The following is a 56047-nucleotide window of genomic DNA, read 5'->3' on the forward strand; positions in this document are numbered from 1 at the left end:
TTTGGGGGAAGACATGTGGGGATTATCGAGCCGGGCTCACACCCCGTTCTCGTCCCCGGGGACCACGCGCCCGGCCTCGATCGTGATGCGGCGCTCGCACTGCGCGGCGATGCCGCGGTCGTGCGTCACGAGCACGAGCGTGGTGCCGAGCTCGCGGTTGAGGTCGAACATCAGCCGCATCACCTGCTCGCCGGTCGCGAAGTCGAGGCTGCCGGTGGGCTCGTCGGCCAGGAGCAGCGCCGGCTGCACGACGAAGGCGCGGGCCAGCGCCACGCGCTGCTGCTCGCCGCCCGAAAGCACCTTGGGATAGTGGCCCAGGCGCTGGCCGAGGCCGACGCGGCCGAGCATCTCGGTGGCGGCCTTGCGTGCGTCGCGGCGGTCGGCCAGTTCGAGCGGCAGCATCACGTTCTCGAGCGCGCTCAGGTTGCCGAGCAGCTGGAAGCTCTGGAACACGAAGCCGACCTTGCGGGCGCGCAGCGCGGCGCGCTCGTCCTCGTCGATCGCGAACAGGTCTTCGCCCGCGAGCCTCACCGTGCCGCGGGTGGGTGTGTCGAGGCCAGCGACGATCGACAGCAGCGTGCTCTTGCCCGAGCCCGAAGCGCCGACGATGGCGGCCGTCTCCCGGGCGCCCAGCGTGAAGTCGATGTCCTGCAGAATGTCCAGCGTGCCGGCGGAGTCGGTGACAGACTTGAAAACATGTTCGACGGCAACAATTGCTTCGGATCGGGTACTGGACATTGAAAGGTTTCGCGTGGTGAATCGACGTCACTTTATCTTGACCGGTGCGCTCGCCGGCAGTGCGGGGTCATGGCTCCATGCCCAGGCCCAGCCCGCGGCCGGCAGGAAGCCCGTGATTCTCGTCGTCGGCGACTCGCTTTCCGCCGAATACGGCCTCAAGCGCGGCGAGGGCTGGGTCCCGCTGCTGGAGAAGCGGCTGGCCGAACAGAAGATCGCCGCTACCGTGATCAATGCCAGCATCAGCGGCGACACCACGGCCGGCGGCCGCGCCCGGCTGGCGGGCCTGCTCGCGCAGCACAAGCCGACGCACATGGTGCTGGAGCTGGGCGCCAACGACGCGCTGCGCGGCCTGCCGCTCGCCAGCACCGAAGACAACCTGACGCAGATGACCAAGGCGGCGCAGGCCGCCGGCGTGCAGGTGCTGATCGTCGGCATCCAGGTGCCTCCCAACTACGGCCGTGACTACACGCGGCGCTTCGAAGCGGTCTTCACCAAGGTGGCGGGCAGCACCAAGGCTGCGCTCGTGCCTTTTCTGCTGAAGGGCGTGGCGGACGGCCCCGACGCGGCGGGCCTGTTCCAGGCCGACCGCATCCATCCGACGGCCGCGGCCCAGCCGCGCATGCTGGACAACGTGTGGCCGGCGTTGCGCAAGCTGCTCGCCGGCATGTGACCTGAAAAGGAAAAAGCCGCCGCAGGCCCTGCCCGCGGCGGCTTTTTCGTGGGTACCGTGAATCCGGCTCGAACGGATCAGCCGTTCTTGGTCGGCAGATTCGGGATGGTGGGCGGATCGTGCTCCAGCGAGGCCACATCGGTTTCCGGATCGCCCTGGGCCAGGCCTTCGCTGCTCGGGCTGAGCTTGCGGGCGGCCTTTTCCCGCAGCTTGTCTTCCTTCTTCTTTTTCTTGGCCAACTCCTTCTGGCGCTTCTCGTAGCCGTAATTGGGTGTTGCCACTGCTTCTCCTTGAGGCGAGGCAGTCACGATGACTGCACGTGTCCGACTGTACGCGATAACCGGCGCGCTTCAGAGGGCCGCGAGGGCCTGTTCGAGGTCGGCGCGCAGGTCGTCCACGTCCTCCAGCCCGACTGAAAAGCGCACCAGCGTGCCCTTGTGCGGCCAGCGCGCAACGCTGGCATCGCGCATGAGGCCGATGTCGTAGGGCACGACCAGGCTGATCGGCCCGCCCCAGGAATAACCAAGCCGAAAAAGTTTCAGGCTGTCACAGAAACGATCGACCTGCTCGGCGCTGTAGCGGGCATCGAACACCACCGAGAACAGGCCGGCCGCGAGGTCGCTCGCGCCGCACAGCCGCAGCCAGTGCGCATGGCCCGGCGAGCCCTCGAGCGCCGGATGCAGCACCTGCGCGATCTCTGCACGGCCGTCGAGCCACATGGCGAGTTCGCGCGCGCTGCGGTCGTGCGCCTGGTAGCGCAGCGCGATGCTCGGCAGCGAACGCAGCAGCGTCTCGACATCGCCGACGCCGATGCCCAAGCCCATGCGCATGTGGCTCAACTTGAGCGCGCGGTGCAGCCGCTCGTCGCGGGTGATGACGCTGCCCATCAGCACGTCGCCGCCGCCGCTGGGGTACTTGGTGAGCGCCTGGACCGAGATGTCGACGCCCTGCCCGCTGCCGTTGAAATCGAAGGGCGCAAAGGCGAGACCGGCGCCCCAGGTGTTGTCGAGCGCCGTGATCACGCCGCGCGCGCGGCAGGCGCCCACGAGCGCCGGCAGGTCCGGGAATTCCATCGTGACCGAACCCGCGGCCTCGACCCAGACCAGCCTGGTGCGATCCGACAGCTTGGCCGCGAGGTCAGCCGGATTCATCGCGTCATACAGCCTGTGGGTGATGCCGAAGTTGGCCAGCTCGCCGTTACACAGCGCCTTGTTCGGGCCGTAGGCGTTGTCGGGGATCAGCACCTCGTCGCCGGTCTTCAGGAAGGCAAAGGCCACCAGCGCGATGGCTGCCAGCCCGCTGGGCGCGAGCAGGCATTCGGTGCCGCCTTCCAGCGTGGCGAGCCGCTCCTCGAGCGTGAAGGTGGTCGGCGTGCCGTGCAGGCCGTAGGTGTAGCCGGCCTTGGTCTTCCAGTCGCGCGCGCGCATCGCCGCGACGTCGGCGAAGAACACGGTGGAAGCCTTGAACACGCCGGGCAGGGGCGCGGCGAATTTCGCGGGCGGGGTGTAGGGATGGTGGATCAGGTCGGTGATGGGCTTTCGCATGCCGCCATGCTAGTCGACGCGAAAAGCCGGGTGCCGGACAATGGCCCGATGCTGCTGACGCGCGCTCCCGCCTCCTGGCTGCGGCCTTACGTCCGATCGATGTGGGCGATGGTGCCTGCCGCCACGGTGTCGAACACGCCGCTGCGCGAACACGTGCTGCCGACCGGCGACATGCACCTGGTCTTCCGGCTCTCCGGCCCGCCGCTGCGGCTGTTCGCCGATGCCGAGGACCGCACTGGTTACACGGTGGGCTATGCGATCGTGGGCGGCGCGCGTTCGGCCTTCTACGCGCGCGACGTGTCGGGCGCGACGCATTCTGTGGGTGCGCAGCTGCGGCCCGGCGCGGCCCGCGCGCTGTTCGGCCTGCCCGCTCATGAACTGGCCGAACGCCACACGCCGCTCGATGCGCTCTGGGGCACAGCGGCCGCGCATGCCCTCGAACGCATTCATGCGGCCGACGCCCTCGAAGCGCAACTGGAAGTCTTCGAGGCCCTGCTGACCGAGCGCCTGCGGTCCCGCCCGCAAGCCATGCACCCCGCCATCGCGCAGGCCCTGGCCCGGCTCGGCGGCGGCGCGCCCATCGGCGAACTGGTAGCAGCCAGCGGCTACAGCCACCGGCGTTTCATCTCGCTGTTCCGGGACGCTGCCGGGCTCCCGCCCAAGCGCCTGGAACGGGTGCTGCGCTTCCAGCGCGTGATGGCCGCATGGACCGGCGCGCACACCCTGCCCTGGGTCGACCTCGCCCTGCAGGCCGGCTACAGTGACCAGCCCCATTTCAACCGCGACTTCCTTGAGATCACCGGCATGACGCCGCAGGCCTATGCCCGAGCCGCGCCCGCTTCGCCGAATCACGTGCGCGCCTGAAGTCAATTTCCTTCAAGACGGATAGCGTGCGGCATGCGCAAAATCGCGACCAGACCCCACAGGAGACTCCGATGGCCACCCACGAACTGTTTGCCTACCTCTGCGTGAACGACACCGCGGCGGCGATCGCCTACTACGGCGAGGTGTTCGGCGCGCGCGAGAAGTTCAGGCTGACCGAGCCCGGCGGCCGCATCGGCCATGCCGAGCTCGACTTCGACGGCGCGACGCTGATGCTCAGCGACGAGTTTCCGGAGTACGGCATCCTTGGCGCCAAGGCGATCGGCGCCACCGCCGTCACCATCCACCTGCACGTGGACGATGCAGACGCCGTGATCGAGCGCGCGCTGAAGGCCGGCGCCACGCTCGAGATCCCGATACAGGACCAGTTCTACGGCGAGCGCTCCGGCTCGTTCCGCGATCCCTTCGGACATCGCTGGAACGTCGGCCACAGCATCGAGGAGGTGTCGACCGACGAGATGCAGCGGCGCTACACCGCGATGCTGAAAGCGGACTGAGCCCTTAGACGGACCACTTCTCCAGCAGCTTCCCGGCGCCCATGGAGTCATAGCCTTCGAAAGGCTGATGGATCCATGGGTTGGTCTGCAGGAACTCGACCGAATAGTCCGGCGTGAAGGTCGACAAGGCCTTGGTCCAGATCACGGCGCTGCGCAGCTCGGTGATCGGCGGGTACTTGGTCCTGAGCATGTCCACCACGGCATGCAGCGTGTAGCCCGAGTCGGCGAGGTCGTCGACCAAGAGCACCTTGCCGGCGATCTCGCCCTTGGGCGTGGTGATGTAGCGCGCGATGTCCAGGTGGCCCTGGATCGTGCCGGCATCGGCGCGGTAGGAGCTGGTGGACATGATCGCCAGCGGCTTGTCGAAGATGCGCGACAGCACATCGCCCGGCCGCATGCCGCCGCGCGCCAGGCACAGGATGGTGTCGAACTCCCAGCCGGACTGGTGCACCTTGATCGCGAGCTTCTCGATCAGGTTGTGGTACTCGTCGTAGCTCACGTAAAGGTGTTTGCCGTCTTCGGTCAACATGCGCTCTTCTCCATCATTGCTTCGGTAGGGGTCTCGATGTCTTCGCGGGAAACACCGCGGAACCGGCTTTGCCGGCCCGCTGGTGTTGCCCCCTGCAAGGGGGTTGGCGGAGCGACACGAGGTGCGCGCAGCCTGGGGGTGTGCGTCATTCAGTCGGCGAGATAGGGGTGGCGCATCATGATCGTGTGATCGCGGTCCGGGCTGGTCGACACCATGTGGATCGGCACGCCCGTGACCTGCTCGATGCGCTGCAGGTAGAGCCTCGCGTTGACCGGCAGCTTGTCATACTGGGTGATACCCACCGTGCTCTCGCTCCAACCCTCGAGCTTCTCGTAGACCGGCGTGCAGCGCTCGATTTCGTCGGCGCCCATCGGCAGGATGTCGGTGTACTCGCCGTCGAGCTGGTAGCCGGTGCACAGCTGCAACTCCTCGAGGCCGTCGAGCACGTCGAGCTTGGTGATGCACAGGCCGCTCAGGCCGTTGACCTGCGCCGAGCGCTTGAGCAGCGCCGCGTCGAACCAGCCGCAGCGGCGGCTTCGGCCGGTGGTCACGCCCTTCTCGGCGCCGACCGTGCTCAGGTGGTAGCCGACGGTGCCCGGCGTCGCCCAGTCGAGCTCGGTCGGGAAGGGCCCGCCGCCGACGCGCGTGCAGTAGGCCTTGGTGATCCCGAGCACGTAGTGCAACATGCCCGGACCGACGCCCGAGCCGGCGGCCGCATTGCCCGCCACGCAGTTGCTGGAGGTCACATAGGGATAGGTGCCGTGGTCGACGTCGAGCAAGGTGCCCTGCGCGCCTTCGAACAGCAGGTTGGCGCCGGCGCGGTGCGCGTCGTTGAGCTCGCGCGAGACGTCGGCCATCATGGGCCTGAGCAGCTCGGCATGGCGCATCGCCTCGTCGTAGACGGCATCGAACTCGATCGCGGGCGCGCTCAGCACTTGCGTCAGCACGTGGTTGTGCAGCTCGAGCAGCACGCGCAGCTTGGCGGCGAAGCGCTCGGGATGCTTCAGGTCCTGCACGCGCAGCGCGCGGCGCGCGATCTTGTCCTCGTAGGCCGGGCCGATGCCGCGGCCGGTGGTGCCGATCTTCTCGACGCCGCCCTTCTCGCGGTAGGTCTCGCGCGCGATGTCGAGCGCCGCATGGAAAGGCAGGATCAGCGGGCAGGCTTCGCTGATGCGCAGGCGCGATCGCACCTCGACGCCGGCCTTTTCCAGCCCTTCGATCTCCTCGAACAGCTTGGCCGCCGAGAGCACCACGCCGTTGCCGATGTAGCACTTGACGCCGGGGCGCATGATGCCGCTCGGGATCAGGTGCAGCGCGGTCTTGACGCCGTTGATGACCAGCGTGTGGCCCGCGTTGTGGCCGCCCTGGAAGCGCACGACGCCCTGCGCGCTCTCGGTCAGCCAGTCGACCAGTTTGCCCTTGCCCTCGTCGCCCCATTGGGTGCCGACGACGACCACGTTTCGTCCGGTGGTAACGCTCATGATGTTCCGCTTAAGAAGATTCAGATGGCTTGCACGCGCCACTGCCCGTCGCGCTCGACGAGCTCGCGGTCGCAGTGGAATTCGTCGATTTCGCTTTCGTGGCCGGGCAGCACGCAGACCACGGTCTCGCCCCGGCTGCGCAGTTCGGCGATGGTCTTGCCGAGGCCCGCGGCATCGCTCCAGGGCGCGCGGATCGCGGCCCGCAGCGGCCGCGCCGGCAGCACGCCGACCAGCTCGCGCACGTCGAGGCTGAAGCCGACCGCCGGGCGGTTGCGGCCGAACACGGCGCCCACCTCGTCGTAGCGGCCGCCGCGCACCAGCGCGTCGCTGGCGCCGTCGGTGTAGATGCCGAAGCGCATGCCGCTGTAGTAGGCGTAGCCGCGCAGGTCGGCCAGGTCGAAGCTGACGCGGGCGCCGTCGAGCCGGCTCGCCAGCTGCTTCAGCTCCGACAGCGCTGCGCGCACGCCGGCCGAGGCCGGGAGCACGCGATCTGCCTCGTCGAGTACCGAGGCATCGCCGTAGAGCTGCACGAGCGCGAGCAGACCTTCGCGCGACGCTGCGGGAAAGCCCTCCGTGAGTTCGCGCAGGGTGCTCGTGTCCTTGGCCGCCAGTGCCGCATGCACGCGCGCGATGGCCGCCGCATCGACCGGCACGCCGGCGAACAGCGCGCGCACGATGCGCGCATCGGCCAGGTCGACGATGACCGGGCCCTGCACGCCGGCTGCGTGCAGGCAATCGAGCCCGAGGCGCAGGACCTCGGTATCGGCTTCGAGCCCCGCATGGCCGTAGATCTCGGCGCCGAACTGGAGCGGCTCGCGCGTCGCGTGCGGGCGGTCGGGCCGGGTGTGCACCACCGGGCCGCAGTAGCAGAGCCGCGCCACGCCGCGGCGGTTGAGCAGGTGCGCGTCGATGCGCGCGACCTGCGGCGTGGTGTCGGCGCGCAGGCCCATGCTGCGCCCGGACAGCTGGTCGACCAGCTTGAAGGTCTGCAGGTCGAGCGCCTCTCCGGTGCCGGAAAGAAGGGATTCCAGGTGCTCCAGCAGAGGCGGCATCACCAGCTCGTAGCCATAGCCACGGGCGGTATCGAGCAGCTGGCGTCGAAGTTCTTCGATGTGGCGCGCCTCGGAAGGCAGCACATCGGCAATGTGATCCGGGAGGACCCAGGCGGACATGGGGATCGGGGGCGTGGTTAAACCGGGATTCTACCGGCCCCGGGTCACCCCAGAATCCAGAGCAGGAAGAGGCCCAGCAGGATGCTGCACAGGCCGAAGAAGCGCAGCTGCCCGTCGCGCAGCTGCAAGAGCTGGCTGAAGCCGCGCCGCCAGCTGCCCGGCGAAAAGAAGGGCAGGAGGCCTTCGATCACCAGCACGAGCGCCAGTGCGCTCCAGAAGGTTTCTGCGCTCACGCCTGGGTCGCCGCCGGGCCGCCCCAAGGCGGCCGAGCCTCCCCCTCGGGGGGTGGCGAAGCACACGAAGTGGCAAGCCGGGGGGCAGTCACGGTTATCGACGAGGGGCAGCCGCGGCCGCGCCCGACCCCTGCATCGCGCGGAAGAAGTCCGACGAAGGGTCCAGCACCATCACGTCGCTCTTCTTGTTGAAGCTCTGCTTGTAGGCGTCGAGGCTGCGATAGAACTGTGCGAACTGCGGATCGCGGCCGAAGGCGCCGGCGTAGGCAGATGCCGCGCTGGCATCGCCCTCGCCCTTGATCTTCTGCGCGTCGCGGTACGCATTGGCCACGATCACCTCGCGCTGGCGGTCGGCATCGGCACGGATCTTTTCGCCTTCAGCGAAGCCGGTCGAGCGCAGCTCGTTGGCCACGCGCTTGCGCTCGGCCTCCATGCGGCGGTAGACCGATTCGGTGATCGCCTCGACGTAGTCGACCCGCGTGATCCGCACGTCGATGATGTCCACGCCCCAGGGCTTGGCGCCCTTCACCACGGCCAGCACTTCGCGCTGGACGTCGGCCATCAGGGCCTCGCGGCGCACCGAGATCAGGTCGCGCACGGTGCGCTTGTTGACGTTTTCCTGGAAGGCGTTGCGCACCACGCGGTTGAGCTGCATGGCGCCAGCGTTCTCGTCCAGGCCGACATTGCGGATGTACTCCGACGGGTTGGTGATGCGCCAGCGCACGTACCAGTCGACCACCACGCGCTGCTTCTCCGCCGTGAGCATGGGCTCGGGGTCGAGGCTGGACAGCGTGAGCAGGCGCTTGTCGATGTACGACACGTTCTGGAACGGCGGCGGCAGCTTGAAGTTCAGGCCCGGCTCGGTGATCACTTCCTTGATCTGACCAAGGGCGTAGACGATGCCGAACTGGCGCTGGTCGACCACGAAGAGCGTGGAGCTCAGGAGCGCGAGCACCACGAGGATCGACGATGCGATGAATCCGATTCTGTTCATGAGTGTTTCCTCAGCGCACGTCGCGGTCACGCGAGCGGCCGTCGCGCGCACGCGCGTCGCCGGATGAAGGCGGTACGACCGGAATCACGGACGACTGCGGCGGCGCGGTGCCGGCGACGTTGGGACTGGCGCCGTCGACCGGAGTGCCGGCGGCGTTCTGGCCGCTCATCTGCACCAGCTTGTCGAGCGGCAGGTACAGCAGGTTCGAACCCTGCTTGGAGTCGACCAGCACCTTGGTGGTGCTGGCGTAGATCTGCTGCATGGCGTCGGTGTACATGCGGTCGCGGGTGACCTGCGGCGCCTTCTGGTATTCGGTCAGCACCGAAGCGAAGCGCTGCGCATCGCCCTGTGCCTGCGCGATGATCCGCGCCTTGTAGGCCTCGGATTCCTCCTTCAGGCGCGAAGCGGTACCGGTGGCACGCGGCACCACGTCGTTGGCATAGGCCTGCGCTTCGTTCTTGGTGCGTTCGCGTTCCTGCCCGGCTTTGAGCACGTCGTCGAAGGAGGCCTGCACCTGCTCCGGCGGGCGCACGCCGCCCTGCTGCAGGTTGATGCCGACGACCTCGACGCCGACCTTGTAGCGGTCCAGGATGGTCTGCATCAGGGCGCGCACGCGCGGCGCGATCTGGTCGCGTTCCTCGGCGAGGGCCGCGTCCATCTTCATCTTGCCGACCACTTCGCGCACCGCCGTTTCGGCGACCTGCACCACGGTGTCGGCCGGTGTCTTGCTCTCGTAGAGATAGGCGCGCGCATCGCTCAGGCGGTACTGCACGGCGAACTTGATCTCGACGATGTTCTCGTCTTCGGTCAGCATGGCCGATTCGCGCAGGCCGGTGGAACGCACGATGGTGTCGCGCCCCACGTCGGTGGAGCGGATCTGGGTCACGACCACGAGCTCGTGGCGCTGGATCGGATAAGGCAGCCGCCAGTTGAAGCCGGCGCCCACGGTTGCCTTGTAGCGGCCGAACTGCGTGATCACGGCCTGCTGGCCTTCGTTGACGATGAAGAAGCCGGTGCCCAGCCAGATCAGAACCGCGACCGCGGCGACCAGGCCCAGGCCGACGCCCGCGTTCTTCATGTCGGGCTTGAGGCCACCGCCGTTGCCGCCGTTCGGGCGCCCGCCGTTGCCATTGCCGCGGCCGCCGAACAGGCCGCCGAGCTTGCGGTTGAAGTCGCGCCAGAGTTCGTCGAGGTCCGGCGGCCCCTGGTTCGGGCCCTGGCCGCGCGGGCGATTGTTGTTGCCGGGCGGAGGCGTCGGCTCGTCGTCGGGGCGGTTCGCATTCGGACGCTCGCCGTTCGAGGAGGGCTCATCGCCCCGGCCCCATCGTCCGTCGTTCAGGTTGAACATGCCCTGAAATCGTCTCCACACTGGCTTTGCATTCATTCGGTTCTGTTCTCTCGTCAGTGAGGGGGGATTGTGCCAATCAGTTGGCGGCATCGTGCAATTCGGTGTCGTACTCTGGGGTCATGGCCTCGTTCATCGACTGCGACCGTTGCGCGAGTTCGGCGCGGAGCGCCGGAACCCCCTCGCCGGTGTGGGCGCTCAGGAAGACGCGAAGCATCTGCACGCCATCGACGTCGATCTCGTCGCGCAGATGCAGGGGGTGTTGCGTACTTTCAAGTGCATCGAGCTTGTTGAACACCAGGAGCTGCGGCACCGTGTCGGCGCCGATTTCCTTCAGCACTGCCTGCACCTCGGCCATCTGCTCGGGATGGTGGGGGTTGGAAGCATCCACCACATGCAGCAGCAAGTCAGCATCGACCGCCTCCTGCAAGGTGGCCTTGAAGGCATCGATCAGGCCGTGAGGCAGCTCGCGAATGAAACCCACGGTGTCGGAGATCGACACCTTGCGGCGAGCATCGCCCAGGTACAGGTGCCGCGTGGTGGTATCCAGCGTCGCGAACAGCTGGTCGGCCGCATAGGCGCGCGCCTTCACCAGCGCATTGAACAGCGAGGACTTGCCGGCGTTGGTGTAGCCGACCAGCGAGATGTTGAAGGTGTCGCGCCGCTCGCGCTGGCGGCGCTGGGTGCCACGCTGGCGATGCACCTTGGCGAGCCGTTCGCGCGTGCGCTTGATGGACTCGCCGATCATCCGGCGGTCGAGTTCGATCTGCGTTTCGCCTGGGCCGCCGCGCGTGCCGATGCCGCCGCGCTGGCGCTCCAGGTGAGACCAGCGCCGCACCAGCCGCGTGCTGAGATACTGCAGCCGCGCCAGTTCGACCTGCAACTTGCCCTCGTGCGAACGTGCGCGCTGGGCGAAGATTTCGAGGATCAGGAAAGTGCGGTCGTACACCGCCACCCCGAGCTGGCGCTCGAGGTTGCGTTGCTGCGCCGGGCTCAGCGCCTGGTCGAAGACCACTTCGCTCGCGCGATGCAGATCGGCCAGCTCGCGGATTTCATCGGCCTTGCCGCTACCGACGAACAGCGCCGCATCGGGCGCCTTGCGTTTGCACACCAGGCGCGCGACCGGCTCGAGGCCTGCGGTCTGCGCGAGCAGGCCAAGTTCCTCGAGTTCGCCGTCGAAATGGGGCAACCCGAAATCGACACCGACGAGTACGACGGCGCCCTCTTTCCGGGAAATCAGTTCAGACAAGCGGAATCAAATTGGAAGAAAGCGCGGCGGGCGAGCCGCCGCGCTCCGTGCCGATCAGGCGGCTGCTTCGTCGTTCTCGGCAGCCGAGAAGTTGACGGCCCGACCCGGCACGATGGTGGAGATGGCGTGCTTGTAGACCATCTGGGTCACCGTATTGCGAAGCAACACGACGTACTGGTCAAACGACTCGATCTGACCTTGCAGCTTGATGCCGTTGACCAGATAAATCGAAACCGGCACGTGCTCGCGACGCAAGGTGTTCAGGAAGGGGTCTTGTAGGAGTTGCCCTTTATTGCTCACGATATTCTCCGTGTTCAAGAGTAGTTGTTGGAACCGGTCACCTTAACACAGCACTTCCGCACTGCAGCACGAAACCCGAATAGCCTTCCAAAAATAACGGCACCTAAAAGCGGGAACTTCGGGCGCCGGCATCGCTCAACGGTGGTCAATGGACGCCAAGCGCCCCATCCGGGGGCACGGGCCTTCAGCCCTCCTTGTCTGCGTACGGATTGTGCGAGGTCTTGAGCTCGATGCGCAAGGGCGTACCGACAAGGTCGAATTCCTTGCGGAAGCGCCCCTCGAGAAAGCGCTTGTAGGCGTCGGTGACGTGTTCCAGCGAGTTGCCGTGGATGACGATCACCGGCGGGTTCATGCCGCCCTGGTGGGCGTAGCGCAGCTTGGGCCGGAACATGCCGGACTTCTTGGGCGCCTGGAACTGCACCGCCTCCATCAGCAGCCGCGTGAGCACCGGCGTGGACATCTTGCGGGTGGCCGACTTGTGAGCCTGGGCGATGGCCTGCCAGACCGGCCCCAGCCCCTGGCGCTTGATGGCGGAAATGAAGTGCAGCGCGGCGAACTTGAGGAAGGGCAGCCGGGTCTCGATCTGGCGCTGGATCTGCTCGCGCTGGTAGCTATCGATCGCGTCCCACTTGTTGATCGCGATCACCACCGCGCGCCCGCTTTCGAGGATGTAGCCCGCGATATGGGCGTCCTGATCGGTCACGCCCTGCGTGGCGTCGAGCAGCAGCAGGACCACGTTGGCCGATTCGATCGCCTGCAGGGTCTTGACCACCGAGAACTTCTCGATCGCCTCGAACACCCTGCCCTTGCGGCGCAGCCCCGCGGTGTCGATCAGCTCGAAACGCTGGCCGTTGCGCTCGAAGGGCACGGCGATCGCGTCGCGCGTGGTGCCGGGCAGGTCGAAGGCGACCAGGCGCTCCTCGCCGAGCCAGGTGTTGATCAGGGTCGACTTGCCGACGTTGGGGCGGCCCGCGACCGCCAGCTTGATCGGCTTGTTGTTGGCCTCTTCCTCTTCGGCCTCCTCGTCGGGATCGGGCAGCCCGAGCGGCTCGAGCGCGAGTTCGACCAGGCTGCGGATGCCTTGCCCGTGCGCCGCCGAGATGCCGTGCACCTCGCCGAAGCCGAGTTCGTAGAAGTCGACCAGCTTCGCGCCATCCTGCATGCCTTCGGCCTTGTTGGCCACCAGCACGCAGGGCTTGCCCAGCCGGCGCAGTTCATTGGCGATGTCGTGGTCCTGCGCCGAGATTCCCTCGCGCGCATCGACCACGAAGATCACCACGTCGGCCTCGGCCACGGCCTGGCGCGTCTGCTTGGCCATCTCCTTGAAGATGCCGCTGCCCGCGTCGGGCTCGAAGCCGCCGGTGTCGATCACGATGAACTCGTGCTTGCCCTGGCGGCCGTTGCCGTAGTGGCGATCGCGCGTGAGGCCTGCGAAGTCGGCGACGATGGCGTCGCGCGTCTGGGTGAGGCGATTGAACAGCGTCGACTTGCCGACGTTGGGACGCCCGACCAGCGCAATGACCGGTTTCATGGTCGGGCTCTCGATCGATTATTCAGGCCGATAGCCGAACACGCCGCCATTGCGGGTGACGACCACGACCGTGTTGCCGGAAAGCACCGGCGTCGCGGCGATGGCCGAGCCATCGGGGGTGAGGCGGTTCAGCGGCGCGCCGTCCTCGCGCGAGATCAGATGCACGAGGCCGGTGCTGTCGCCGATGATCAGCGAGCGGCCGACCGCGAGCGGCGCGGTCAGGGTGCGGTACTTGAAACTCTCGATCTGCCAGGCGCGCTCGCCGTCGGCGCGGCGCCAGGCCACCACATTGCCGTTTTCCTCGGTGCCGTAGACGAAGCGGTCGTCGCCGCTCACGCCGTCCGCGCCCGTGGCGGGCTTGCTCCAGAGCAGCGCGCCGCGCGAGGTGTCCACACAGCCGACGCTCGCATAGTAGGCGCGCGCGCAGACGACATCGCCGACGCGGCTCACGCTGCCGGTCAGGTCGACCAGGCGCTCGACGTCGTTCGTGCCGCGCGGTGCGGCGATCGGCGATTCCCAGCGCGAAATGCCGTTGGCCGGATTGATGCCGGCGAGCCGGCCGCCGATACCGCTCACCAGGGTGTCGCCCACGGCGATCAGCACCCCGGGCCTCTTCAGCACCAGGTTTTCGGCGGTACGCTGCTGTGCCCAAAGGCGACGACCGCTCTGGCCGTCCCAGGCGCTGGTGCTGCGGTCGGCAGCCTGCACGAAGACGCGACGGCCGGCCACCAGCGGCGCGGTGTACGCCTGGGCCGTGAGCCGCTGCTTCCACAGCACCTTGCCGCTTTGCATGGCGACCAAGTCATTGTTGGCGGTGACGACGGCAACCAGCGATCCATCGCTGCCCACGCCGGCCACCAGCGGCGCACCGGCACTGGCACGCCACGATTCCTGCCCCGAACGCGCATCGATCATGACCACTGTGCCGTCGGTGGCGGCCACCGCCACCATGTCGCCGCTCACGTTGGTCGCCAGCGGGAAGCTCACCGCCGGAATGCGCACGCTCCAGGCCTGCCGAACGCCCAGGAGTGCCGGGTTGGCCGACAGTTCCGCGGGCTTGGGTTTGGGCGTGCCCGAGCAGGCCGCGAGCGCGGCGACCACGACCGCGGCCGCACCAGCGCGCAGGATGAATGCAGGAGTCACGAAACGCTTGAAATTCATGGTGTGGTCTTGGCAGGGGTGGCGGTGCCGGCAGCGGCCGGTGCCAGGCTCTTCGGGTCGACGCCGACGGCGTTGAGCTTGATCTCGACCAGGCGGCGGTAGTCGGTGCCGGGCGCGAAGGCGGTCCAGGCCTTCTGGTACTCAGCCTTGGCCTCGTCGCGCTTGCCCTGCGCCAGGTGGATGTCGCCCTTGCGGTCGGCCACCAGCGCTTCGAACTCCTTGGGCACGTTGCCCGAAAGTTGTTTGAGCGCCTCGTCGTAGGACTTGGCTTCGAGCAGTTCGGCGGCCAGGCGCAGCTTGGCGACGGCCTGGTAGCCCGGATCGACGGCATGCTCGGCCACCCACGCGAGCGCTGTGCGCGAGGCGTTGGCATTGCCCTTCTCGTTCAAGGTCTTGGCCGCCAGCAGGCCGGCCTGCTGGGCGTAGGCGGTGCCGGCGAACTTCTCCTTCATGTCGGCCAGCGCGCGCTCGATGCGAGCCACGTCGCCCGCCTGCGCACTGCGTTCGATCTCGTCATAGAGCACCGAAGCGCGCGCCGCCTTGTCGCGCTGGAAAAACTGCCAGCCGTTCCACGCCATGAAGGCGCCGGCCGACAGCAGCACGAACCAGGTGATCAGCGTGCCGTAGGTGTTCCAGAAATGCCGGAGCTGGTCGAGCTGTTCCTGTTCTTCGAGGTCGAGATGGGTTGCCATGCGCTGTCAGTTGTTGGGAGCCGGGGATTGTAGGGTGGCGGCCCAGGCGGGCAGCTCGGCCAGCGGGCGGGCAGTCTGCGCCCCGCTGCCGTCGCGCAGCGCCTTGACCGTGACCTCGCCGCGCGCGAGTTCGTCGGCGCCGAAGACCAGTGCGTGCGCGGCGCCGCTGGCGTCGGCCTTCTTGAACTGCGACTTGAAGCTGCCGAGGCCGTCGGCGGTGGCCGCGTGCATCTGCACGCGCACGCCGGCATCGCGCAGCTGCTGCAGCGTGCGCAGCGCGACCGGCATCGCCGCCGCATCCGGCACCACCGCGTAGGCATCGGGGGTCGAAACGGGAACCGCCGTCCCCTGCTCCTTCAGCAACTCGAGCACACGCTCCACGCCGATCGCCCAGCCCACCGCCGGCGCGGGCTTGCCGCCGAGCTGCTCGAACAGGCCGTCATAGCGCCCGCCAGCGCACACCGTACCCTGCGAGCCGAGCCGGTCGGTCACGAATTCGAAGACGCTGAGGTTGTAATAGTCGAGGCCGCGCACCAGGCGCGGGTTGATGGTGTAGGCGATGTCGTTGGCGTCGAGAATGGCCTTCAGCCCCTCGAAGTGCGCCAGCGACTCGGCGCCGAGAAAGTCGATCAGCTTCGGCGCCGACTCCACCACCGCCTTCATCGCCGGATTCTTGGTGTCTAGGATGCGCAGCGGATTGCTGTGCAGGCGGCGCCTGGCATCCTCGTCGAGCTGGTCGGCGTGCGCGTCGAAGTGCGCGATGAGCTGGGCACGGTGCTGGGCGCGCTCGGCCGGCTGGCCCAGGCTGTTGATTTCCAGGCGCACGTCGGTCAGGCCGATGGCCTTCCACAGCCCACTGGCCAACAGGATCAGTTCGGCATCGACGTCCGGCCCGGCGAAACCCAGCGCCTCGACGTCGATCTGGTGGAACTGGCGGAAGCGCCCGCGCTGCGGCTTCTCGCGCCGGAACATCGGGCCGATGGCCCACAGGCGCTTGCCGCCGTCGTAGAGCATGTTGTGCTCGATCGCGGCGCGTACGATGCCGGCGGTGTTCTCGGGGCGCAGCGTCAGGTGGTCGTTGTCGCCGTACTTGTCCGAGCGGTCGTGGAAGGAGTACATCTCCTTCTCGACGATGTCCGTGACCTCGCCGATGCCGCGCACGAAGAGCGCCGTGTGCTCCAGGATCGGCGTGCGGACGTTGCGGTAGGCATAACGCGCCATCAGCTCGCGCACGGTGGCCTCGAGCCACTCCCAGCGCGCCGATTCGGGCGGCAATATGTCGTTCATGCCTTTGACGGCATTGAGTTTTTCAGCCATTGCTTGTGTCAGGCGACTTCGGTGGCGTGGCCGCCGAAACGCTTCTCGATGTAGTTTTCGACCAGTTGATGGAACTCGGCGGCGATGTTCTCGCCGCGCAGCGTGAGCGCCTTCTCGCCGTCGATGAAAACCGGCGCCGCGGGCGCTTCGCCGGTGCCGGGCAGGCTGATGCCGATGTCGGCATGCTTGCTCTCGCCCGGGCCGTTGACGATGCAGCCCATCACGGCCACCTTCATCGTCTCGACGCCCGGGTACTTGGTGCGCCAGACCGGCATCTGCATGCGCAGGTAGTCGTCGATCTCTTTGGCGAGTTCCTGGAAGGTGGTGCTGGTCGTGCGGCCGCAGCCCGGACAGGCGGTGACGCTCGGCACGAACACCCGCAGGCCCAGGGCCTGCAGGATCTCGTTGGCGATCAGCACCTCCTGCGTGCGCGATTCGCCCGGCTGCGGCGTCAGCGAAACGCGGATCGTGTCGCCGATGCCTTCCTGCAGCAGGATCGACAGCGCCGTGGCCGAAGCCACCGTGCCCTTGGTGCCCATGCCCGCTTCGGTCAGGCCCAGGTGCAGCGCGTAGTCGCAGCGCTTGGCGAGTTCGCGGTAGACCGAGACCAGATCCTGCACGCCGCTGACCTTGCAGCTCAGGATGACCTGGCTGCCGTTCATGCCCATCGATTCGGCGAGCTGCGCGGAATCGATCGCCGAAGTCACCAAGGCCTCGTACATCACCTGCTTCGCGTCCCACGGCTCTGGGCGCTGGCTGTTGATGTCCATCAGGCTGGACAGCAGTTCCTGGTCGAGGCTGCCCCAGTTGACGCCGATGCGCACCGGCTTGTTCCAGCGCATGGCCGCATCGATCATCTGGCCGAACTGGCGGTCGTGCTTGTCGCCCTTGCCGACGTTGCCGGGGTTGATGCGGTACTTGCTGAGCGCCTCGGCACAGGCCGGATAGTCGGTGAGCAGGCGGTGGCCGTTGTAATGAAAGTCGCCGATCAGCGGCACGTCGACGCCCATGCGATCGAGCTGTTCGCGGATGTAGGGCACCTGCGCCGCCGCTTCCGGCGTGTTGACGGTGATGCGCACCATCTCCGAGCCGGCCAGCGCCAGTTCCTTGACCTGGATCGCGGTGCCGATCGCGTCGACGGTGTCGGTATTGGTCATCGACTGCACGCGCACCGGGGCGTCGCCGCCCACGGTGACGGTGCGCGGCCCCCAGACCACGCTGGCCTGGCGCGAACGGCGCGGCCGCGGCGCAGCGGACTCGATCGGCAGGCAGCTCAGGGGGCTCGACGTGTCGTCGTTCATGGCTTGACCTCGAAACGCGCGACGCCGCCCGAACGCGTCAGGGGCGCCAGGTCCAAAGGCTTGCCGCGCACTTGCACCTCGATACCCGAGGCACGACCGACGACCACCGACAGGGGTGGCGCGCCCGTCACCCCGACGGTCTCGCCGGCCTGCACCGTGCGCCGCAGCAAGGACTTGCCGTTGGCTTCGTTCACCGTGACCCACGAGTCTTCGCGCGCGACGAAGACGATCAGGCTGGCACCGGCCACGGCAGGCGCTGCTGCCGCCGTCTGGGCCGCAGGTGCCGCCGGAGCCGCTGCCGGCGGGATGATGGGCGCTGCAGGAGCCGGAGCGGCAGCGACTGGTGCCGCGGGTGGTACCGCATCGACGACCGTGCCGCTGACCACTGCCGACCGTTCCGTCGACGGCGACGCCTCGATGTTGTTGCTGGCGGCCGTCAGGCGAGAGATCGACTCGCCGATCCGATCGAAGACCGACTGCGGCAGCCAGAACAGCACCGCGGCGCCGATCAGCAGCAGCAGGACCACGATCAGCAGCGCGCGCGACGGTTGCCCGTTCGAACCGCCGACGCCGCCCGAGCGCGGCGCGGCCGAGCGCAGGCTCTTGCTGATGGTGCGGTCGGCCTCCGCCAGGCCCGCGGGCTGCGCGCCGGGCAGCTTCGCCAGCACAGGTGCCGGGTCGATCCGCAGCGCCCGGCACACGCTCGCGGCCAGGGCACGCGCGAACACTGGATCGGGCAAGGCGTCGATGTCGTCGGCCTCCAGTGCCGCCAGCTTCTGCGTCGACACCTTGAGCGCGGCCGCCACCATGTCGATGTGCAGACCGTGGGCCTCGCGCGCCTCGCGCAGCATGTCGCCGGCCGTCATGAAGGTGCTGTCGCCGCTCACCAGCGGCACCGCGGCCGAAGCCCCGAATTCGCTGGCCTTCTCAATCATTGAAATTCCCGCGCTCGTACGCAATCGCCTCCCGCGACTGGGGGAAGCGCCGCTGCAACTGGCTCGCGAGTTGCGTGATCGCTTCACGGTTGTTGAGCCGGCGTTCGATCTTGATGCCGAGCCAGAGCGTCTCGGCATTGGCCGACGGACTGTTGTTGACGCGGCGGATGTAGAACTGCGCGCGCGACCAGTCCTCGCGCTGCGCGAGCAGCGAGGCCAGATTGAAGCCGACCACCGGGTTGCCGGCATCGAGTTCGTAGGCCTGCGTCAGGCTGCGCTCTGCCTCGGCACGCTGGCCGGCGCGGAGCTGGCACACGCCCTGCGTCATGAGCGTCTTGGAACGGTCGCCGTAGGTGGGGATGGCCAACGCAGCCGAGAACTGCTGCTGCGCGTCGCCGAAGCGGTTCTGCTGGCACAGCAGCCATCCGTAGTTGTGCAAGGTGTTCGCCTCGCGCGGGTTCAGCGCGATCGCGCGGCGGAAGCTGTCTTCGGCCTGAGGCGCATCGTCGAGACGCATGTAGACCAGGCCGCGCAGGTTGTAAGCATCGGCGAAGGTCGGATCGTTGGCCAGGGCCTGCTTGATCTCGTCCAGCGCCACGGTGGTCTGCCCCTGCTCGAAGTAGCCGATGGCCAGTTCGACGCGCAGCCGGGCGCGCTTGCGGGCGTTGGTTTCGTCCGAGTCCGTGATGATGGGTGCGGCATTGCTGCTGCCCGAGCCCGGCGCGGAAGGGTCCTTGGTGGCGCAGCCGGCGAGCAGGAACGCGGCCGCAAGGCCGAAGAGCGCTTGCATCACTCGCTGGTGCACGATCGGAAAGGCCTGGCTCATCGGTTCATGGCTCCTGGGCAGTGGAAGTGGCGGCCTTCTTGCGGGCCGGGTGCAGCACGACGGTGCGCCGCTGCGCCATGCGCTCGGCCGCATGGGTCCGGTCTTTCACGTCGCCCGCCAGCTGGCCGCAGGCCGCATCGATGTCGTCGCCGCGCGTCTTGCGCACGGTGGTCACGATGCCGGCTTCGCTCAGCACCTTGGCGAAGGCCAGCACGCGCGGCTGCGGCGAACGCAGCAGGCCGGACGCCGGGAAAGGATTGAAAGGAATCAGGTTGAACTTGCAGGAGATCCCCTGCGAGCGCACCAGATCGACCAGTTGGCGCGCATGCTCGGGCTGGTCGTTCACGCCGTCGAGCATGCAGTACTCGAAGGTGATGAAGTCGCGCGGCGCGTGCGCGAGGTAGCGCTGGCAGGCCTCGAGCAGTTCGGCGATCGGGTACTTGCGGTTGAGCGGCACCAGGTCGTCGCGCAGCGCGTCGTTGGGCGCATGCAGCGACACCGCGAGCGCCACCGGGCAGTCGGCGCCGAGCCGATCGATCATCGGCACCACGCCCGAGGTCGACACCGTCACGCGGCGGCGCGACAGGCCATAGGCGTTGTCGTCGAGCATGGTGCGCAGGGCCGGCACCAGCGCCGCATAGTTCTGCAGCGGCTCGCCCATGCCCATCATCACGACGTTGGAGATCACGCGCCCTTCCTGATCGGGAGTGCGCTTCAGGTGCTTGCGCAGGAAGTGTTCGGCGAACCACAGCTGGGCGACGATCTCGCCCGTCGTCAGGTTGCGGCTGAAGCCCTGGTGCCCGGTCGAGCAGAAACGGCAGCCGACGGCGCAGCCGGCCTGCGAAGAGACGCACAGCGTGCCGCGGTCGTCCTCGGGAATGAACACGGCCTCGACCGCATTGCCGTCGCCGACGTCGAACAGCCACTTGATGGTGCCGTCGGCCGATTCGTGCTGCGTGATCATCGGCAGCGCCTCGACGCGCGCGCTGCCCGCGAGCTTCTCGCGCAGCGACTTCGCAAGGTCGGTCATGTGCGCGAAATCGCTCGCGCCGCGCTGGTGGATCCAGCGGAACAGCTGGGTGGCGCGGAAGCGCTTCTCGCCGAGCTTTTCGCAGAACGCAGCCAGCCCCTCGAGATCGAAATCGAGCAGGTTGGCCGTGGTCATTGCGTGGGAAGGCTCCGCCTCAGCGTGCCTTGAGCTCGGGGAAGAAGAAACTGATTTCGACCTTCGCGGTGTCGACGGCGTCGGAGCCGTGCACGGCGTTGGCATCGATGCTGTCCGCGAAGTCGGCGCGGATGGTGCCCGGGGCTGCCTTCTTGGGATCGGTCGCGCCCATCAGGTCGCGGTTCTTGATGATGGCGTCCTCGCCCTCCAGTGCCTGCACGAACACGGGGCCGGAGATCATGAACTCGACCAGATCCTTGAAGAAGGAACGCTCCTTGTGCACCGCGTAGAACTGCTCGGCGTCGGCGCGCGACAGATGCACCAGCTTGGCCGCCACGATCTTGAGGCCGGCAGCCTCGAAGCGGGAGACGATCTTGCCGATGACGTTCTTCGCCACGGCGTCGGGCTTGATGATGGAGAGGGTGCGTTCGATGGCCATTGAGTTGCTTTCCTGAGAGCTTGGATTTCGATGAGTTCTGTCAAGCCGCAACGCTTCGGTTGCACTGCCTTGACAAAGCCTCTGATTTTAACCGGCGCGCTCGACACCACCCGTGACGGGCCAGTGAAAGACCGCGACCGATGCGCGATTTCAGCGGCCGCGGCGGCGCCCGCCGCCCTGCCCGCCGAAATTGCCCCCGCCCCCGCCGGGCGGGCCGCCGCGTCGCGGGCCGGAACGCTGTTCCTTGCGCTGGCGCGAGAAGCTGTCGGCACCGATATAGCCGAGCGAAGTCTTCATCGGATCGGGCTGGTTGGCGCCGCTCGGCGGACGATCCTCGCCGCGGTTGCCGCTCTGTCGGTCATCGCGGCGGTTGCGGCGGCCCTGCTGCGGCGGACCGCCATTGCCGCCTCCCCGATTCCGGTCGCCCCGCGCCGCCGGACCGCTGCCCAGCGGATTCGGGATCGGCGGCTCGCGGCCTTCGGCCTGCGCGCCGCCGCCGTTGTTGCGATTGCCGCGGCGCTTGCGGTTGCGGTTGTTGCGGCCGCCGCCCTCCTGGCCCGGTCCCTTCGGGCCGCCGCCCGCGCGTCCCGGCCGTTCGCCGGCACCGCCGGCTGCCTGGAACAGCGCGCGGATGTCACGCTCGTCGAGCTCCATCCAGGCGCCGCGCTTGAGACCGCGCGGCAGCACCATCGCACCGTAGCGGATGCGGATCAGGCGGCTGACCGCGTGGCCGACCGATTCGAACAGGCGACGCACTTCGCGGTTGCGGCCTTCGGAAATGGTGACGCGGTACCAGCAGTTCGAGCCTTCGCCGCCGCCCTCTTCGATGGTACCGAAGTGGGCCATGCCGTCGTCGAGCCGCACGCCTTCGAGCAGGCGCTGCTTTTCCTCGCTGCTGAGGGCGCCCAGCACACGGACCGCGTACTCGCGCTCCAGCCCGAAGCGCGGGTGCATGAGCTGGTTGGCCAGTTCGCCCGAGCTGGTGAAAAGCAGGAGGCCTTCGGTATTCAGGTCGAGGCGACCGACCGATTGCCACTTGCCCTGCTGGAGGCGCGGCAGCTTGCGGAACACCGTCGGACGGTTCTGCGGATCGTCGTGCGTGACGACTTCGCCGACCGGCTTGTGGTAGGCGATCACGCGCGCCGGCGGCGGCGCGATGCGGTAGCGGATCGGCTTGCCGTTGATCTTGACCTGGTCGCCGAACTGGATGCGCTGGCCGATGTGGGCCGGCTCGTTGTTGACGGAGATGCGGCCCTGCAGGATGAGCTGCTCCATCTCGAGCCGCGAGCCGAGGCCGGCCTGCGCCAGCACCTTGTGCAGCTTGGGCGAATCGGCTTCAGGCAGCAGCACGCGCTTGAGCGGCGGGACCTCGGGGCTTTCCTCGTCGGCATCGAACTGGCCCGAGATGACATCGGCAAACCGGATCGGCTCGGGCGGCGGGGCATTGCGCTGCTCGCGCTCGGCGGCGCGGCGGGCCCGGTCGAGGTCGTCTTCCTCCTCGTCCGGCTCTTCCTCGTCGTCCAGATCGTCCTCGGCCACGTTCTGCGCTTCACCGGCCGCCGGCGGGGTGAATTCGGCCGCTTCCACCGCCATCTCGACGGGGGCCTGGCCAGCGGGCTTGCGCCGGCGCGGCCGCCGCTTGCGAGGCGCCTCCGCCTCGCCTGCGCCTTCGGGGCTCGGCTCGGTCACGCCGTCCGCGGGCTGTGCGGGGGGCGCCGCCGCACGATCTTCGGAAACAGGTTCGGCCGGCAGCGTCGCTGCATCATCGGGATCGGATGGGCTCATGGTCGGGTTCCGGAGGAGACGACGGTGATGTCAACCTCATCGGGCTCGGCATCGGGCTCGATGGGGGACGAGGACTGGAGTTCAGGCTCGGGCTCGGGCTCGGGTTCGGGCTCGGGTTCGGGTTCGGGTTCGGGCAAGGTTTCGGCAACCGCCTCGGTTTCGGCCTCGCTCACGGCCTCTGCTGTCTCGACGGAAGACTCGTCGATCGGCAAGGTCGGCTGGTCACCGCCGGACGCCTGTTCGAGCGCGTCGATCAAGGCACCCTGCTGCGCCGGCGATTCGATGACCGGCAATTGATCCAGCGAAGCCAGGCCCAGGTCGTCGAGAAACTGGCGCGTGGTCGCATAGAGCGCCGGCCGGCCGACCGTCTCGCGATGCCCGATCACCTCGACCCAGCTGCGGTCTTCGAGCTGCTTCAGGATCAGCGAGTTGATGGTGACGCCACGGATGTCTTCCATGTCGCCGCGCGTGACCGGCTGGCGGTAGGCAATGATTGCCAGCGTTTCGAGCGCGGCGCGGGTATAGCGCGGCGGCTTTTCCGGGTGCAGGCGATCGAGATGGTCGCGCAGTTCGGGACGGCTCTGGAAGCGCCAGCCGGTGGCGACGCTCACGAGCTCCAGGCCGCGTTGCGACCAGTCTTCCTGCAGTTCGAGCAACAACGACTTGATCGTGTCGGCGCCCAGTTCGTCGTCGAACAGCACGCGCAGTTCGCGCACCGGCAAGGGCTGCGTCGAACAGATCAAGGCGGTTTCGAGAATGCGCTTGGCATCCGCCGTATTCATGGTTCGCGGTATCCGGGAAAAAGGCGCCACGAAGGACGCTTGATTTCAGAAGGATGAAGAGGCGCTGCCGGCCCGCAGGCGCTTTGCAGCAAGGCCGGCATCGGGTGGCCGGCGCGGCCCTCGGGGCCGTCAGGCACGATTGTAATCCAGCCCCCAGGTCTGCAAAGCCTGCACCAGATCGGGCGGGGGCGGCGCGCGAAACTCCATCGGCTGATGCGTGACCGGATGCACGAACGCGAGCCTGAAGGCGTGCAGCGCCTGCCGTGCGAGGCCGGCCGCGGCAGCGCCGCCGTAGAGCGTGTCGCCGACCAGCGGATGGCCGATCGAAGCCATGTGCACGCGGATCTGGTGCGTGCGCCCGGTCTCCAGGGTGCAGCGCACGGCGCAGCCCTGCTCGTTGCTGTCCAGCGCTTCGATCAGCGTGCGCGCGGGCTTGCCCGAATGCCGCTGCAGATCGACCGCCGCCATGCGCAGCCGGTTGCGCGGGTCGCGCCCGATCGCGGCGTCCACGTGGCGCGCAGCGGCGCCCTGCCAGCTGCGATGCGCGAGCGCGAGGTATTGGCGCGTGACCTCGCGTGCCGCAATCAGCGCCACCAGCGCATCCATCGCGCAACGGCTGCGCGCGACCACCATCAGGCCGCTGGTGTCGCGGTCGAGCCGGTGCACGATGCCGGCGCGCGGCAGCAGCGCGGCCCGCGGGTCCAGGGCCAGCAGGCCGTTGAGCAGCGTGCCGCTCCAGTTGCCGGGTGCCGGATGGACCACGAGACCGGCCGGCTTGTCGATGACGCGCAGGTGTTCGTCCTCGTGCAGCACGGTGATCGGCATCGGTTCGGGCCGGAAAGCCTGGCTCTGCGGCGTGGGCCGCAGCTCGATGCGCCCGGCAGCGCCCGCATGCACCGTGGTCGAAGCCTTGGTGAGCACGCGCCCCTGGATCGCCACCATGCCGGCTTCGATCAGTTGCTGCAGGTAGCTGCGCGAAAACTCGGGCACCAGCGCGGCCAGCGCACGGTCGAGCCGCTGCCCATGCTCGTCCTGGCCGAACAGGAAGTTGCGAATCTCGCTCGGCTCGGACAGCTCCGCGCCCTCGTCGTGCTCGACCGCGCCTGGGGATTCGTCCAGGGGGTCGGCCGATATAATTGACGGCACCTGTTTCACGAAAGCCTTATGTGATGTTTCGCGCCAAATTATCGGTTGTCCCCGGCTGGCTGGCTCTTTGCGCGGCCGCGTGGCTCGTGGCCGGCTGCTCGTCGACCACCGTCGATCGGACCGCGAACTGGAGTCCCAACCGCATCTACTCCGAAGCCAAGGACGAAGCCAACTCCGGCGCCTACGACAAGGCCGTGCCGCTGTTCGAGAAGCTCGAAGGCCGCGCCGCCGGCACGCCGCTCGCGCAGCAAGCACAGCTGGACAAGGCCTATGCGCAGTACAAGGCCGGCGAAAGGCCCGCGGCCATCGCGACCCTCGATCGCTTTATCAAGCTGCACCCGGCCAGCCCCGCCCTCGACTACGCGATCTACCTCAAGGGCGTGATCAACTTCAACGACGACCTCGGCCTGTTCGCGTGGATGACGCGGCAAGACCTTTCCGAACGCGACCAGAAGGCGGCCAAGGAGTCCTTCGAGGCGTTCAAGGAACTGATCACCCGCTTCCCGGAATCGCGCTACACGCCCGATGCGCGCCTGCGCATGAACTACATCGTCAACTCGCTGGCCCAGTACGAAGTGCATGTGGCGCGCTACTACTACACGCGCGGCGCCTACCTGGCGGCCATCAACCGCGCCCAGCTGGCCCTGGCCGACTACCGCGAAGTGCCGGCGCTCGAAGAGGCGCTGTACATCATGGTCCAGTCCTACGACGCGCTCGGCCTGACCGACCTGCGCGACGACGCCAAGCGCGTGCTGACCAGCAACTACCCGAAGAGCGAATACCTGACGCGCGGCTTCAGAGCCAAGGACGACCCCTGGTGGAAGCTCTGGTAACGACTCCAACAAAGGCCCTTTCCGGGCCTTTTGATTTTCAGCCCGCGAGTTCCAGCAGCGCGGCGTCGAACGCGTCTTCGCTGTCAAGCCTGCGCATCGGCGGCAAGGCCGCCAGCAGCCGCCGCCCGTAGCCCATCGCGACCAGCCGCGTGTCGCAGATCACCAGCACGCCCCTGTCGGTTTCGCGCCGGATCAGGCGCCCTGCGCCCTGCTTGAGGGCCACGGCCGCTTCCGGCAGCGAATAGTCGCTGAAGGCGCTGCGACCTTGCGATTCGAGGCGCTGCGAACGCGCTTCGACGAGCGGATCGTTCGGCGGCGGAAAAGGCAGCTTGTCGATCACGACCAGCTGCAGCGCATCGCCAGGCGCATCGAATCCTTCCCAGAACGAGGCCGAGGCCACCAGCACGCAGCCGGCACGCCCGTCGGCCGCACCTTCGCGGAAGCGGTCCATCAGCGCGCGCTTGGGCAACTCGCCCTGCACCAGCACCTCCGGCCGGCGCCCGGCTTCCAGCCGCTCGAACTGCTGCTTGATGGCATCGCCGATGGTGCGCAGTGCACGCAGCGTGGTCGTGAGCACCAGCGTGCGTCCGCCCAAGGCCTCGGCGCCCCGGGCCGCGAGCGTCGCCACCTGCACGCTGTGTGCCGGATCGCTGGGTTTGGGAAATGCGCGCGGAACGTAGAGCGCAGCCTGGCGCGCGTAGTCGAAGGGACTCTGGACGCGCAGCACCTCGGCGTCGTCGAGCCCGCAGGGTTCGGTGAACCAGCGCAGCTTCGGATCGTCGCCGAGCGTGGCCGAGGTGAACACCCAGGCACGTCCCTGTTCTTCCGGATCGACCGCGTCGGCCTTGAGCACGCGCGTGCGCACCGCCTCGGCAATATCCAGCGGCGACTCCACCAGCCGCAGCTGCGTGCCCACGTCCACCCATCGCACCGATTCCGCGGGGCAGGCCTGGGCAAAACGGGTCGCGCGTTCCGCGAGCTGTTCCGCGCGCTCGTGCAGGCGCACGAAATCGGGCGAGAGTTCGCTCACCGTGTCGAGTGCCCGCGCTGCGTGCTCGAAGGCCTGCTGCAGGGCGTCGAGCGCGGCCTGCCAGGCCTCGGCAGGCACGGCCTCCGGCGACGCGCCTGCCCAGCGCAGCTTGGCACCGGGCCACTGCTTGCCGGCCGCGAGCCGCAATTCGCGCGCGCCGCGTTCGACTGCAGCCACCAGCTGCTGCCAGTCGACCAGCCCGCGCGCCTGCTGCAGGCCGGCGGCCAGCATGTCGCGCGCGAAATCCAGCGCCTGCCCGCTGCCGAGCTGCACGCCGAGGAATTGCACGCCGGTCTCGTTGAGCTGGTGCGCTTCGTCGAACACGACCACGCGCACGGTCGGCAGCAGTTCCGCCATGCCCGATTCACGCACCGCCAGGTCGGCGAAGAACAGGTGATGGTTGATGACCACCACGTCGGCCGCCATCGCCTCGCGGCGCGCCAGGTTGACGTGGCAGGGCTTGAACTGCGGGCATTGCGCGCCCAGGCAGTTCTCGCGCGTGGAGGTCACCAGCGGGATCAGCGGCGAGCGCTCGTCCAGGCCCGGCAGCTCGGCCAGGTCGCCGGTGCGGGTGGCCTTCGACCACTGCTCGATCTTCGCCAGCGTGCGAACGCTGCCGCGTTCGGGCAGGGACGCGTCATGGCGCGCCAGGTCGAGGCGATGCAGACACAGGTAGCTCGCCCGCCCCTTGAGCAGCGCGGTGCGCACCGGCAGGCCCAGCGCCTCGACCAGCCGCGGCAGATCGCGCCCGAAGAGCTGGTCCTGCAGCGTCTTGGTGGCAGTCGAGAGCAGCACGCGCTCGCCGCTCAGCAGCGCCGGCACCAGGTAGGAGAAGGTCTTGCCGACGCCGGTGCCGGCCTCGACCACGAGCACGCCGCCCTGGTCGATGGTGCGGGCCACGGCCAGGGCCATCTGGGTCTGGCCTTCGCGCTCGCGGAACTGTTCGGCCGCGTGCGACAGCACACCGTCCTGCGCGAAGGCGTCGCGCACCATTTGATCGAGCGACATCAGGCGGGCTCTTGCGGATCGAGCATGCGCTCCAGGCGGACGATCTGGTCGCGCAGGGCGAGCCGCCTTTTCTTCAAGCGCCGCAGCAGCAGTTCGTCCTGCGGCACGGCCTCGACGAGTCGGTCGATGGTGGCGTCCAGGTCGGCGTGCTCGATGCGCAGTTCGATCAGCTGACGGGAAAAGGAGTGAAGATTGGAGTCCAACGGGGGCGATGCGAAGACGACGCGACGGCGATTCGGGCTTCGCGCGGGGTTGACTCGATAATACGTCTTCGTTTCCATCACACGACCACATGAAAGACCGAGCCACCGTCGCCTCCGCGCCCACGACCCCAGGCTTTCGACTCGCAGCGGCCACCGGTCTTCACAAGGGGGACCGCCCCTACCAGCAGGACCAGGTCCTGATCATGAACCACCCGCGCACGCCGGGTTGCGTGCTCGGCGTCGTCGCCGACGGCATGGGTGGACGCAGCGGGGGGCGCAAGGCATCGGACCAGGTGCTGATGACGGCACGCCAGTTGTTCTCGCGCTACAAGCCGGGTCGCGACGAGGCCGTGGCCATACTGCGGCAGCTGCTGGAAGACGCCAACACGGTGATCAAGCTCACCGCGATCTCCAGCGAGGAGGAGCCGCACAGTACGCTGGCGGCGTTCCTCATGAATCCGGGAGGCGACTGCGTCTGGATCCATGCGGGCGATTCGCGCATCTACCATTTCCGCAACGGCCAGCTGATCAAGCGAACCAAGGACCACTCCTACGTGCAGGCGCTGGTGGACCGCGGCGAGATCAGCGAGGCGGAAGCCAACATCCACCCGCAAGGAAACATCCTGCTCGGCTGCCTCGGCATGAAGTCCACGCCGCCGCCGGTCGACATCCACCTGGTTCCCAAGCTGGAACCCGACGATCTGCTGATGGCCTGCAGCGACGGGCTCTGGCACTACTTCACGCCGGAGGAGATGGGCAGGGTGCTGCACGAACAATCGCCCCGCGCGGCAGCCGAACTGCTGGTGTCGGAAGCGCGGCGCCGCGCGCGCGGCACCGGGGACAATATTTCGCTGGTCGTGCTGAAGCTCGAAGCGCTTCCGGTGGCTGCGGACGCTGCGGACTGAGGCCGAGCCGCCGGCACGCGCTCAAGGCGGCGTCGGCAAGGACGGCGAACGGGCCTTGTCCTTCGTCTTCTCGGCGTTGCGGCGCTCGCGATCGGCGCGATGCTCCTCTGCCTTCTGCTGCTTGCGCTCGTAGGCTTCGCGCTCGACCGGCGCCTCGGCACGCCGGGCAGCAGCCTTGGCCTGGTTCTCGGCATGCGCGCGCTGCTTGTCTTCGAGCTCGCGTTTCCGCAGGGCCGCATCGGAGGCCAGGCGGGCGCGGCTCGTCGCATGATCGGCCGAGCGCTGCTCGCGCTCCTCCTGGTTCTTGATCGACTGCTCGCGCTGCGAGGGTGTGTCCTGCGGGCGCGGGCTGGCCTTTTTTTCCTCGAGCCGATCGAGCGCAGCGGCCCCGCGGCGCTTGCGTTCGATGTCGTTGATGGCGGCTTCCTGGCGCTTGATGTCGTCGGTGGCGGTGCGCCGGCGCCGGCGACTGTCTTCCAGGCAGCCCTCGACCGCAAACTTCTGGTAGCAGGCCTTCTGCTCGGTCTGGAAGCGTTCTTCGACCACCTTGCGCTCCTGCGACAGGCGCGCTCGCTCCGCTTCGAAATCGGTGTTGCCGGTCGTGGCGGTGGACTGCGCCCACAGCGGCAGCGCGGTCAAGGCCATCAAGAGTGCAAGGACGATGTTCTTCATGTGAGGCGGGTGTCGACGACGCGGCGCTCGAGCGCCAGGAATTCGGCCGACTGCATTTCGTTGAGTCTGGACACGGTGCGAGGAAATTCGTGGGCCAGCGGACCCTCGGTGTACAACGCCTCCGGCGGGACCTCCGCCGACATGATGAGCTTCACGCGCCGATCGTAGAACACGTCGACCAGCCATGTGAAACGACGTGCTTCAGAGGCCATGCGCACCGGCATGTACGGCACGTCGGACAGGAGCACGGTGTGGAACTGGGTCGCGATCTCCAGGTAGTCGTTCTGCGAACGCGGACCGCCGCACAGGGTCTTGAAGTCGAACCAGACCACGCCGCCGGCCTTGCGGCGCGCGTGGATCTCGCGCGACTCGATGTGCAGCACGGGGTTCTCGTCCGCGCTTTCGGCGAGGCGCTCGAAGGCGTGGCGCATCTCCTTGTCGGCCGCCGCGCCGTTGGGCGTGAGGTAGAGGCGTACCTGCTCCAGCGTGCGGCGGCGGTAGTCGGTGCCGTTGTCGACGCTGATCACCTCGAGCCGCTCGTTGAGCAGCGCGATCGCAGGCAGGATGCGGTCGCGATGCAGCCCGCCGGGATAGAGATCGTCGGGCTTGAAATTCGAGGTCGTGACGAAGCCCACCCCGTTCTCGAACAGCGCCGTCAGCAGCCGATGCAGGATCATGGCATCGGTGATGTCGGCGACATGGAACTCGTCGAAGCAGATCAGCTTGTAGCGCTTGGCGATCCGACGCCCGAGTTCGTCGAGCGGGTTGACCGTGCCCTGCAGCTCGGCCAGCTCGCGATGGACCTCGCGCATGAACTCGTGGAAGTGCAGTCGGGTCTTGCGCCTGAGCGGGACCGCGTTGTAGAAGCAATCCATCAGGAAGCTCTTGCCGCGCCCCACCCCGCCGTACATGTAGACGCCGCGCGGAATGTCCAGCCGGTTGATCAGCTTCTTGAGCGCATTGGAGCGCCGCGCCTTGTAGTCGCCCCACTCGCTCGCGCAGCGATCGAGCGCTTCGACGGCGCGCAGCTGCGCGGGGTCGCTCTGGTACCCCCGCGCAGCCAGCTCCGCTTCGTAAGCCTGTTTGACGCTCAAGTGGTCAGAAATTGAGCGTGCGCTTGTCGACGGCCAATGCAGCTTCCTTGGTCGCTTCGGACAGCGACGGATGCGCGTGGCAGATGCGCGCGATGTCCTCGGCGCTGGCCTTGAACTCCATCGCCACCACCGCCTCGGAGATCAGCTCGCTGGCCATCGGGCCTACGATGTGAACGCCGAGAATCTCGTCGGTCGCCGCATCGGCGATGAACTTGACCATGCCGGTCGTGTCGCCGAGAGCACGGGCGCGCCCGTTGGCCATGAACGGAAAGGTGCCGGCCTTGTAGGCGCGGCCTTCGGCCTTGAGCTGCTGCTCGGTCTGGCCGACCCACGCGATCTCGGGCGAGGTGTAGATCACCCACGGGACGGTGTTGAAGTTCACGTGCCCGTGCTGGCCCGCGATGCGCTCGGCCACCGCCACGCCCTCTTCCTCGGCCTTGTGCGCGAGCATCGGGCCGCGCACCACGTCGCCGATGGCCCACACGTTCGGCAGGCTGGTCTTGCAATCGTCGTCGACCACGATGGCGCCGCGCTCGTCGAGCTTCAGGCCGACCGCCTCGGCGTTGAGGCCGATGGTATTGGGTACGCGGCCGATCGAGACGATGAGCTTGTCGACCTCGAGCGTCTGCGCTTCGCCCTTGGCATTGGCCCAGGCAACGCTGACGCCCTTCTTGCCTGACTTGACCTCGCCCACCTTGACGCCGAGCTCGATCTTCAGGCCCTGCTTGGTGAAGGCCTTGTGCGCTTCCTTGGCGATCTGCTCGTCGACCGCGCCGAGGAAGGTCGGCAGCGCTTCGAGCACCGTGACCTCGGCACCCAGGCGGCGCCAGACCGAACCCATTTCGAGGCCGATGACTCCGGAGCCGATCAGACCCAGCTTCTTGGGCACGCCGGTTATGCGCAGCGCGCCGTCGTTCGAGAGGATGTTCTCCTCGTCGAAGTCCGCGCCCGGCAGCGGGCGCGGATTGGAGCCGGTCGCCAGGATGATGTGCTTGCCCTCGATGGATTCCTCGGCCGTGCCCGTCACCTTCAGCTCATAGCCGGCGCCGGACGCCTTCACGAAGGAACCGCGGCCGTGGAAGAACGTGACCTTGTTCTTCTTGAACAGGTAGGTGATGCCGTCGTTGTTCTGCTTCACGACCGCGTCCTTGCGCGCCAGCATCTTGGCCAGATCGAGGCTCAGGCCCTCGACCTTGATGCCGTGGTCGGCAAAGTGATGCCCGGCGTGGTCGTAGTTTTCGGACGACTGCAGCAGCGCCTTCGAGGGAATGCAGCCGATGTTGGTGCAGGTGCCGCCCAGTGCCGGGCCGCCCTTGCCGTTCTTCCACTCGTCGATGCAGGCGACGTTGAAGCCGAGCTGCGCTGCGCGGATGGCCGCGACGTAGCCGCCGGGGCCGCCACCGATGACGATGACGTCGAATTGCTTGTTGGACATCAGGTGGCTCCTCAGATGTCGAACAGCAGGCGGGCAGGATCTTCCAGCGCCTCCTTCATGGCCACGAGGCCCAGCACGGCTTCACGGCCGTCGATGATGCGGTGGTCGTACGACATCGCGAGGTAGTTCATCGGGCGCACGACGATCTGGCCGTTCTCGACCACGGCGCGGTCCTTGGTCGCATGCACGCCGAGGATGGCGGACTGCGGCGGGTTGATGATCGGCGTCGACAGCATCGAGCCGAACACGCCGCCGTTGGAGATGGAGAAGGTGCCGCCGGTCATCTCCTCGATGCCCAGCTTGCCGTCCTTGGCCTTCTGGCCGTACTCGGCGATCTTCTTCTCGATGTCGGCAAAGCTCATCTGGTCGGCATTGCGCAGGATCGGCACCACCAGGCCGCGCGGCGAACCGACGGCGATGCCGATGTCGAAGTAGCCGTGGTAGACGATGTCGTTGCCGTCCACCGAGGCGTTGATCACCGGGTATTTCTTCAGCGCATGCACCGCGGCCTTCACGAAGAAGCTCATGAAGCCGATCTTGACGCCGTGCTCCTTCTCGAACTTCTCCTGGTAGCGCTTGCGCATTTCCATCACCGGCGCCATGTTGACCTCGTTGAAGGTGGTCAGGATGGCGTTGGTCGCTTGCGACTGCAGCAGGCGCTCGGCGATGCGGGCGCGCAGGCGGCTCATCGGCACGCGCTCTTCCGGACGCTCGCCGAGATCCGGCGCGCGGGCAGGCGCAGCGACCTGCGGCAGCGCCGTCTTGGGCGCGCCCGTCGGGATGGCCACCGGCGCAGCCGCCTTGGCCGTGACGCCGGAGGCGACCGCACCGAGCACGTCGCCCTTGGTGACGCGGCCGTCCTTGCCGGTGCCGGCCACGTCGCCCGTCGTGAGCTTGTTGTCGGCCAAGAGCTTGGCTGCCGCGGGCATCGCGACATCGGACTTCGAGCCACCGGCCGGGGCGGCAGCGGCGGCTGCCGCGGGAGCCGGAGCGGCCGCTGGCGCTGCCGCCGGAGCAGCGGCGGGCGCGGCTGCCGCGCCCTTGCCCTCGGTGTCGATCTTCGCGATCAACTGGTCGGCGACGACGGTGGCACCGTCGCCCGCCACGATCTCGGCCAGCACGCCGGCGGCTGGCGCCGGAACTTCCAGCACGACCTTGTCGGTCTCGATCTCGATCAGGATCTCATCGACCGCGACGGCTTCGCCGGCCTTCTTCTTCCACTGCAGCATCGTGGCCTCGGCCACGGATTCGGACAACTGGGGGACTTTGACTTCAACGATAGACATTACTGATGTGCTCCGCTTCGTGTTTCTTCGTAGGTGTGAATGTGGTTCTTCTTACTTGGTCAGCACGAAGCCCTTGAGCTTGGCAAATGCGCCGTCGACCAGCGCCTTCTGCTGTTCCTGGTGCAGGTGCGAATAGCCGACCGCGGGCGACGCCGAGGCGGCGCGGCCCGAGTAGCCGAGCTTCTGGCCTTCCAGCATGTTCTCGTGGATGTAGTGCTGCACGAAGAACCAGGCGCCCTGGTTCTGCGGCTCGTCCTGGCACCACACCACGTCGACGAGGTTCGGGTACTTCCTGAGTTCCGCGGCGAAGGCCTTGTGCGGGAACGGATAGAGCTGCTCGACGCGGATGATCGCCACGTCGTCGGCGCCCTTTTCCTCGCGCTTCTTCGCCAGGTCGTAGTAGACCTTGCCGGAGCAGGCGATGAGGCGCTTGACCTTCTCGGCCTTCAGGTCCTTGTTGTCGGGAATGACGGTCTGGAAGCTGCCCTTGGTGAACTCGGACAGCGGCGAGGTCGCGTCCTTGTTCCGCAGCAGCGACTTGGGCGTCATGATGACCAAGGGCTTGCGCAGGTTGCGCACCATCTGCCGGCGCAGCACGTGGAAGATCTGGCTCGCGGTGGTGGGCTGCACGACCTGCATGTTGGCGTCGGCCGACAGCTGCATGAAGCGCTCGAGGCGCGCCGAGCTGTGCTCGGGACCCTGCCCTTCGTAGCCGTGCGGCAGCATCAGCGTGATGCCGTTGACGCGGCCCCACTTCACTTCGCCCGAGGCGATGAACTGGTCGATCACGACCTGCGCGCCGTTGACGAAGTCACCGAACTGCGCTTCCCAGATCACCAGCGTGTTCGGATCGTTCGACGCGTAGCCGTATTCGAAGGCGAGCACCGCCTCTTCGGAAAGGATGGAGTCGATGACGACGAAGGGCGCCTGGTTGTCGGCCACGTTCGAAAGCGGCACGTAGGTGCCCTCGTCGAACTTCTCGCGGTTCTGGTCGTGCAGCACGGCGTGCCGGTGCGTGAAGGTGCCGCGGCCGCTGTCCTCGCCCGAAAGGCGCACCGGATAGCCGCTGGCCACCAGCGAGGCGAAAGCCATGTGCTCGCCCATGCCCCAGTCGACGTTGACGTCGCCGCGGCCCATGGCCGCACGGTCGTCGAGCACCTTCTTGACCAGCGGATGCACGGTGAACTTTTCCGGCGCCCTGGTGATGCGCTCGGCCAGGCGCTTCCATTCCGCGGTGGGGATGGCGGTGTCGCCGGCGTCGGTCCACTTCTTGTTGAGGAAGGGGCTCCAGTCGACCGCGTACTTGCTCTTGAAGTTGGTCAGCACCGGATTGGTGGTGTTCTTGCCGGCGTCGAAGGCTGCGCGCTGCGTCTTCACCATGTCGTCGCCGAGCGTGTCGCCCAGGCCCTGGGCGCCCAGCTTCTCGGCATAGAGCTTGCGCGTGCCCGGGTGCGCCGCGATCTTCTTGTACATCAGCGGCTGGGTGAGCGAGGGCGTGTCCTGCTCGTTGTGGCCGAGCTTGCGGAAACAGATGATGTCGACCACCACGTCCTTCTGGAACTCCATGCGGAATTCGAGGGCGAGCTGGGTCGCGAGCACCACCGCTTCGGGGTCGTCGCCGTTCACGTGCAGCACCGGCGCCTCGACCATCTTGACGATGTCGGTGCAGTACAGCGTCGAGCGGCTGTCGCGCGGGTCGCTGGTGGTGAAGCCGATCTGGTTGTTGATCACGATATGGACCGTGCCTCCGGTGGAATAGCCGCGCGTTTCGGCCAGCGCCAGCGTCTCCATCACGACGCCCTGCCCTGCGAAGGCGGCGTCGCCGTGCACGATCACCGGCAGCACCTGCTTGCCGAGCGGGTCGGCGCGGCGGTCCATGCGCGCGCGCACGGAGCCTTCGACCACGGGGTTCACGATCTCGAGGTGCGAGGGGTTGAAGGCCAGGCTCAGGTGCACCGGACCGCCGGGCGTCGAAACGTCGGAGCTGAAGCCCTGGTGGTACTTGACGTCGCCGCTGGGCAGGTCTTCAGGCGCCGTGTGGTCGAACTCGGCGAACAGGTCGGCCGGCATCTTGCCGAGCGAGTTGACCAGCACGTTGAGACGGCCGCGGTGGGCCATGCCGATCACGATCTCCTGCACGCCCTTGACGCCGGCCTGGCTGATCAGCTCGTCCATCGAAACAATGAAGCTCTCCCCGCCTTCGAGCGAGAAGCGCTTCTGGCCGACGTACTTGGTGTGGAGGAAGCGCTCCAGGCCTTCGGCCGCCGTCAGGCGTTCGAGGATGCGCTTCTTCTGCTCGGTGCTGAGCTTCGGGTTGGTCCGCGCGCTCTCGAGCCTCTGCTGCCACCAGCGCTTATGGTTCTGGTCGGTGGTGTACATGTACTCGACGCCCATCGTGCCGCAGTAGGTCTCGCGCAGCGCGTTGAGCAGGTCGCGCAAGGACATCGTGTCCTTGCCGAAGAAGGTGTTGCTCGTGTTGAACACCGTTTCGAGATCGGCATCGGTGAAACCGTAGAACGAAGGCTCGAGTTCCGGAATCGACGGGCGCTCCGCGCGCTTCAACGGGTCAAGGTCGGCCCAGCGGACGCCGACGTTGCGGTAGGCCGCGATCAGCTGCTGGACGGCGGTGCGCTGGCGGCCCAGCTCCGAATCGGCGCCGCTGGCCTGCACCACCCTCGTGGTGCCCTGCTTGGCGCGCTCGGCGAAGGCATTGATGACCGGCTGGTGCGGCACGTCGCGGGTGGTGCTGCCGTCGGTGGCGGGCACGTGCTGCAGCGCATCGAAGTACGAGCGCCAGTTGTCGGGCACGCTGCCGGGATTGCTGAGGTAGTTTTCGTACATCTCCTCGACATAGGGCGCGTTGCCGCCGAAGAGGTAGGTGTTGCCTTGGTAGGCGTGATAGACGGACGCGCCGGGCGTCGACGATGAATCGCTCATATTCCGCTGACCTTCGCTTCCCTGTAGGAAGCATTAGCTGGTTTAAGAAACCTTCCGCGACACGGCTGAACCGGATGGCGGATGCGACTGTGGCTGGGGAAGGGCCTGAGTACCCTGGCATTGTGCCATGGCAACTACGTGACGGCGGAAAGCGCCTTCGCAAGCCCTCAAGGGGATAGCGATCGCCTGATCTGCTGGAGGGCGCCGGGGTCTTCTATCGTGGTCAGGTCGCCCGGGTCGCGCTGTTCGCACACGGCCTGGATCGCGCGGCGCAGCAGCTTGCCGCTGCGCGTCTTGGGCAGAGCGCTCACGAAGCGCACGCGCGCGGGACGCGCCAGCGCGCCGAGCTGGTCGGCCACCTGCTTCATGATTTCCCCTTCGAGGAAAAGGGCTGCCTGGTCGTCGCCGAGCGCTGCACCATCCTTCGGCACCACGAAGGCCATCGCCACCTGCCCCTTGAGCGCATCGGCTACGCCGACGACCGCGACTTCGGCGACCTTCGCATGGCCCGAGATCGCTTCCTCGATCTCGCGCGTGCCGAGCCGATGGCCGGCGACATTGATCACGTCGTCGGTACGGCCGAGGATGTAGAAGTAGCCGTCCTCGTCGCGGATGCCCCAGTCGAAGGTGGAATACACCAGCTTGCCCGGCACGCTCTTCCAGTAGGTGTTGACGAAGCGCTCGTCGTCCTTCCACACGGTCTGCATGAAGCCCGGCGGCGTCGGCCCCTCGATCACCACCACGCCCTTCTCGTTGGCGCCGCTCAGTTCCTCGCCGGTCGCCTCATGGAGGATCTTCACCTTGTAGCCGTACATCGGAACGCCGGGGCTGCCGAACTTGCTTCGCGTCTGCTCAACCCCGTTGGCCACCGTGAGGATGGGCCAGCCCGATTCGGTCTGCCAGTAGTTGTCGATGATCGGCACGCCCAGGCCCTCGCTGATCCAGCGCGCCGTGGGCTCGTCGAGCGGCTCGCCGGCCAGGAACAGCGCGCGCAGGCTCGAGAGGTCGTACTTCTTCAAGAGCGCCGGGTCCTGCTTCTTGAGCACGCGCACCGCGGTCGGCGCGCTGAACATCACGGTCACCTTGTATTTCTCCACCAGCCGCCACCAGATGCCGCCGTCGGGTTGCCGGTCGAGGCCCTGCGTGGGCAGGCCCTCGTACATGAGGGTCGCCATCCCCGCGATCAGCGGGCCGTAGACGATGTAGCTGTGGCCCACCACCCAGCCGATGTCGCTGGTCGAGAAATAGGTTTCGCCGGGCCGGCCGTCGAAGATGTGCTTCATGCTGGCGGCCAGGGCCACGGCATAGCCCCCGGTGTCGCGCTGCACCCCTTTGGGCCGGCCGGTGGTGCCGCTGGTGTAGATGGTGTAGCTGATGTCGGTCGCGTCCAGCCAGGTGCAGGGCACCTGCGCATCGCGGTGCTTCTCGACCAGCGCGGCCGCCAGATGGTCACGCCCTTCGGTCAGGGCCATCGGCGCCAGGCCGCGATCGACCAGCAGCACCGACTCGGGCTTGTGCGAGGACTGCCGGATCGCCTCGTCGAGCAGCGGCTTGTACGCAAGCACCTTGCCGCCGCGCGACCCGGCGTCGGCGCTGACGACGACTTTCGGCGTCGCATCCTCGATGCGCGAGGCCAGCGAGCCGCTGGCGAAGCCGCCGAACACCACGCAGTGGATCGCGCCCAAGCGCGCGCAGGCCAGCATCGCGAAGGCCGCCTCGGGAATCATCGGCATGTAGATCAGCACGCGGTCGCCCTTGCCGACGCCGAGCTCCATCAGGCTCGCCGCAAAACGCTGCACCTCGGCATGCAGTTCCTTGAAGCTGTAGCTTTTTTCGGTGCCGGTCTCGGTGGAAACGGCGATCAGCGCGGGCTGATCGCCGCGGGTGGCGAGGTGGCGATCGACCGCGTTGTGGCAGAGATTGGTCGTGCCGCCCGCGAACCAGCGCACGAAGGGCGCGTTAGAGGCATCGAGGATCTGCTGCGGCGGCGTTTTCCAGTCGATGAGCTTGGCCTGTTCGGCCCAGAAGGCCTCCGGCGCATCGATCGACTGGCGATAGAACTCTGCATAGCGGCTCATGGGCGTTGTCTCCAGTTCTGGCTTTGACTTGTCGTAGAAACTGAATTCATAATTATGAAGGCCGTGCTTGCAGCAGGCTGACAGGCAGTCGGACCACCTGGTGCGAGCAAATAGAGTGTAAGAACGCGAAATAGAAAAACTCAGCCCTGATGCCCGATTGAGACGACAAATTGAGTGCCAAACGTGGATCGGCAGATCCCTCAGCGCCCGAGCCCGAATGGCTCACTAGCTTCCCTCCCCCGCGCAGAGAAACTGCACAATCGGCCGACCGCTTCAGGGCATCCTTTGCGTCCGCTCAAGGGCGGCTATGGGCCCACAGCGGCTGCTCAATCCTGTGAAGACCAGACGTTCGCCATTGAACAGCCGAGAACGCGCACCCCTTGGTTCGTAGCGCGTCCCCATGGGCACAATTCGGAAGTCGAGGACCGGCTCACCGACTCTACCCATGGCATGGGCGAGCGCGATGAGGGCGAGATCACTGAATGCGGCTAAGAAACCACATCGAACTGACGGCGGAAGTCGCCTGGCGTGCATCCTTCGATGCTGCGAAAGAACTTGGTAAAGTTGGTTGCCTCGTCGAAGCCAAGCCGCTGCGCGATGGCGGAAATTGGCATCTCCGTGTGCACGAGCAGGCGCTTGGCTTCCAGCGCAAGGCGCGAAGCGATAAAGGCCTTCGCACCGACACCAGCCACCGCACTGCAGATGCGAGTGAGAGTCTTCTCGGAACATCCCATTGCATGTGCGTAGCGCGAAACGTGATGCCACTGATGCACCTTCGCGTCCAGAAGCCGTTTGAAAAGACGAAAGCGCTCCGGCACGTCGGACGATGTGCCGACGGACCGCTGTTGCTCAGCATGAAAGATGTGCAGCCGCGTCACGAGCGTTGCCAGTTCACTCTGGAGCAGCCAGTTCAGCAGCGGTTGTCGGGCGTCGAGCGCGCACTCGTACTCCATACGCGCGAGCGTGTCGGCAACGAACCGACGCGTCGACCTGTCGAGGCACAGATGAGCAGGAAGCGCATCGACCAGTTCAGGCATCTGAAGGCGCTCCTCGCCTTGCGAAGTCTGCAGCAGCTCGGGTCGGAACAGCAGGAGATTTGCGTCCCAACGGCTTCCCGGGCCGAAGCGGTGTACCTGTCCGGGCCGGATGGTCAGCAGCGATCCAGCGCCACACTCGATGTGGCTGAAGTCCACCACGGCGCGGCATTTTCCGCGTCTGACACACACGAACATGTGGAAGTCGTAGCGGTGGTGACGCTGTAGGTGGGCACGGTCCACCCTTCGTCTCAGGTCCGACATCGAGAAGACCTCGAGATCCAGCGCCGTGTCGGCAGAGGGCCGATATTGGACCTGCTCGATATCGATGGATCTCGTTCTGTGTGGCATCGATCAATTGTCCGATATTCACCATTGGGCAACCGACTTTGATCGTGTGGAACACGCCGGAAGATCGAACAATCCGGGGATACGAGTACCGGGCGGCCACCATGCCCGGGCCCCCATCCCGATATACAGTCCAAGGCGACCGATGCAACCCACCCGACGCGTGCTCTTCTTGTCATCGGCCACCGCTGCAGCCTTTCTCATCGGCTGCGCTGCGCCTGGCAGGGAAACGTCCCCGGCAAGTGCAAACCGACAGTTCATAGCTCGCTTCGTGGAGTTCATCAACACCGCGGATCCACGGCTCGCCACAGAATTGGTTTCTCCGGACGCCGTGTTCCACGTTCCTGGGCGTGCCGAACCCGTGCACGGGCCACAAGGCTACCTCGAGATCATCGAGATGATGCGCGGCGGTTTCCCCGACATTCGGTGGACTCTTGAGGAAACTGTCGTCGAAGGTGATGTCATCGCCGCGCGATTCACGATGCGCGGGACGCACCGCGGAGCCTTCTTCGGCGTGCCTCCTACAGGCAAGACAATTGCCGTGCAGGCGCTGAACTTCTATCGACTCTCGGCCGGGAAGATCGTCTCCGAGGTGGGGCAACCGGACCTCCTCGGACTGATGCAGCAAATCGGCGGGCTGCCGCGCTCCTGAGGCCGCACTTTATGCAAGCGACCTGGTACGAAAAGCAGGGACCGGCGCACGATGTACTTGTTGTCGGCACGATGGCCGATCCGCAGCCCGGCCCAGGCGAAGTACGAATTCGCGTTCATGCCTCCGGCATCAACCCGGGAGACGTGAAAAAGCGCCAGGACGCTTTCGGGGTCAGAATGCCGTTTCCCCGCGTCATTCCACACAGCGATGGCGCCGGAGTCGTCGATCGGGTTGGCCCGGGGGTGCCGGCGTCTCGGATGGGGCAATCGGTGTGGTGCTACGGGGCGCAGAGCTACCGGCCGTTTGGTACAGCGGCAGAGTTCACCGTGGTTCCGGAAGCCCAGGCCGTGCCGTTGCCCCAGGGCGTGTCGTTCGAACAAGGGGCGTGCATCGGCATACCCGGGATCACGGCGCACCGTGCGGTTCACGCCGGCGGCCCGGTCGCCGATCGCACGGTACTTGTACAGGGCGGTGCAGGTGCGGTCGGCTTGTGTGCGGTGGGATTGGCGAGGCTGGCCAGGGCTCGCGTCATTGCCACCGTCCGGTCACAAGCCGACGTGGCTGCGGCGACAGGTGCGGGCGCCCACGAGGTTCTATGCGCCGACGGTCTGTCCGAGCAGGACATCGTCTCGGCTTTGCGCAAGGTCGCCCCACAGGGCATCGACCACATCGTCGAGGTTGCATTCGACGCCAACGTCAGCATCGATGTCGAGGTGCTGTCTTTGGGCGGTTCGATCGGAACCTATGCCGCCAGCCGATCGACACCGAGCATTCCTTTCTGGCCGCTCGTGTTCCAGAACACCCGCGTTTACTTTCTCGGCAGCGACGATTTCCCGAGCGAGGCGAAGGCGGCTGCCGCGCGCGACATCAACGCATTTCTTAGTTCGGGATGGCCAGGCTTCAGCGTCGACCGCACGTTCACACTCGCGCAGATCGCCGACGCTCATGTGCAAGTCGAAGCAAGAGGGAGGCGTGGTCGGGTGGTTGTGCTTGTGCCGCGGTAGTTCATCTGATGCGTTGCCCGCCACGCGGGCTACTGCACGACTCGGAGGGCATGCCATGGTCCGAGCGACTGCTTCCCGCGTGACGGACATCGGTCAGCTCATGGCCGCCTGCCGTCTATCGCGGCGGAGACCAGCGGACGGTGAGTATGCATGCCGGCTGGACTCCAAAGGCGCGGTGGAAGAGGCCTGGACCCCATATGACAAAGTCACCATGGCGGCGCAAGGTGTGCGCCATGACATCCTGTGGCGCGAAGTCGGCGGTTACCGAGAACTCAATCCTGAACTCGCTGGTCGGGCTCACCAAGACTGACATCGTCCTTCCGTCGCTCAGCGGCTTGAATTCGCCGTTCGGATTGCCTGCCGGATGATAGAACCACTTGACGCACAGCCCAGCAGCAGGTTCGTCGGCCGGTACGTGGCGGAGGTTGCCTGGCGCCCCCTTGGTCCAGTCGCTGAATCCGACAAACCAGCCGGTCTCATGGGTGTCCATATCGCCGGCGTTGCCGAACTCGACGTTCTGCGCGAGAAGCTGCTTCGATTGCATGCCAAATTCTGCATTCGAGTTGGACGTCTGGTTGTGGGCCGTTACCGGCTGTGGCGGCATTCTGCCCTGCGCGCGCCTTGGAATCGGAGGCCCCGCGCCCTGGCCGACACTGACCACCATGTGCGACTTGCGCTGGTCGACGCTCTGGATGAGCTTGCCGATCTCCATGCGTGCGCATCGTCGCCGCGTCCAACACCGACCTGCGCGAGCAGGTGCGGCGCGGCGAATTCCGCGCCGATCTTCAGGCTCGATGTTCTCCGCGTCGAACTGCCGCCGCTGCGCGCGCCCCGGCGACCTCGATCTGCTGGTGCCCTATCTGCTGAAGAAGGCGGCGCGGACCACCGGTGATCCGCCGAAGACGGTGAGCCGCGCGGGCTTCGAACTGCTGCGCGCGTTCACGTGGCCGGGCAATGTGCGCGAACTCGAGCACACCTTGCTCAGGGCGCACCTGACAAGCACGGGCCTCTGCATCGAGGCCGATGCGCTGCTGGCGAGCGCGCCCGCGCTGGCCTGCGCGGGCGCCGCGCCGTCGAGTGTTGCCATCGCCGCATGCTCGTCATTGCGCGAAGCGAAGCGCTCGGCGCTGAACGTTGTCGAACGCCGCTTCGTGGAAGACGCGCTGGCGATGACCAACGGCAACATCAGCGACGCCGCGCCGCTGTGCGACATGCAGCGCGCGTCGCTGAGCAAGCTGGCGAAGAAGTACGCGATCGTCCGGCCCAATGGGGCCGAAGATTCGTCGGCAGTGCCGGGCGTGAAGTGAAGCTTTCGCGGCACCGGCCGCTGCACCCGCAGCGCGGCAACGACTCAGCCGCCGGCTATTCGGCTCACCAGCGCCTTCGTGAAAGCAGCGGTCCCGGCGCTGCCGCCCAGGTCACCCGTGCGCACCTTGTCGATGTTCAGCGTCTCGTCGATGGCCTTGCGCAAGCGCCCCGCGAGTTCCGGCAGCTTGCAGTGATCGAGCATCAATGCGGCGGCCAGCAGCAGCGCGGTCGGATTCGCGACACCCTTGCCGGCAATGTCGGGCGCTGAGCCGTGCACCGCTTCGAAGATGGCCGCGTCGGCGCCGATGTTGGCACCGGGCGCCATGCCCAGACCACCGACGAGCCCCGCCACCAGATCGGACAGGATGTCGCCGAACAGGTTGGTCGTGACCAGCATGTCGAACTGCCAGGGGTTGAGCACCAGCTTCATCGCGCAGGCGTCGATGATGACCGTGTCGAGTTCGAACTTGCCCTTGTACTTGCGCTCGTACAGCTCGAGTCCGGTCTCCAGGAAGATGCCGGTCAGCGCCTTCATGATGTTGGCCTTGTGCACGATCGTGACCTTCTTGCGGCCGGTCGCGACGGCGGTCTCGAATGCATATTCGAGCAGGCGGCGGCTGCCTTGGCGCGTGTTGATGCCGGTGGCCATCGCCACTGCATGCGGATCGCCGTCGATCGGCACGTAGTGCTCGTGACCGATGTACAGGCCCTCGAGATTTTCGCGCACGACCATCAGGTCGACGTTGTCGAAACGCCCGCCGGGAATGATGGTGCGCGCGGGGCGCAGGTTGGCGTAGAGCTGGAACTCCTCGCGCAGGCGAACGTTCGAGGACCGATAGCCGCCGCCCGATGGCGTTTCGAGCGGTCCCTTCAGCGCAAGACGCGTACGGCGGATGCTGTCCAGCGTGGCTGCAGGCAGCGGGTCGCCAGCCAGCTGCACGCCGGCGAGGCCGGCAACCTGGCGGTCCCACTCGAAAGGCGCGTGCAAAGCATCGAGGGCGGCGAGCGTCGCATCGACGATCTCGGGGCCGATGCCGTCCCCGGCGATCAAGGTTGCGGGAATGACATCGGACATGGGGTGACTCCAGGAAGTAAAGAAGCGCTCGATTCGCCAGCGCGGACCGGGCGATTATCGACGGACAATCCGGTGGTCCCCACGCATGAACCGCGCCGCGACCGAATACATGACCAGACTTGACGACCCCCTCCATGACGCCGAGATCGGCTCCCGCGACAGCACGATCGATACCACCCGCATCGACGACGTACGCATCGGCGCCGTCCGCCCGCTGATGACGCCTGCGCTGCTGCAGGAACGCGTGCCGGTGCGCGACGACACGCTCGCGCTGGTGGAAGCCAGCCGCGCGGCGATCGCCGACGTGCTGCACGGCCGCAGCGATCGGCTCGTCGTGGTCGTGGGGCCCTGCTCGATCCACGACCACGACCAGGCGCTCGAATACGGCCATCGGCTCAAAGCCGTGGCCGACGAGCTGCAGGACGACCTGCTGATCGTGATGCGCACCTACTTCGAGAAGCCACGCACCACGGTGGGCTGGAAGGGCTACATCAACGACCCGCACCTCGACGGCAGTTTCGCGATCAACGAAGGCCTCGAGCGGGCGCGGCGCCTGTTGCTGGAGCTGACGACGCTGGGCCTTCCTGCCGGCACGGAGTTCCTCGACCTGCTGAGCCCGCAGTTCATCGCCGACCTGATTGCCTGGGGCGCCATCGGCGCACGAACGACGGAAAGCCAGAGCCACCGGCAGCTGGCCTCGGGACTGAGCTGCCCGGTCGGCTTCAAGAACGGCACCGACGGCAGCATCAAGGTCGCGGCCGACGCGATCCTTGCGGCGCGGGCTCCGCATGCGTTCATGGGCATGACGAAGATGGGCATGGCCGCCATCTTCGAAACCCGCGGCAACGACGACTGCCACGTCATCCTGCGCGGCGGCAAGACGCCCAACTATGCCGCCGCGGATGTGGCCGCGACCTGCGAGGCGCTGCGCGCGCTGGGCCTGCGCGAGCAGGTCATGATCGACGTCTCCCACGGCAACAGCAGCAAGCAGTACCAGCGCCAGATCGACGTCGCGCACGACGTGGCCGGGCAGATCGCCGCCGGCGAGCGACGCATCGCCGGCGTGATGATCGAAAGCCACCTGGAGGAAGGCCGGCAGGACCTGGTTCCAGGCGTCCCGCTCAGGCACGGGGTATCGATCACCGACGCGTGCATCGGTTTTTCGCAGACGGTGCCGGTGCTGCAGGAACTTGCCGCGGCGGTTCGGGCGCGGCGGCGGCTTTGACGCCGCTTACTTCGCCGTCGGCATCACGAACTCGGCGCCCTTGGGCGTGCTCTCGGGCCAGCGCTGCATGATCGACTTCTGCTTGGTGTAGAAGCGCACGCCTTCCTCGCCATAGGCGTGCATGTCGCCGAACAGGCTCTTCTTCCAGCCGCCGAAGCCGTGCCAGGCCATCGGCACCGGGATCGGCACGTTGATGCCCACCATGCCGACCTGGACGCGGCGCGAGAACTCGCGCGCCACGTTGCCGTCGCGCGTAAAGCAGGCGACGCCGTTGCCGAACTCGTGGGCATTGATCAGGTCCACGGCCTCCTTCAGGTCGTGCACCCGCACGCAGGAAAGCACCGGGCCGAAGATCTCTTCCTTGTAGATGCGCATCTCGGGCGTGACGTGATCGAACAACGTGCCGCCCATCCAGAAGCCGTTGGCGCAACCCTCGCCTGCCTGCGCGGCATCGAAGCGGCGGCCGTCGACCACCAGCTTCGCGCCTTCCTTCTCGCCCTGCGCGATGTAGCCGGTGATGCGCTCATGCGCCGCGCGCGTGACGATCGGGCCCATCTCGGCCGCGAGGTTCTCGCCGTCGAGCACCTTGAGCGTCTTCGCGCGTTCGATCAGCTTCGGCATGATCTTGTCCGCCGCGTCGCCCACCAGCACCGCGACGCTGATCGCCATGCAGCGCTCGCCGGCCGAGCCGTAGCCCGCGCCGATCAACGCGTCCACCGTCTGGTCGATGTCGGCGTCGGGCATCACCACCATGTGGTTCTTGGCGCCGCCCAGCGCCTGCACGCGCTTGCCGTGGCGCGCGCCGGTCTCGTAGATGTAGTTCGCGATCGGCGTCGAGCCGACGAAGCTGATCGCCTTGACATCGGGATGCTCGATCAGCGCGTCGACCGCCTCCTTGTCGCCCTGAACGACGTTGAACACGCCGTCGGGCAGGCCCGCTTCCTTGAGCAGCTCGGCCATGCGCAGCGAGGCGCTGGGGTCGGTCGGGCTGGGCTTGAGCACGAAGGTGTTGCCGGCCGCAATCGCGACCGGGAACATCCACATCGGCACCATCACCGGAAAGTTGAAGGGCGTGATGCCGGCCACCACGCCGAGCGGCTGGCGCAGCGTCCAGTTGTCGATGCCGGTGGAGACCTGGTCGGTGTAGTCGCCCTTGAGCAATTGCGGGATGCCGCAGGCGAACTCGACGATGTCGATGCCGCGCGTGACTTCGCCCTGCGCGTCGGTGAAGACCTTGCCGTGCTCGGCCGTGATCAGATGAGCGAGCTCGTCGCGATGGCGGTTGAGCAGCTCGAGGAACTTGAACATCACGCGCGCGCGGCGGATCGGCGGCGTGTCGGCCCAGGCCGGAAAGGCGGCCTGCGCGGCGGCCACCGCCGCATCGACGTCGGCGCGGTTGGCCAGCGCGACATTGCCCGTCACGGCACCGGTGGCGGGATTGAAGACGTCCTGGGTACGCGACGAAGCTCCGCCGGCACGGCGGCCCGCGATGTAGTGCGCGATCGGGGTGGGAACGGAGATCTTGGTGGTCATGGCCGGGCCGGTAGTGGAGGGAATGGCGGCCAGTCTAGAAAGCCGCGCCGCTGTTGCCTAGGCGCTGGCGCTGAATTGATTGTTTGCCATAGTGAACAATAGAGCCATGGATGACAAAAAAGTTGAACTGCTCTGGACCCATCTGCACTGGCTGATCGTCCTGGAGCAGCAAGGCAGCTACACGGCGGCGGCGGCCCGCTTGGGCGTCAGCAAGGCGGCCATGAGCCAGCGCATCGCCGAGCTGGAGCGCGCCGCCGGCGTGCCGCTGGTGCGCCGCACCACGCGCAGCGTGCGCCTCACCGAGGCCGGCCAGCGCCTGGTCGACGACATGCGCGCGCCTTTCGAGCGGATCGCGCACAGCTTCGCCAGCGTACGCGACCTGGCCAGCGCGCCGCGCGGCCTGCTGCGGGTGACGGCGCCGGTGGCGTTCGCGCGCCAGCAGCTGGTGCCGCGCCTTGCAGACTTCCTGCGTGCCTACCCGGAAGTGCGCCTGGAGCTGGACATGTCGGATCGCCTGCGCTCGCTCGCGATGGAAGGCTTCGATCTCGCCGTGCGGCACACCGCCGCGCCGCCGGAGACGCACGTGGCGTGGATGCTGGCGCCCACCCGCTCGGTGCTGGTCGCGAGTCGCGCCTACCTGCGCCGCCGCGGCGTGCCGGAACTGCCGCAGGACCTGGCGAAGCACGACTGCCTGCACTACCCGCGGACGCAGGACACGCCCGCCTGGAGCTTCGTGCGCGACGCCGATGGCGAACAGGCGACGGTGCCGGTCAGCGGCCCGTTCGCCGCCAACAACAGCGAAGCGTTGCGCGATGGGGCGGCGACAGGTCTAGGCATCGCGCTGCTGCCGGACTTCAGCGCGCAATCCGGCCTGCAGGCGGGCAGGCTGGTAGAGGTGTTGCCGCAGTGGCGGCCGGTGGGCGCTTTCGGCGAGCGCTTGTATGCGATTCGCCCCTACTCCGCCCATGTGCCGCGCGCGGTGGAGGCTTTCGTCTCCTATCTGCGAGAGGCCTTCGCGGCGGGCTTCGCGGCCTGACGCGGCCGCGCTTCGCTAGCGAATCAGCGCCAGCACTTCATCGAAGCGCGGATGCTCGGCCGTTCGCAGCCACTCGAAGCCGACCATCTCCGTGGTGACGAGTTCCGCGCCGGCGCCGGCCAGGCGGTCGAAGGCCGCATCGCGATTGCGCTCCGTGCGCGAACTGCAGGCATCGGTCACCACCCAGACTTCGAACTCGTCCTCGAGCAGATCGAGGGCGGTCTGCAGCAGGCACACGTGGGCTTCGCAGCCCGCGATCACGATGGTGTTGCGCTCTTCGGCGGCCGCCGCCTTCTGCAAGTGCTTAGGTAGACTGCGTGCATTGCCCTGGGGGGCCTTGGCAGGCGCGCGCAGCCATTCGCCCAACCCCTCTTCCGCCGCGCTGAAATGCATCTTGGCCAGCGTGCGCTGGCACAGGGCGCGGATGTCGGCCAGGTTCTCGCCGAGCTTCGAGGGGTTTTCTTCGGTGCCCCAGACCGGCACCTCGAGCAGGCGGGCCATCCGGCCGAGCCGCACCGCGTTCTCGACCACGGCCTCCGCTTCGAAGATCGCCGGCATCAGGCGCGCCTGGTAGTCGACCAGGACCAGTTGGGATTGCGATGCATCGAGCAGCATGAGGCGGAGTCTTTCACGAAAAAGCGAGGGGGCTAGACCGTACCACCGAACTGAGCGGCCCGATCGGGCCGCTCAGTTCGGCCGCAAGCGCAGCAGCTTGCCGTCGGACTCGTCCGTCAGTACATAGAGCAGCCCGTCGGGCCCCTGCTTCACATCGCGGATGCGCGCCCTGCCGTCCTCCAGCAGCTTGTGCTCGGCGACGACCTTGCCGTCCTTGAGCTCGATGCGATCCAGGTAGCCGAACTTGAGCGATCCCACGAAGAGATTCCCCTTCCAGCCCGTGCCGTAGCGATCGCTGGTCAGGAAGGCCATGCCTGAGGGCGCGATCGAAGGCACCCAGTAGTGCAGCGGCTGCTCCAGCCCGTCCTTGCGCGTGATGCCGTCGCCGATCCTGCCGCCGCCGTAGTTCTCGCCATAGGTGATCACCGGCCACCCGTGGTTGCGGCCAGCCTCGGGGATGTTGATCTCGTCGCCGCCCTGCGGACCGTGCTCGTGCATCCAGAGCTTTCCGTCGAGCGCCAGCGCGGCGCCCTGGCCGTTGCGATGGCCATAGCTCCAGATCTCGGGCAGCGCACCGGCTCGACCGACGAAGGGGTTGTCCGCGGGCACGCTGCCGTCCTTGGCGATGCGCACGAGCTTGCCCAGGTGGTTGTCGAGCTTCTGCGCGTCTTCCTTGCGGCTGAAGCGATCGCCCAGCGTCAGGAACAGGCTGCCGTCCTTGGCCTCGACAATGCGGCAGCCGAAATGGTGGCGGCTGGCGACCTTGGGGCGCTGGCTGAAGATCACCTTCAGGCCTTCGAGACGGCTGCCGTCGGCCGACAGCTGCGCACGCGCCAGGGCCGTACTGTTGGCCGAGCCACCCGCCTCGGGTTCGGAGAAGCAGAAATAGAAGGTCCTGTTCCTGGCGAAGGCCGAGTCCACCAGCACATCCAGCAGCCCGCCCTGGCCGCCGGTGGCGATGGCGGGCAGCCCGGCCACGGGCGCACCCAGCTTGCCGTCGGCACCGACGACGCGAATGCGGCCGGACTTCTCGGTCACCAGGAAGCGGCCGTCGGGAAGAAAGCCCACGCCCCAGGGATTTTCGAGACCCGAAGCGACCACCTCCGGCCGCGGCGCCGCCATCGCGACACCCATTGCGGCGATCGCCAGACCCGAGAGCAACGCAATCCGAAACCGAACCATCTTGAATACTTTCGATGAATTCATGAGAGATCCTTCGAAATGAGTGAAAGCGCACCAGGCGAAAAAGTATCACCCATAACTAAAAACTTTCGCTTTACATCACGGAACAACTTATGGCTGATAACGGAGAGCTTTACATTTCAAAAAATCAGCGAATGTAAAAAACGTAGCCAGGACAATGGGTTGCGTGCAGAATCCCGAATCCGCATGAAATTGACATCGCTATTTGTCATCCATATCCTACGCGCCATGCGATTTCTCCTACCCGCCTGCCTCTTGATTGCATTTGCCGCCCATGCCGCACCGCAACAAGACCGTACCGAAGAACTGGATTCCCTGCTTGCCGACAAGGGGCTGATCAATCAGCTTCAGCAGGTTCGCCAAACCGTCGTCGATCGCACCTCCGATCTGGTCGTTACCGCCATCGGTTTTCTGGGCGTCCCCTACCGCCGCGGCGGCAACACGGTGGAAACCGGCTTCGACTGCAGCGGCTTCGTGCGCGCGATGTACAACCAGACGGTCGGCCACCTGCTCCCGCGCCGCGCCGAAGAACAGGCCGCCGCCACCCAGAAAATCGATCGCAGCGAACTCAAGCCCGGCGACCTCGTGTTCTTCAACACCATGCGCCGCGCGTTCAGCCATGTCGGCATCTACGTCGGCGAAGGCAAGTTCATTCACTCTCCCAAGCCCGGCGCGCAGGTCCGCGTCGAGGACATGAGTGGAAGCTACTGGCAGCGCCGCTTCAGCGGTGCCCGTCGCGTGCAGGCGGCGCAGGGCGAGATCAACGCCAATACGGGCGACTGAGTCGGAGAGTTCACCAAAAAAGAACCCGCCGTCGGCGGGTTCTTTTTTTGGCGGATGCCTTCAGCGTTTGACCGGCGGCAAATCCGTGCAGTGGCCATGCACGGCCTCCGCTGCCAAGCCGATGCTCTCGCCGAGCGTCGGATGCGGGTGGATCGTCTTGCCGATGTCGATCGCGTCAGCGCCCATCTCGATCGCCAGCGCGATCTCGCCGATCATGTCGCCGGCATGCGTGCCGACGATGCCGCCGCCGACGATGCGATGCGATTCGGCGTCGAACAGCAGCTTGGTGAAGCCCTCATCGCGGCCGTTGGCGATCGCGCGACCCGAAGCCGTCCACGGGAACAGGCCCTTCTCGATCTTCACGCCTTCGGCCTTGGCCTGGTCTTCGGTAAGCCCCACCCAGGCGATCTCGGGGTCGGTGTAGGCCACGCTGGGGATCACGCGGGCGTTGAAGGCCGCGCTCGCGAGTTCCTTGTCGCCCTTCTGCTCGCCGGCGATCACCTCGGCCGCCACGTGCGCCTCGTGCACCGCCTTGTGCTCCAGCATCGGCTGGCCGACGATGTCGCCGACGGCGAAGATGTGCGGCACGTTGGTGCGCATCTGGATGTCGACCGGAATGAAGCCGCGGTCGCTGACGTTCACGCCGGCCTTCTCGGCACCGATCTTCTTGCCGTTGGGGCTGCGGCCCACGGCCTGCAGCACCAGGTCGTAGAGCTGCGGCTCCTTGGGTGCCTGCTCGCCTTCGAAGCTGACGCGGATGCCGTCCTTGGTGGCTTCGGCGCCGACCGTCTTGGTCTTCAGCATGATGTTGTCGAAGCGCGGCGCGTTGAGTTTCTGCCAGACCTTGACCAGGTCGCGGTCGGCGCCCTGCATCAGGCCGTCGAGCATCTCGACCACGTCGAGCCGCGCGCCCAGCGTGGAGTAGACCGAGCCCATCTCGAGGCCGATGATGCCGCCGCCCAGGATCAGCATGCGCTTGGGATCGACGCCGAGCTCCAGCGCGCCGGTCGAATCCACCACCCGCGGGTCCTTGGGCATGAAGGGCAGATGCACGGCCTGCGAACCGGCGGCGATGACGCAGTGGCGGAACTTGACCGTCTGTGCCTTGTCGGTGGTGGCCTTGCCGTCGCCCGTGGTTTCCTGCACCTTGACGTGGTACGGATCGACGAACTCGCCGATGCCGCGCACCGTCGTCACCTTGCGCATCTTCGCCATCGCGGAGAGGCCGCCGGTGAGCTTGCCCACCACCTTGTTCTTGCGGCCGAGCAGCTTGGCGCGGTCGACCTTGGGTTCGCCGTAGCTGATGCCGAGGTCGGCGAAATGCTTGACCTCGTCGATCACCGCGGCCACGTGCAGCAAGGCCTTCGAAGGAATGCAGCCGACGTTGAGGCAGACGCCGCCCAGCGTCGCGTAGCGCTCGACCAGCACCACCTTGAGGCCGAGGTCGGCCGCGCGGAAGGCAGCGGAATAGCCGCCGGGGCCGGCGCCCAGCACCAACAGATCGCATTCGAGATCGACCGAGCCGGTGTAGCTCGACGCCACGGCGGGAGCTTGTGCGGGCGCTGGGGCCTGCTTCGGTGCCGCTGCGGCGGGTGCCGGGGCCGGCGCTGCCGGCGCGGGTGCCGGCGCAGCGGCGCCTTCGGCCACATCCAGCGTCAGCACCACCGAGCCTTCGCTCACCTTGTCGCCCACCTTCACGGCCAGCGCCTTGACGACACCGGCATGCGACGACGGGATCTCCATCGAAGCCTTGTCCGACTCCACCGTGATCAGCGACTGCTCGGCCTTCACCGTGTCGCCCACTTTCACTAGCACCTCGATCACCGCGACTTCGTCGAAATCGCCGATGTCCGGCACCTTGATTTGCTGTTCGCTCATTTGGACACCTTCAGTTTGAGTGTGAGAACGTCGATGGGGCCCGCCGAATTGCGATCGAATTCGCAGGCCGCGGCGACGCCGGCTTCCGCGATCTCGCGCGCCGAGCGCGCCTTGTCGTAGGCCGCATGCATGGCGCCGAGCGCAAAGCTGCGTCCCGAGCCGATGCTCCAGAACTGCTTGAACTCGAAGACCTCGCGGTAGCTGTAGATCCCGTAGATGCCGCTCGGGTTGGCGAGCAGCATCGTGAACTGGCTCGATTCGTAGGGATCGTGCTCGTCTTCCTTGGTCTGCAGGAAGAAGGACTCCTTCAACACCGGATGCAGCAGCGTGAAGGTGCGAAAGATCTGGTCCTTGCTGCCGAAGCGCAGCGCATCCGCCGGCTGGGCTGCCAGCGCCTGCTGCAGCACCAGGAAGTGCGCGGCCGCGCCGGCGACGGCGAAGACGCTCTCGCCCTCCGCGTCGGCGACCCGGAAGAGCTTCTGGTTCGCCTCGGCGTTGAACGACAGCCGCGTGTCCCCGAAGGTCACGAGCGCATCGGCCGCCATCACCACTTGACCGCCTTTACGGACGGCCACCACCGTGGTCATAGGAGAACGCGGCGGAAGTCGGCGAGGACCTGGCCCAGGTAAGCGTTGAACCGGGCGGCCGAAGCGCCATCGATGACGCGATGGTCGTACGACAGCGACAGCGGCAGGAGCAGGCGCGGCTGGAAGGCCTTGCCGTCCCACACCGGCTTCGTCGCGCTCTTGGACAGGCCGAGGATCGCGACTTCGGGCGCGTTGATGATGGGCGTGAAGTGCGTGCCGCCGATGCCGCCGAGCGAGCTGATCGAGAAGCAGCCGCCCTGCATGTCGGCCGAGCCGAGCTTGCCGTCGCGCGCCTTCTTGGCGAGCTCGCCCATTTCCTGGCTGATCTGCAGAACGCCCTTCTTGTCGGCATCCTTGAGCACCGGCACCACGAGCCCGTTGGGCGTGTCGGCCGCGAAGCCGATGTGGAAGTACTGCTTGTAGACGAGCTGGTCGCCGTCCAGGCTGGTGTTGAACTCGGGGTACTTCTTCAGCGCCGAAACCACTGCCTTGATCACGAAAGCCAGCATCGTCACCTTGACGCCGGACTTCTCGTTTTCCTTGTTGGTCGAAACGCGGAAAGCTTCGAGCTCGGTGATGTCGGCTTCGTCGTTGTTGGTGACGTGCGGGATCATCACCCAGTTGCGGTGCAGGTTGGCACCGCTGATCTTCTTGATGCGCGACAGGTCCTTGCGCTCGACAGTGCCGAACTTGGTGAAGTCGACCTTGGGCCAGGGCAGCAGGCCGAGCGCTTCACCGCCGCCGCCCGCGGGCGCCTTGGCCGCCGAGGCTTTGGTGCTGGCCGCGCCGCTCATCACCGCGCGAGTGAAGTTCTGGACATCTTCCTGCGTGACGCGGCCCTTGGGCCCGCTGCCCTTGACTTCCTCGAGCGGCACGCCGAGTTCGCGTGCGAACTTGCGTACCGAGGGCGATGCATGCGGCAGCTTGCCGCTGGGGGCGACCGTCGGATCGTGCGCGGGCGGCGCGGCAGCCGGGACAGCGGATACCGCCGGAGCGGCTGCCGGCGCAGGCGCCGATGCGCTCGCCGGCGCAGGCGCCGCGGCCGCCTGCGCCGGAGCGGCGGCAGCGCCGCCGCCCGAACCTTCGACCACCGCGATCAGGTCCCCGATGTTGACCGTGTCACCGACCTTGACCTTGAGTTCCTTCAGCACGCCGGCCGCGGACGACGGAATCTCCATCGAGGCCTTGTCCGACTCGACCGTGATCAGCGACTGCTCTTCCTTGATGGTGTCGCCCGGCTTCACCAGCACCTCGATCACCGCGACATCCTTGAAGTCGCCGATGTCCGGCACCTTGACCTCGACCGGGCCTGTGGCCGCGGCAGCGGCCGGAGCAGCCGCAGCCGGCGCTGGTGCAGCTGCTGCCGGCGCCGGTGCCGCGGCCGGCGGCGCGGATGCAGCAGGTGCCGCAGCTGCGCCCTCGCCTTCGAGCACCAGCACGACCGAGCCTTCCTTGACCTTGCTGCCGACCTGGACCTTGAGTTCCTTCACGACGCCGGCCTGGCTCGACGGAATTTCCATCGAGGCCTTGTCCGACTCCACCGTGATGAGCGATTGCTCGGCCTTTACCGAATCGCCCACCTTTACCAGCACTTCGATCACTGCGACTTCATCGAAATCGCCGATGTCCGGCACCTTGACTTCCACTGTTGCCATAAAGTGTCTCCCGCCCTAGAGGCGCAGTTGATTGTTGGTTGTTGTTTACGCGTAGAGCGGGTTGATCTTTTCAGCGTTGATGCCGTACTTCTTGATCGCCTCTGCCACCTTGGCAGCCGGCACCGTGCCCTCGTCGGCCAGCGCCTTGAGCGCCGCCACCACGATGAAGTGGCGGTTGACCTCGAAGTGCTCGCGCAGCTTGTTGCGGAAGTCGCTGCGGCCGAAGCCGTCGGTGCCCAGGACCCGGTAGGTGCGGCCCTTCGGAATGAAGGGGCGGATCTGTTCGGCGTAGGCCTTCATGTAGTCGGTCGACGCCACGACCGGACCGGTGCTCGCCGAAAGCTGCTCGGCAACGAAGGACAGGCGCGGCTCGTCGGTCGGGTGCAGCAGGTTCCAGCGATCGGCTTCCTGGCCGTCGCGCGTGAGCTCGTTGAAGCTCGGGCAGCTCCACACGGAGGCGCTCACGCCCCAGTCCTTCTCGAGCAGTTCCTGCGCCGCGATGCTCTCGCGCAGGATCGTGCCGCTGCCCAGCAGCTGCACCGTCGGCGCATCCTTGCCCTTCGCGGCCTTGACCGCCGGGGCCTGCTTGCAGAGGTACATGCCCTTGATGATCTGCTCCTCGGTGCCGGGTTGCAGGCCGGGCATCGGGTAGTTCTCGTTCAAGAGCGTCAAGTAGTAGTAGACGTTGTCCTGCTTCTCCACCATGCGCTTCAGGCCGTGGTGCAGGATCACGCCGACCTCGTGCGCGAAGGTCGGGTCGTAGCTCACGCAGTTCGGGATGGTGTTCGCGAGGATGTGGCTGTGGCCGTCTTCGTGCTGCAAGCCTTCGCCGTTGAGCGTGGTGCGCCCCGAGGTGCCGCCCAGCAGGAAGCCGCGCGCCTGCATGTCGCCCGCCGCCCAGGCCAGGTCGCCGATGCGCTGGAAGCCGAACATCGAGTAGTACACGTAGAACGGCACCATGATGCGGTTGTTGGTGCTGTACGAAGTGGCCGCGGCGATCCAGCTCGACATGCCGCCGGCCTCGTTGATGCCTTCCTGCAGGATCTGGCCGCTCTTGTCTTCCTTGTAGTACATGACCTGGTCCTTGTCGACCGGGGTGTACTGCTGGCCATCGGGGTTGTAGATGCCGATCTGGCGGAACAACCCTTCCATGCCGAAGGTGCGCGCTTCGTCAACCAGGATCGGCACCACGCGCGGACCCAGCGCCTTGTCACGCAGCAGTTGCGTGAGGAAGCGCACGTAGGCTTGCGTGGTCGAGATCTCACGGCCCTCGGCTGTGGGCTCCATCACGGCCTTGAAGGTGTCGAGCGCCGGCACGGTGAAGCTCTCGTCGGCCTTGGTGCGGCGATGCGGCAGGTAGCCGCCGAGGGCCTTGCGGCGCTCGTGCAGGTACTTCATCTCGGGCGTGTCGTCGGCCGGCTTGTAGAACGGCAGCTCGGGGATCTGGCTGTCGGGGATCGGGATGTTGAAGCGGTCGCGGAAGGCCCTGATGTCCTCGTCGCCGAGCTTCTTGGTCTGGTGGACCGTGTTCTTGCCCTCGCCGATCTTGCCCATGCCGAAGCCCTTGACGGTCTTGACCAGCAGCACCGTGGGTTGGCCCGTGTGCTTGACGGCCGCATCGAAGGCCGCGTACACCTTCTGCGAATCGTGGCCGCCGCGGCGCAGGTTCCAGATGTCGTCGTCGCTCATCTTGGCGACCATCTCGAGCGTGCGCGGATCCTTGCCGAAGAAGTGCTTGCGCACGTAGGCGCCGTCATTGGCCTTGAACGACTGATAGTCGCCGTCGTTCGTCTCCATCATGATCTTGCGCAGCGCACCGTCCTTGTCGCGTGCCAAGAGCGGATCCCAGCTGCTGCCCCAGATCAGCTTGATCACGTTCCAGCCCGAGCCGCGGAATTCGCCTTCGAGTTCCTGGA

General features: G+C 66.9%; 54 protein-coding genes (2 of these 54 running past the window's edge). 12 read left to right on the forward strand and 42 right to left on the reverse strand.

All coding sequences use genetic code 11. From position 1 onward, the window contains the following. Together rlmB and BLS74_RS16320 are read right to left on the reverse strand one after the other, a co-directional pair. Positions 1-15: the 5' portion of a 23S rRNA (guanosine(2251)-2'-O)-methyltransferase RlmB gene (gene rlmB, locus BLS74_RS16315; RefSeq protein ID WP_093108057.1), read on the reverse strand. Its footprint begins 738 nt before the window's first position; 15 of the gene's 753 nt are visible here — the first part of the coding sequence; the start codon lies at positions 13-15; its stop codon lies beyond the left edge, outside the window. 21 nt (positions 16-36) lie between these two features. Next, entirely contained in the window at positions 37-738 is a 702-nt protein-coding gene (locus BLS74_RS16320) for an ABC transporter ATP-binding protein (RefSeq protein ID WP_093108059.1), read from the reverse strand. A gap of 37 nt (positions 739-775) precedes the next feature. Here BLS74_RS16320 and BLS74_RS16325 point away from each other — a divergent pair, with 37 nt between their 5' ends. Further along, positions 776-1408, forward strand: a complete 633-nt coding sequence (locus BLS74_RS16325) for an arylesterase (RefSeq protein ID WP_244503898.1) — start codon at positions 776-778, stop codon at positions 1406-1408. A gap of 77 nt (positions 1409-1485) precedes the next feature. On the opposite strand, the gene BLS74_RS16330 is transcribed toward BLS74_RS16325, so the two are convergent. Both BLS74_RS16330 and BLS74_RS16335 read right to left on the reverse strand, forming a co-directional pair. Beyond that, the gene (locus BLS74_RS16330; RefSeq protein ID WP_093108061.1) at positions 1486-1689 is read right to left on the reverse strand and encodes a hypothetical protein; all 204 of its coding nucleotides are present in this window, start codon (positions 1687-1689) and stop codon (positions 1486-1488) included. A 69-nt stretch (positions 1690-1758) separates the two neighbouring features. Beyond that, positions 1759-2952, reverse strand: a complete 1194-nt coding sequence (locus tag BLS74_RS16335; RefSeq protein WP_093108063.1) for a PLP-dependent transferase — start codon at positions 2950-2952, stop codon at positions 1759-1761. Between the two features lie 48 nt (positions 2953-3000). On the opposite strand from BLS74_RS16335, the gene BLS74_RS16340 reads away from it, so the two are divergent. Both BLS74_RS16340 and BLS74_RS16345 read left to right on the forward strand, forming a co-directional pair. Next, on the forward strand, positions 3001-3816 hold the full coding sequence (locus tag BLS74_RS16340; RefSeq protein WP_093108270.1) for a helix-turn-helix domain-containing protein: 816 nt from the start codon (positions 3001-3003) through the stop codon (positions 3814-3816). 71 nt (positions 3817-3887) lie between these two features. Then, complete coding sequence (locus tag BLS74_RS16345; RefSeq protein ID WP_093108065.1) at positions 3888-4331, forward strand: VOC family protein; 444 nt, start codon at positions 3888-3890, stop codon at positions 4329-4331. A 4-nt stretch (positions 4332-4335) separates the two neighbouring features. Here the strand turns inward: BLS74_RS16345 and BLS74_RS16350 are convergent, their stop codons facing one another. The 20 genes from BLS74_RS16350 to BLS74_RS16445 form a co-directional block, all read right to left on the reverse strand. Beyond that, positions 4336-4860 carry a phosphoribosyltransferase gene (locus tag BLS74_RS16350; protein ID WP_093108067.1) on the reverse strand — a complete coding sequence of 175 codons (525 nt, stop codon included), beginning with the start codon at positions 4858-4860 and terminating at the stop codon, positions 4336-4338. A 149-nt stretch (positions 4861-5009) separates the two neighbouring features. After that, positions 5010-6341 (reverse strand): adenylosuccinate synthase, encoded by a 1332-nt coding sequence (locus BLS74_RS16355; protein WP_093108069.1) that lies wholly within the window; start codon positions 6339-6341, stop codon positions 5010-5012. 20 nt (positions 6342-6361) lie between these two features. Then, complete coding sequence (locus tag BLS74_RS16360; protein WP_093108071.1) at positions 6362-7513, reverse strand: ATP phosphoribosyltransferase regulatory subunit; 1152 nt, start codon at positions 7511-7513, stop codon at positions 6362-6364. Positions 7514-7557: 44 nt separating this feature from the next. After that, positions 7558-7746 carry a DUF2065 domain-containing protein gene (locus tag BLS74_RS16365; RefSeq protein ID WP_093108272.1) on the reverse strand — a complete coding sequence of 63 codons (189 nt, stop codon included), beginning with the start codon at positions 7744-7746 and terminating at the stop codon, positions 7558-7560. Positions 7747-7840: 94 nt separating this feature from the next. Continuing rightward, the gene (gene hflC, locus BLS74_RS16370) at positions 7841-8740 is read right to left on the reverse strand and encodes a protease modulator HflC (RefSeq protein ID WP_093108073.1); all 900 of its coding nucleotides are present in this window, start codon (positions 8738-8740) and stop codon (positions 7841-7843) included. 10 nt (positions 8741-8750) lie between these two features. Further along, complete coding sequence (hflK, locus tag BLS74_RS16375; RefSeq protein WP_093108075.1) at positions 8751-10088, reverse strand: FtsH protease activity modulator HflK; 1338 nt, start codon at positions 10086-10088, stop codon at positions 8751-8753. Between the two features lie 76 nt (positions 10089-10164). Continuing rightward, a complete protein-coding gene (gene hflX / locus BLS74_RS16380; protein WP_093108077.1) occupies positions 10165-11334 on the reverse strand; it encodes a GTPase HflX in 1170 nt (389 codons plus the stop codon). Positions 11335-11388: 54 nt separating this feature from the next. Then, a complete protein-coding gene (gene hfq, locus BLS74_RS16385) occupies positions 11389-11634 on the reverse strand; it encodes an RNA chaperone Hfq (protein ID WP_093108079.1) in 246 nt (81 codons plus the stop codon). 184 nt (positions 11635-11818) lie between these two features. Beyond that, positions 11819-13165, reverse strand: a complete 1347-nt coding sequence (gene der / locus BLS74_RS16390) for a ribosome biogenesis GTPase Der (RefSeq protein ID WP_093108081.1) — start codon at positions 13163-13165, stop codon at positions 11819-11821. 18 nt (positions 13166-13183) lie between these two features. Continuing rightward, entirely contained in the window at positions 13184-14326 is a 1143-nt protein-coding gene (bamB, locus tag BLS74_RS16395) for an outer membrane protein assembly factor BamB (RefSeq protein WP_093108083.1), read from the reverse strand. Further along, the gene (locus BLS74_RS16400; RefSeq protein ID WP_093108085.1) at positions 14323-15018 is read right to left on the reverse strand and encodes a YfgM family protein; all 696 of its coding nucleotides are present in this window, start codon (positions 15016-15018) and stop codon (positions 14323-14325) included. The genes bamB and BLS74_RS16400 overlap by 4 nt, the downstream gene beginning before the upstream one ends. A gap of 6 nt (positions 15019-15024) precedes the next feature. After that, positions 15025-16335, reverse strand: coding sequence for a histidine--tRNA ligase (gene hisS, locus BLS74_RS16405; RefSeq protein WP_093108087.1), 1311 nt, complete (start codon positions 16333-16335; stop codon positions 15025-15027). A gap of 8 nt (positions 16336-16343) precedes the next feature. Further along, entirely contained in the window at positions 16344-17636 is a 1293-nt protein-coding gene (gene ispG, locus BLS74_RS16410; RefSeq protein WP_093108089.1) for a flavodoxin-dependent (E)-4-hydroxy-3-methylbut-2-enyl-diphosphate synthase, read from the reverse strand. After that, positions 17633-18571 (reverse strand): helix-turn-helix domain-containing protein, encoded by a 939-nt coding sequence (locus BLS74_RS16415; protein ID WP_093108091.1) that lies wholly within the window; start codon positions 18569-18571, stop codon positions 17633-17635. The genes ispG and BLS74_RS16415 overlap by 4 nt, the downstream gene beginning before the upstream one ends. Then, positions 18564-19397, reverse strand: coding sequence for a type IV pilus biogenesis/stability protein PilW (pilW, locus tag BLS74_RS16420; protein WP_093108093.1), 834 nt, complete (start codon positions 19395-19397; stop codon positions 18564-18566). Before pilW ends, BLS74_RS16415 begins: the two co-directional genes overlap by 8 nt. A 4-nt stretch (positions 19398-19401) precedes the next feature. Next, entirely contained in the window at positions 19402-20562 is a 1161-nt protein-coding gene (gene rlmN, locus BLS74_RS16425) for a dual-specificity RNA methyltransferase RlmN (RefSeq protein ID WP_093108095.1), read from the reverse strand. Between the two features lie 19 nt (positions 20563-20581). Then, the gene (gene ndk, locus BLS74_RS16430; protein ID WP_093108097.1) at positions 20582-21001 is read right to left on the reverse strand and encodes a nucleoside-diphosphate kinase; all 420 of its coding nucleotides are present in this window, start codon (positions 20999-21001) and stop codon (positions 20582-20584) included. A 150-nt stretch (positions 21002-21151) separates the two neighbouring features. Beyond that, complete coding sequence (locus BLS74_RS16435) at positions 21152-22786, reverse strand: pseudouridine synthase (RefSeq protein ID WP_093108098.1); 1635 nt, start codon at positions 22784-22786, stop codon at positions 21152-21154. After that, on the reverse strand, positions 22783-23568 hold the full coding sequence (scpB, locus tag BLS74_RS16440; protein ID WP_093108100.1) for an SMC-Scp complex subunit ScpB: 786 nt from the start codon (positions 23566-23568) through the stop codon (positions 22783-22785). The genes BLS74_RS16435 and scpB overlap by 4 nt, the downstream gene beginning before the upstream one ends. A gap of 129 nt (positions 23569-23697) precedes the next feature. Next, positions 23698-24687, reverse strand: a complete 990-nt coding sequence (locus tag BLS74_RS16445) for an RluA family pseudouridine synthase (protein WP_093108275.1) — start codon at positions 24685-24687, stop codon at positions 23698-23700. Positions 24688-24737: 50 nt separating this feature from the next. Here BLS74_RS16445 and BLS74_RS16450 point away from each other — a divergent pair, with 50 nt between their 5' ends. Next, the gene (locus BLS74_RS16450; protein ID WP_093108102.1) at positions 24738-25547 is read left to right on the forward strand and encodes an outer membrane protein assembly factor BamD; all 810 of its coding nucleotides are present in this window, start codon (positions 24738-24740) and stop codon (positions 25545-25547) included. Between the two features lie 37 nt (positions 25548-25584). Here BLS74_RS16450 and BLS74_RS16455 read toward each other — a convergent pair whose 3' ends face one another. Then, a complete protein-coding gene (locus tag BLS74_RS16455) occupies positions 25585-27585 on the reverse strand; it encodes a DNA repair helicase YoaA (RefSeq protein ID WP_093108104.1) in 2001 nt (666 codons plus the stop codon). Beyond that, on the reverse strand, positions 27585-27788 hold the full coding sequence (locus BLS74_RS16460; RefSeq protein WP_093108106.1) for a DUF465 domain-containing protein: 204 nt from the start codon (positions 27786-27788) through the stop codon (positions 27585-27587). Before BLS74_RS16460 ends, BLS74_RS16455 begins: the two co-directional genes overlap by 1 nt. Before the next feature lie 89 nt (positions 27789-27877). Between BLS74_RS16460 and BLS74_RS16465 the strand changes: the two genes are divergently transcribed. Then, entirely contained in the window at positions 27878-28693 is an 816-nt protein-coding gene (locus BLS74_RS16465) for a PP2C family protein-serine/threonine phosphatase (protein WP_093108108.1), read from the forward strand. A gap of 21 nt (positions 28694-28714) precedes the next feature. On the opposite strand, the gene BLS74_RS16470 is transcribed toward BLS74_RS16465, so the two are convergent. The 7 genes from BLS74_RS16470 to BLS74_RS16500 all read right to left on the reverse strand — a co-directional run bounded on the left by BLS74_RS16470 (position 28715) and on the right by BLS74_RS16500 (position 39580). Beyond that, positions 28715-29365 (reverse strand): hypothetical protein, encoded by a 651-nt coding sequence (locus BLS74_RS16470; protein WP_093108110.1) that lies wholly within the window; start codon positions 29363-29365, stop codon positions 28715-28717. Beyond that, the gene (zapE, locus tag BLS74_RS16475) at positions 29362-30459 is read right to left on the reverse strand and encodes a cell division protein ZapE (protein ID WP_093108112.1); all 1098 of its coding nucleotides are present in this window, start codon (positions 30457-30459) and stop codon (positions 29362-29364) included. Before zapE ends, BLS74_RS16470 begins: the two co-directional genes overlap by 4 nt. 4 nt (positions 30460-30463) lie before the next feature. After that, entirely contained in the window at positions 30464-31894 is a 1431-nt protein-coding gene (gene lpdA, locus BLS74_RS16480) for a dihydrolipoyl dehydrogenase (RefSeq protein ID WP_093108114.1), read from the reverse strand. Between the two features lie 11 nt (positions 31895-31905). Further along, positions 31906-33180 carry a 2-oxoglutarate dehydrogenase complex dihydrolipoyllysine-residue succinyltransferase gene (gene odhB, locus BLS74_RS16485; RefSeq protein ID WP_093108116.1) on the reverse strand — a complete coding sequence of 425 codons (1275 nt, stop codon included), beginning with the start codon at positions 33178-33180 and terminating at the stop codon, positions 31906-31908. A 51-nt stretch (positions 33181-33231) separates the two neighbouring features. Next, positions 33232-36117, reverse strand: a complete 2886-nt coding sequence (locus BLS74_RS16490; protein WP_093108119.1) for a 2-oxoglutarate dehydrogenase E1 component — start codon at positions 36115-36117, stop codon at positions 33232-33234. A gap of 167 nt (positions 36118-36284) precedes the next feature. Next, on the reverse strand, positions 36285-38195 hold the full coding sequence (locus BLS74_RS16495; RefSeq protein ID WP_093108121.1) for a propionate--CoA ligase: 1911 nt from the start codon (positions 38193-38195) through the stop codon (positions 36285-36287). A 488-nt stretch (positions 38196-38683) separates the two neighbouring features. After that, positions 38684-39580 carry an AraC family transcriptional regulator gene (locus BLS74_RS16500; RefSeq protein ID WP_093108123.1) on the reverse strand — a complete coding sequence of 299 codons (897 nt, stop codon included), beginning with the start codon at positions 39578-39580 and terminating at the stop codon, positions 38684-38686. A gap of 268 nt (positions 39581-39848) precedes the next feature. Here BLS74_RS16500 and BLS74_RS16505 point away from each other — a divergent pair, with 268 nt between their 5' ends. Beyond that, positions 39849-40229: an ester cyclase gene (locus BLS74_RS16505; RefSeq protein WP_244503893.1), complete on the forward strand. Its 381-nt coding sequence runs from the start codon at positions 39849-39851 to the stop codon at positions 40227-40229. An 11-nt stretch (positions 40230-40240) separates the two neighbouring features. After that, positions 40241-41233, forward strand: coding sequence for an NADPH:quinone reductase (locus tag BLS74_RS16510; RefSeq protein ID WP_093108125.1), 993 nt, complete (start codon positions 40241-40243; stop codon positions 41231-41233). 115 nt (positions 41234-41348) lie between these two features. Here BLS74_RS16510 and BLS74_RS16515 read toward each other — a convergent pair whose 3' ends face one another. Further along, positions 41349-41945 (reverse strand): hypothetical protein, encoded by a 597-nt coding sequence (locus BLS74_RS16515; RefSeq protein WP_212733675.1) that lies wholly within the window; start codon positions 41943-41945, stop codon positions 41349-41351. Positions 41946-41947: 2 nt separating this feature from the next. Between BLS74_RS16515 and BLS74_RS35660 the strand changes: the two genes are divergently transcribed. Then, positions 41948-42100, forward strand: coding sequence for a sigma 54-interacting transcriptional regulator (locus BLS74_RS35660; protein WP_139191700.1), 153 nt, complete (start codon positions 41948-41950; stop codon positions 42098-42100). Beyond that, entirely contained in the window at positions 42028-42540 is a 513-nt protein-coding gene (locus tag BLS74_RS16520) for an AAA-type ATPase lid domain-containing protein (RefSeq protein ID WP_093108127.1), read from the forward strand. Before BLS74_RS35660 ends, BLS74_RS16520 begins: the two co-directional genes overlap by 73 nt. 44 nt (positions 42541-42584) lie before the next feature. Here BLS74_RS16520 and BLS74_RS16525 read toward each other — a convergent pair whose 3' ends face one another. Then, complete coding sequence (locus BLS74_RS16525) at positions 42585-43616, reverse strand: isocitrate/isopropylmalate dehydrogenase family protein (protein WP_093108128.1); 1032 nt, start codon at positions 43614-43616, stop codon at positions 42585-42587. A gap of 109 nt (positions 43617-43725) precedes the next feature. Here BLS74_RS16525 and BLS74_RS16530 point away from each other — a divergent pair, with 109 nt between their 5' ends. Continuing rightward, complete coding sequence (locus BLS74_RS16530) at positions 43726-44841, forward strand: 3-deoxy-7-phosphoheptulonate synthase (RefSeq protein ID WP_093108281.1); 1116 nt, start codon at positions 43726-43728, stop codon at positions 44839-44841. 6 nt (positions 44842-44847) lie between these two features. Here the strand turns inward: BLS74_RS16530 and BLS74_RS16535 are convergent, their stop codons facing one another. Further along, positions 44848-46374 (reverse strand): CoA-acylating methylmalonate-semialdehyde dehydrogenase, encoded by a 1527-nt coding sequence (locus BLS74_RS16535; protein WP_093108130.1) that lies wholly within the window; start codon positions 46372-46374, stop codon positions 44848-44850. A 106-nt stretch (positions 46375-46480) separates the two neighbouring features. Between BLS74_RS16535 and BLS74_RS16540 the strand changes: the two genes are divergently transcribed. After that, positions 46481-47410, forward strand: a complete 930-nt coding sequence (locus tag BLS74_RS16540; protein ID WP_093108132.1) for a LysR family transcriptional regulator — start codon at positions 46481-46483, stop codon at positions 47408-47410. 15 nt (positions 47411-47425) lie between these two features. Here BLS74_RS16540 and BLS74_RS16545 read toward each other — a convergent pair whose 3' ends face one another. Beyond that, the gene (locus BLS74_RS16545) at positions 47426-48025 is read right to left on the reverse strand and encodes an isochorismatase family protein (protein WP_093108134.1); all 600 of its coding nucleotides are present in this window, start codon (positions 48023-48025) and stop codon (positions 47426-47428) included. Positions 48026-48097: 72 nt separating this feature from the next. Then, positions 48098-49159, reverse strand: coding sequence for a PQQ-dependent sugar dehydrogenase (locus tag BLS74_RS16550; RefSeq protein WP_244503900.1), 1062 nt, complete (start codon positions 49157-49159; stop codon positions 48098-48100). A 297-nt stretch (positions 49160-49456) separates the two neighbouring features. Between BLS74_RS16550 and BLS74_RS16555 the strand changes: the two genes are divergently transcribed. After that, positions 49457-50011: a C40 family peptidase gene (locus tag BLS74_RS16555; protein WP_093108136.1), complete on the forward strand. Its 555-nt coding sequence runs from the start codon at positions 49457-49459 to the stop codon at positions 50009-50011. Positions 50012-50071: 60 nt separating this feature from the next. On the opposite strand, the gene lpdA (BLS74_RS16560) is transcribed toward BLS74_RS16555, so the two are convergent. The 4 genes in view from lpdA (BLS74_RS16560) to aceE are tightly spaced (at most 45 nt apart) and all read right to left on the reverse strand, a layout consistent with a single transcriptional unit that may run on beyond the window. Further along, on the reverse strand, positions 50072-51889 hold the full coding sequence (lpdA, locus tag BLS74_RS16560; RefSeq protein WP_093108138.1) for a dihydrolipoyl dehydrogenase: 1818 nt from the start codon (positions 51887-51889) through the stop codon (positions 50072-50074). Continuing rightward, positions 51886-52476, reverse strand: coding sequence for an MFS transporter (locus BLS74_RS16565; RefSeq protein WP_093108140.1), 591 nt, complete (start codon positions 52474-52476; stop codon positions 51886-51888). The genes lpdA (BLS74_RS16560) and BLS74_RS16565 overlap by 4 nt, the downstream gene beginning before the upstream one ends. Then, a complete protein-coding gene (gene aceF / locus BLS74_RS16570; protein ID WP_093108142.1) occupies positions 52473-54131 on the reverse strand; it encodes a dihydrolipoyllysine-residue acetyltransferase in 1659 nt (552 codons plus the stop codon). The genes BLS74_RS16565 and aceF overlap by 4 nt, the downstream gene beginning before the upstream one ends. Before the next feature lie 45 nt (positions 54132-54176). Continuing rightward, positions 54177-56047: the 3' portion of a pyruvate dehydrogenase (acetyl-transferring), homodimeric type gene (aceE, locus tag BLS74_RS16575; RefSeq protein ID WP_093108144.1), read on the reverse strand. The gene runs 856 nt beyond the window's last position; the window shows 1871 of its 2727 coding nt (coding positions 857-2727); its start codon lies beyond the right edge, outside the window — the gene reads right to left on this strand; its stop codon occupies positions 54177-54179.

Origin of the sequence: Variovorax sp. CF079 (genome assembly GCF_900101545.1) — a bacterium.
Lineage (GTDB): Bacteria > Pseudomonadota > Gammaproteobacteria > Burkholderiales > Burkholderiaceae_C > Variovorax.

Excerpts from the sequence above, each read along its gene's own strand:
- lpdA (WP_093108138.1), bottom strand. The coding sequence starts at position 51,889 with ATGAGCGAACAGCAAATCAAGGTGCCGGACATCGGCGATTTCGACGAA.
- BLS74_RS16465 (WP_093108108.1), top strand. The coding sequence starts at position 27,878 with ATGAAAGACCGAGCCACCGTCGCCTCCGCGCCCACGACCCCAGGCTTT.
- hflC (WP_093108073.1), bottom strand. The coding sequence starts at position 8,740 with ATGAACAGAATCGGATTCATCGCATCGTCGATCCTCGTGGTGCTCGCG.
- BLS74_RS16495 (WP_093108121.1), bottom strand. The coding sequence starts at position 38,195 with ATGAGCCGCTATGCAGAGTTCTATCGCCAGTCGATCGATGCGCCGGAG.
- BLS74_RS16360 (WP_093108071.1), bottom strand. The coding sequence starts at position 7,513 with ATGTCCGCCTGGGTCCTCCCGGATCACATTGCCGATGTGCTGCCTTCC.
- BLS74_RS16515 (WP_212733675.1), bottom strand. The coding sequence starts at position 41,945 with ATGGAGATCGGCAAGCTCATCCAGAGCGTCGACCAGCGCAAGTCGCAC.
- odhB (WP_093108116.1), bottom strand. The coding sequence starts at position 33,180 with ATGTCTATCGTTGAAGTCAAAGTCCCCCAGTTGTCCGAATCCGTGGCC.
- BLS74_RS16470 (WP_093108110.1), bottom strand. The coding sequence starts at position 29,365 with ATGAAGAACATCGTCCTTGCACTCTTGATGGCCTTGACCGCGCTGCCG.
- BLS74_RS16455 (WP_093108104.1), bottom strand. The coding sequence starts at position 27,585 with ATGTCGCTCGATCAAATGGTGCGCGACGCCTTCGCGCAGGACGGTGTG.
- ispG (WP_093108089.1), bottom strand. The coding sequence starts at position 17,636 with ATGAACGACGACACGTCGAGCCCCCTGAGCTGCCTGCCGATCGAGTCC.
- BLS74_RS16400 (WP_093108085.1), bottom strand. The coding sequence starts at position 15,018 with ATGGCAACCCATCTCGACCTCGAAGAACAGGAACAGCTCGACCAGCTC.
- BLS74_RS16550 (WP_244503900.1), bottom strand. The coding sequence starts at position 49,159 with ATGGGTGTCGCGATGGCGGCGCCGCGGCCGGAGGTGGTCGCTTCGGGT.
- rlmN (WP_093108095.1), bottom strand. The coding sequence starts at position 20,562 with ATGACCACGGCCAACCTGCTCGATTTCGATCTCGAGGGGCTGGCTGCG.
- aceF (WP_093108142.1), bottom strand. The coding sequence starts at position 54,131 with ATGGCAACAGTGGAAGTCAAGGTGCCGGACATCGGCGATTTCGATGAA.
- BLS74_RS16520 (WP_093108127.1), top strand. The coding sequence starts at position 42,028 with ATGTTCTCCGCGTCGAACTGCCGCCGCTGCGCGCGCCCCGGCGACCTC.
- BLS74_RS16335 (WP_093108063.1), bottom strand. The coding sequence starts at position 2,952 with ATGCGAAAGCCCATCACCGACCTGATCCACCATCCCTACACCCCGCCC.
- BLS74_RS16525 (WP_093108128.1), bottom strand. The coding sequence starts at position 43,616 with ATGTCCGATGTCATTCCCGCAACCTTGATCGCCGGGGACGGCATCGGC.
- BLS74_RS16415 (WP_093108091.1), bottom strand. The coding sequence starts at position 18,571 with ATGATTGAGAAGGCCAGCGAATTCGGGGCTTCGGCCGCGGTGCCGCTG.
- BLS74_RS16535 (WP_093108130.1), bottom strand. The coding sequence starts at position 46,374 with ATGACCACCAAGATCTCCGTTCCCACCCCGATCGCGCACTACATCGCG.
- BLS74_RS16350 (WP_093108067.1), bottom strand. The coding sequence starts at position 4,860 with ATGTTGACCGAAGACGGCAAACACCTTTACGTGAGCTACGACGAGTAC.
- lpdA (WP_093108114.1), bottom strand. The coding sequence starts at position 31,894 with ATGTCCAACAAGCAATTCGACGTCATCGTCATCGGTGGCGGCCCCGGC.
- pilW (WP_093108093.1), bottom strand. The coding sequence starts at position 19,397 with ATGAGCCAGGCCTTTCCGATCGTGCACCAGCGAGTGATGCAAGCGCTC.
- BLS74_RS16540 (WP_093108132.1), top strand. The coding sequence starts at position 46,481 with ATGGATGACAAAAAAGTTGAACTGCTCTGGACCCATCTGCACTGGCTG.
- hflK (WP_093108075.1), bottom strand. The coding sequence starts at position 10,088 with ATGTTCAACCTGAACGACGGACGATGGGGCCGGGGCGATGAGCCCTCC.
- der (WP_093108081.1), bottom strand. The coding sequence starts at position 13,165 with ATGAAACCGGTCATTGCGCTGGTCGGGCGTCCCAACGTCGGCAAGTCG.
- BLS74_RS16320 (WP_093108059.1), bottom strand. The coding sequence starts at position 738 with ATGTCCAGTACCCGATCCGAAGCAATTGTTGCCGTCGAACATGTTTTC.
- BLS74_RS16435 (WP_093108098.1), bottom strand. The coding sequence starts at position 22,786 with ATGAGCCCATCCGATCCCGATGATGCAGCGACGCTGCCGGCCGAACCT.
- scpB (WP_093108100.1), bottom strand. The coding sequence starts at position 23,568 with ATGAATACGGCGGATGCCAAGCGCATTCTCGAAACCGCCTTGATCTGT.
- BLS74_RS16340 (WP_093108270.1), top strand. The coding sequence starts at position 3,001 with ATGCTGCTGACGCGCGCTCCCGCCTCCTGGCTGCGGCCTTACGTCCGA.
- BLS74_RS16450 (WP_093108102.1), top strand. The coding sequence starts at position 24,738 with ATGTTTCGCGCCAAATTATCGGTTGTCCCCGGCTGGCTGGCTCTTTGC.
- BLS74_RS16500 (WP_093108123.1), bottom strand. The coding sequence starts at position 39,580 with ATGCCACACAGAACGAGATCCATCGATATCGAGCAGGTCCAATATCGG.
- BLS74_RS16530 (WP_093108281.1), top strand. The coding sequence starts at position 43,726 with ATGACCAGACTTGACGACCCCCTCCATGACGCCGAGATCGGCTCCCGC.
- BLS74_RS16565 (WP_093108140.1), bottom strand. The coding sequence starts at position 52,476 with ATGACCACGGTGGTGGCCGTCCGTAAAGGCGGTCAAGTGGTGATGGCG.
- BLS74_RS16545 (WP_093108134.1), bottom strand. The coding sequence starts at position 48,025 with ATGCTGCTCGATGCATCGCAATCCCAACTGGTCCTGGTCGACTACCAG.
- BLS74_RS16355 (WP_093108069.1), bottom strand. The coding sequence starts at position 6,341 with ATGAGCGTTACCACCGGACGAAACGTGGTCGTCGTCGGCACCCAATGG.
- BLS74_RS16490 (WP_093108119.1), bottom strand. The coding sequence starts at position 36,117 with ATGAGCGATTCATCGTCGACGCCCGGCGCGTCCGTCTATCACGCCTAC.
- ndk (WP_093108097.1), bottom strand. The coding sequence starts at position 21,001 with ATGGCCATCGAACGCACCCTCTCCATCATCAAGCCCGACGCCGTGGCG.
- hisS (WP_093108087.1), bottom strand. The coding sequence starts at position 16,335 with ATGGCTGAAAAACTCAATGCCGTCAAAGGCATGAACGACATATTGCCG.
- BLS74_RS16510 (WP_093108125.1), top strand. The coding sequence starts at position 40,241 with ATGCAAGCGACCTGGTACGAAAAGCAGGGACCGGCGCACGATGTACTT.
- BLS74_RS16345 (WP_093108065.1), top strand. The coding sequence starts at position 3,888 with ATGGCCACCCACGAACTGTTTGCCTACCTCTGCGTGAACGACACCGCG.
- bamB (WP_093108083.1), bottom strand. The coding sequence starts at position 14,326 with ATGAATTTCAAGCGTTTCGTGACTCCTGCATTCATCCTGCGCGCTGGT.
- BLS74_RS16555 (WP_093108136.1), top strand. The coding sequence starts at position 49,457 with ATGCGATTTCTCCTACCCGCCTGCCTCTTGATTGCATTTGCCGCCCAT.